General features: G+C 65.2%; 44 protein-coding genes (2 of these 44 cut by a window edge). 24 read left to right on the forward strand and 20 right to left on the reverse strand.

The window, feature by feature from the left end; translation table 11 throughout:
• Positions 1–348 carry the final stretch of a homogentisate 1,2-dioxygenase gene (gene hmgA / locus ACOCG7_RS33485; RefSeq protein ID WP_114161922.1) on the forward strand. Its footprint begins 999 nt before the window's first position, so the window shows 348 of its 1,347 coding nt (coding positions 1,000–1,347); its start codon lies beyond the left edge, outside the window; its stop codon occupies positions 346–348.
• Complete coding sequence (gene fahA, locus ACOCG7_RS33490; protein ID WP_114161923.1) at positions 345–1,649, forward strand: fumarylacetoacetase; 1,305 nt, start codon at positions 345–347, stop codon at positions 1,647–1,649. The genes hmgA and fahA overlap by 4 nt, the downstream gene beginning before the upstream one ends.
• Before the next feature lie 20 nt (positions 1,650–1,669).
• Here fahA and ACOCG7_RS33495 read toward each other — a convergent pair whose 3' ends face one another.
• The 4 genes from ACOCG7_RS33495 to ACOCG7_RS33510 form a co-directional block, all read right to left on the reverse strand.
• On the reverse strand, positions 1,670–3,370 hold the full coding sequence (locus ACOCG7_RS33495; protein ID WP_114163418.1) for a PQQ-binding-like beta-propeller repeat protein: 1,701 nt from the start codon (positions 3,368–3,370) through the stop codon (positions 1,670–1,672).
• 119 nt (positions 3,371–3,489) lie between these two features.
• Entirely contained in the window at positions 3,490–4,656 is a 1,167-nt protein-coding gene (locus ACOCG7_RS33500) for an MFS transporter (RefSeq protein ID WP_114163419.1), read from the reverse strand.
• Positions 4,657–4,782: 126 nt separating this feature from the next.
• Positions 4,783–5,594 (reverse strand): IS5 family transposase gene (locus ACOCG7_RS33505; protein ID WP_421378936.1). Its coding sequence is split into 2 segments (ribosomal slippage): positions 4,783–5,255 and positions 5,255–5,594, totalling 813 coding nucleotides; the frame shifts between segments, so codons are not numbered across the junction.
• Positions 5,595–5,780: 186 nt separating this feature from the next.
• A complete protein-coding gene (locus ACOCG7_RS33510) occupies positions 5,781–6,602 on the reverse strand; it encodes a crotonase/enoyl-CoA hydratase family protein (protein ID WP_114161925.1) in 822 nt (273 codons plus the stop codon).
• A 128-nt stretch (positions 6,603–6,730) separates the two neighbouring features.
• On the opposite strand from ACOCG7_RS33510, the gene ACOCG7_RS33515 reads away from it, so the two are divergent.
• Positions 6,731–7,348, forward strand: coding sequence for a plasmid fertility inhibition factor family protein (locus ACOCG7_RS33515; RefSeq protein ID WP_083084513.1), 618 nt, complete (start codon positions 6,731–6,733; stop codon positions 7,346–7,348).
• Positions 7,349–7,419: 71 nt separating this feature from the next.
• On the opposite strand, the gene ACOCG7_RS33520 is transcribed toward ACOCG7_RS33515, so the two are convergent.
• Complete coding sequence (locus ACOCG7_RS33520; RefSeq protein WP_114161926.1) at positions 7,420–8,418, reverse strand: 2-hydroxyacid dehydrogenase; 999 nt, start codon at positions 8,416–8,418, stop codon at positions 7,420–7,422.
• 438 nt (positions 8,419–8,856) lie between these two features.
• Between ACOCG7_RS33520 and ACOCG7_RS33525 the strand changes: the two genes are divergently transcribed.
• Both ACOCG7_RS33525 and ACOCG7_RS33530 read left to right on the forward strand, forming a co-directional pair.
• Positions 8,857–10,080, forward strand: a complete 1,224-nt coding sequence (locus ACOCG7_RS33525; protein WP_114161928.1) for a pyridoxal-phosphate-dependent aminotransferase family protein — start codon at positions 8,857–8,859, stop codon at positions 10,078–10,080.
• A gap of 436 nt (positions 10,081–10,516) precedes the next feature.
• Positions 10,517–11,614 (forward strand): IS5 family transposase, encoded by a 1,098-nt coding sequence (locus ACOCG7_RS33530; protein ID WP_073432981.1) that lies wholly within the window; start codon positions 10,517–10,519, stop codon positions 11,612–11,614.
• Positions 11,615–11,767: 153 nt separating this feature from the next.
• On the opposite strand, the gene ACOCG7_RS33535 is transcribed toward ACOCG7_RS33530, so the two are convergent.
• Positions 11,768–12,979, reverse strand: coding sequence for an MFS transporter (locus ACOCG7_RS33535; RefSeq protein WP_114161929.1), 1,212 nt, complete (start codon positions 12,977–12,979; stop codon positions 11,768–11,770).
• Between the two features lie 352 nt (positions 12,980–13,331).
• Here ACOCG7_RS33535 and xdhA point away from each other — a divergent pair, with 352 nt between their 5' ends.
• The 3 genes from xdhA to xdhC are packed head-to-tail and all read left to right on the forward strand — an operon-like array spanning position 13,332 to position 17,869.
• Positions 13,332–14,849 carry a xanthine dehydrogenase small subunit gene (xdhA, locus tag ACOCG7_RS33540; protein ID WP_114161930.1) on the forward strand — a complete coding sequence of 506 codons (1,518 nt, stop codon included), beginning with the start codon at positions 13,332–13,334 and terminating at the stop codon, positions 14,847–14,849.
• A 29-nt stretch (positions 14,850–14,878) separates the two neighbouring features.
• Positions 14,879–17,245: a xanthine dehydrogenase molybdopterin binding subunit gene (gene xdhB / locus ACOCG7_RS33545; protein WP_114161931.1), complete on the forward strand. Its 2,367-nt coding sequence runs from the start codon at positions 14,879–14,881 to the stop codon at positions 17,243–17,245.
• Positions 17,246–17,302: 57 nt separating this feature from the next.
• The gene (gene xdhC, locus ACOCG7_RS33550) at positions 17,303–17,869 is read left to right on the forward strand and encodes a xanthine dehydrogenase accessory protein XdhC (protein ID WP_114163420.1); all 567 of its coding nucleotides are present in this window, start codon (positions 17,303–17,305) and stop codon (positions 17,867–17,869) included.
• A 112-nt stretch (positions 17,870–17,981) separates the two neighbouring features.
• Here the strand turns inward: xdhC and ACOCG7_RS33555 are convergent, their stop codons facing one another.
• The 3 genes from ACOCG7_RS33555 to ACOCG7_RS33565 all read right to left on the reverse strand — a co-directional run bounded on the left by ACOCG7_RS33555 (position 17,982) and on the right by ACOCG7_RS33565 (position 21,479).
• Positions 17,982–18,956, reverse strand: a complete 975-nt coding sequence (locus ACOCG7_RS33555) for a LysR substrate-binding domain-containing protein (RefSeq protein ID WP_083084507.1) — start codon at positions 18,954–18,956, stop codon at positions 17,982–17,984.
• A gap of 316 nt (positions 18,957–19,272) precedes the next feature.
• Complete coding sequence (locus tag ACOCG7_RS33560) at positions 19,273–19,917, reverse strand: 2-hydroxychromene-2-carboxylate isomerase (protein WP_114161932.1); 645 nt, start codon at positions 19,915–19,917, stop codon at positions 19,273–19,275.
• Positions 19,918–20,012: 95 nt separating this feature from the next.
• On the reverse strand, positions 20,013–21,479 hold the full coding sequence (locus ACOCG7_RS33565) for a TAXI family TRAP transporter solute-binding subunit (protein ID WP_114161933.1): 1,467 nt from the start codon (positions 21,477–21,479) through the stop codon (positions 20,013–20,015).
• 650 nt (positions 21,480–22,129) lie between these two features.
• Between ACOCG7_RS33565 and ACOCG7_RS33570 the strand changes: the two genes are divergently transcribed.
• Positions 22,130–22,483: a BON domain-containing protein gene (locus ACOCG7_RS33570; RefSeq protein ID WP_073428155.1), complete on the forward strand. Its 354-nt coding sequence runs from the start codon at positions 22,130–22,132 to the stop codon at positions 22,481–22,483.
• Between the two features lie 357 nt (positions 22,484–22,840).
• Positions 22,841–23,089, forward strand: a complete 249-nt coding sequence (locus tag ACOCG7_RS33575; RefSeq protein ID WP_073428154.1) for a hypothetical protein — start codon at positions 22,841–22,843, stop codon at positions 23,087–23,089.
• Positions 23,090–23,190: 101 nt separating this feature from the next.
• On the opposite strand, the gene ACOCG7_RS33580 is transcribed toward ACOCG7_RS33575, so the two are convergent.
• The 3 genes from ACOCG7_RS33580 to ACOCG7_RS33590 all read right to left on the reverse strand — a co-directional run bounded on the left by ACOCG7_RS33580 (position 23,191) and on the right by ACOCG7_RS33590 (position 27,383).
• Positions 23,191–23,979, reverse strand: a complete 789-nt coding sequence (locus ACOCG7_RS33580) for a sulfite exporter TauE/SafE family protein (RefSeq protein ID WP_114161934.1) — start codon at positions 23,977–23,979, stop codon at positions 23,191–23,193.
• A 289-nt stretch (positions 23,980–24,268) separates the two neighbouring features.
• Positions 24,269–24,928, reverse strand: a complete 660-nt coding sequence (locus ACOCG7_RS33585; RefSeq protein ID WP_114161935.1) for a LysE family translocator — start codon at positions 24,926–24,928, stop codon at positions 24,269–24,271.
• A 529-nt stretch (positions 24,929–25,457) separates the two neighbouring features.
• Positions 25,458–27,383, reverse strand: coding sequence for a hypothetical protein (locus tag ACOCG7_RS33590; RefSeq protein ID WP_114161936.1), 1,926 nt, complete (start codon positions 27,381–27,383; stop codon positions 25,458–25,460).
• Between the two features lie 842 nt (positions 27,384–28,225).
• Between ACOCG7_RS33590 and ACOCG7_RS33595 the strand changes: the two genes are divergently transcribed.
• Complete coding sequence (locus tag ACOCG7_RS33595) at positions 28,226–29,311, forward strand: glycosyltransferase family 4 protein (protein WP_083084500.1); 1,086 nt, start codon at positions 28,226–28,228, stop codon at positions 29,309–29,311.
• 25 nt (positions 29,312–29,336) lie between these two features.
• On the opposite strand, the gene ACOCG7_RS33600 is transcribed toward ACOCG7_RS33595, so the two are convergent.
• The 4 genes from ACOCG7_RS33600 to ACOCG7_RS33615 all read right to left on the reverse strand — a co-directional run bounded on the left by ACOCG7_RS33600 (position 29,337) and on the right by ACOCG7_RS33615 (position 34,978).
• The gene (locus ACOCG7_RS33600; protein WP_073428149.1) at positions 29,337–31,727 is read right to left on the reverse strand and encodes a PIG-L family deacetylase; all 2,391 of its coding nucleotides are present in this window, start codon (positions 31,725–31,727) and stop codon (positions 29,337–29,339) included.
• Between the two features lie 109 nt (positions 31,728–31,836).
• Complete coding sequence (locus ACOCG7_RS33605; protein WP_073428148.1) at positions 31,837–32,289, reverse strand: GDP-mannose mannosyl hydrolase; 453 nt, start codon at positions 32,287–32,289, stop codon at positions 31,837–31,839.
• A gap of 63 nt (positions 32,290–32,352) precedes the next feature.
• On the reverse strand, positions 32,353–32,502 hold the full coding sequence (locus ACOCG7_RS33610; RefSeq protein WP_167363273.1) for a hypothetical protein: 150 nt from the start codon (positions 32,500–32,502) through the stop codon (positions 32,353–32,355).
• A gap of 112 nt (positions 32,503–32,614) precedes the next feature.
• Positions 32,615–34,978, reverse strand: a complete 2,364-nt coding sequence (locus ACOCG7_RS33615) for a hypothetical protein (protein ID WP_421378951.1) — start codon at positions 34,976–34,978, stop codon at positions 32,615–32,617.
• Positions 34,979–35,773: 795 nt separating this feature from the next.
• Here ACOCG7_RS33615 and ACOCG7_RS33620 point away from each other — a divergent pair.
• The 9 genes from ACOCG7_RS33620 to ACOCG7_RS33660 all read left to right on the forward strand — a co-directional run bounded on the left by ACOCG7_RS33620 (position 35,774) and on the right by ACOCG7_RS33660 (position 48,224).
• On the forward strand, positions 35,774–36,757 hold the full coding sequence (locus ACOCG7_RS33620; protein ID WP_073428147.1) for a GlxA family transcriptional regulator: 984 nt from the start codon (positions 35,774–35,776) through the stop codon (positions 36,755–36,757).
• Between the two features lie 89 nt (positions 36,758–36,846).
• Positions 36,847–38,421 carry a sugar phosphate nucleotidyltransferase gene (locus ACOCG7_RS33625; protein ID WP_073428146.1) on the forward strand — a complete coding sequence of 525 codons (1,575 nt, stop codon included), beginning with the start codon at positions 36,847–36,849 and terminating at the stop codon, positions 38,419–38,421.
• Between the two features lie 63 nt (positions 38,422–38,484).
• Positions 38,485–39,870 carry an undecaprenyl-phosphate glucose phosphotransferase gene (locus ACOCG7_RS33630; protein WP_073428145.1) on the forward strand — a complete coding sequence of 462 codons (1,386 nt, stop codon included), beginning with the start codon at positions 38,485–38,487 and terminating at the stop codon, positions 39,868–39,870.
• Between the two features lie 68 nt (positions 39,871–39,938).
• The gene (locus ACOCG7_RS33635; RefSeq protein WP_083084490.1) at positions 39,939–41,078 is read left to right on the forward strand and encodes a polysaccharide biosynthesis/export family protein; all 1,140 of its coding nucleotides are present in this window, start codon (positions 39,939–39,941) and stop codon (positions 41,076–41,078) included.
• Positions 41,079–41,126: 48 nt separating this feature from the next.
• Positions 41,127–43,361: a polysaccharide biosynthesis tyrosine autokinase gene (locus tag ACOCG7_RS33640; RefSeq protein ID WP_073428144.1), complete on the forward strand. Its 2,235-nt coding sequence runs from the start codon at positions 41,127–41,129 to the stop codon at positions 43,359–43,361.
• Positions 43,362–43,471: 110 nt separating this feature from the next.
• The gene (gene gmd, locus ACOCG7_RS33645) at positions 43,472–44,590 is read left to right on the forward strand and encodes a GDP-mannose 4,6-dehydratase (RefSeq protein ID WP_083084487.1); all 1,119 of its coding nucleotides are present in this window, start codon (positions 43,472–43,474) and stop codon (positions 44,588–44,590) included.
• Between the two features lie 5 nt (positions 44,591–44,595).
• On the forward strand, positions 44,596–45,552 hold the full coding sequence (locus ACOCG7_RS33650) for a GDP-L-fucose synthase family protein (RefSeq protein ID WP_073428293.1): 957 nt from the start codon (positions 44,596–44,598) through the stop codon (positions 45,550–45,552).
• Positions 45,553–45,666: 114 nt separating this feature from the next.
• The gene (locus ACOCG7_RS33655) at positions 45,667–46,809 is read left to right on the forward strand and encodes a glycosyltransferase family 4 protein (protein WP_073428142.1); all 1,143 of its coding nucleotides are present in this window, start codon (positions 45,667–45,669) and stop codon (positions 46,807–46,809) included.
• 80 nt (positions 46,810–46,889) lie between these two features.
• Positions 46,890–48,224, forward strand: a complete 1,335-nt coding sequence (locus ACOCG7_RS33660; RefSeq protein ID WP_073428141.1) for a glycosyltransferase WbuB — start codon at positions 46,890–46,892, stop codon at positions 48,222–48,224.
• A gap of 31 nt (positions 48,225–48,255) precedes the next feature.
• Here the strand turns inward: ACOCG7_RS33660 and ACOCG7_RS33665 are convergent, their stop codons facing one another.
• Complete coding sequence (locus ACOCG7_RS33665) at positions 48,256–48,714, reverse strand: hypothetical protein (RefSeq protein ID WP_235004834.1); 459 nt, start codon at positions 48,712–48,714, stop codon at positions 48,256–48,258.
• 193 nt (positions 48,715–48,907) lie between these two features.
• Between ACOCG7_RS33665 and ACOCG7_RS33670 the strand changes: the two genes are divergently transcribed.
• Both ACOCG7_RS33670 and ACOCG7_RS33675 read left to right on the forward strand, forming a co-directional pair.
• The gene (locus tag ACOCG7_RS33670) at positions 48,908–49,528 is read left to right on the forward strand and encodes a DapH/DapD/GlmU-related protein (RefSeq protein WP_073428139.1); all 621 of its coding nucleotides are present in this window, start codon (positions 48,908–48,910) and stop codon (positions 49,526–49,528) included.
• Positions 49,529–49,693: 165 nt separating this feature from the next.
• Positions 49,694–51,433, forward strand: a complete 1,740-nt coding sequence (locus tag ACOCG7_RS33675; RefSeq protein ID WP_073428138.1) for an FAD-dependent oxidoreductase — start codon at positions 49,694–49,696, stop codon at positions 51,431–51,433.
• Positions 51,434–51,603: 170 nt separating this feature from the next.
• On the opposite strand, the gene ACOCG7_RS33680 is transcribed toward ACOCG7_RS33675, so the two are convergent.
• Positions 51,604–52,818 carry a glycosyltransferase gene (locus ACOCG7_RS33680; RefSeq protein ID WP_084561378.1) on the reverse strand — a complete coding sequence of 405 codons (1,215 nt, stop codon included), beginning with the start codon at positions 52,816–52,818 and terminating at the stop codon, positions 51,604–51,606.
• Positions 52,815–54,302, reverse strand: coding sequence for a hypothetical protein (locus tag ACOCG7_RS33685; protein ID WP_073428137.1), 1,488 nt, complete (start codon positions 54,300–54,302; stop codon positions 52,815–52,817). Before ACOCG7_RS33685 ends, ACOCG7_RS33680 begins: the two co-directional genes overlap by 4 nt.
• A 283-nt stretch (positions 54,303–54,585) precedes the next feature.
• On the opposite strand from ACOCG7_RS33685, the gene ACOCG7_RS33690 reads away from it, so the two are divergent.
• Positions 54,586–55,734, forward strand: a complete 1,149-nt coding sequence (locus ACOCG7_RS33690) for an acyltransferase family protein (protein ID WP_073428135.1) — start codon at positions 54,586–54,588, stop codon at positions 55,732–55,734.
• A 119-nt stretch (positions 55,735–55,853) separates the two neighbouring features.
• Here the strand turns inward: ACOCG7_RS33690 and ACOCG7_RS33695 are convergent, their stop codons facing one another.
• Positions 55,854–57,041, reverse strand: coding sequence for a glycosyltransferase (locus ACOCG7_RS33695; protein ID WP_073428134.1), 1,188 nt, complete (start codon positions 57,039–57,041; stop codon positions 55,854–55,856).
• Positions 57,042–57,382: 341 nt separating this feature from the next.
• Here ACOCG7_RS33695 and ACOCG7_RS33700 point away from each other — a divergent pair, with 341 nt between their 5' ends.
• Positions 57,383–57,671, forward strand: the 5' end (the start) of a protein-coding gene (locus ACOCG7_RS33700; RefSeq protein ID WP_073428133.1) for an oligosaccharide flippase family protein. It continues 965 nt past the right edge of the window; 289 of the gene's 1,254 nt are visible here — the first part of the coding sequence; it begins with the start codon at positions 57,383–57,385; its stop codon lies beyond the right edge, outside the window.

Genomic DNA, 57,671 nt, shown 5'->3' on the forward strand with positions numbered 1-57,671 from the left:
GCCGCCGAGGATACCTTCCGTCCGCCCTGGTTCCATCGCAACGTGGCGAGCGAATTCATGGGCCTCGTGCACGGCGTGTACGACGCGAAGGCCGAGGGCTTCGTGCCGGGCGGCGCGAGTCTGCATAACTGCATGACAGGCCACGGGCCGGACGCCGACACGTTCGAGAAGGCATCGCACAGCGACACGTCGACGCCGAGCAAAGTCGGCGACACGATGGCCTTCATGTTCGAAACGCGCACGCTGATCAAGCCGACCCGCTTCGCGCTCGAAACCGCGCAATTGCAGGCGCATTACTACGAGTGCTGGCAAGGCCTCAAGAAACATTTCAACCCGGAGCAACGATGAGCGCATTGAGCGATCTTCAGGCGACGCTCGATCCGTCGCGTAAGAGCTGGGTCGAGTCGGCCAACGATTCGAACCATGATTTCCCCATCCAGAATCTGCCGTTCGGTATTTTCAGCGACAGCAACAACGACGCGCGGCGCGTGGGCGTCGCAATCGGCGACGAGATCGTCGATCTGGCGGCGTTGCAGGCGGCGGGATTGCTGAACGTGCCGGCGTCGAAGGCCGATGTTTTTGCGCGCGATACGTTGAACGATTTCATCGCGCTCGGCCGCGATGCATGGCGCGGCGTGCGGATTCAGTTGAGTCACCTGCTCGCGCGCGATACCGCGACCTTGCGCGACAACGCCGGCTTGCGCGCGAAGGCGCTGGTGCGTGCGGCCGATGCGCGGTTGCATCTGCCGGTGCGGATTCCGGGCTACACCGACTTCTATTCGTCGAAGGAGCACGCGACGAACGTCGGCTCGATGTTCCGCGATCCGAAGAATGCGCTGCTGCCGAACTGGTCAGAGATGCCGATCGGCTATAACGGACGCGCGTCGTCGGTGGTGGTGAGCGGCACGCCGGTGCGCCGTCCCAACGGCCAATTGAAGCTGCCGGACGAAGAGCGTCCGGTGTTTGGCGCATGCCGCAAGCTCGATATCGAACTGGAAACGGGCTTCGTGATCGGCGCCGGCAATGCGTTGGGCGAGCCGATCGCGTGTGCGGACGCCGAGGCGCATATCTTCGGCATGGTGCTGCTGAACGACTGGAGCGCGCGCGACATCCAGCAATGGGAATACGTGCCGCTCGGCCCGTTCAACGCGAAGACATTCGCCACGACGATCTCGCCGTGGATCGTGACGCTCGACGCGCTCGAACCGTTTCGCGTCGCGCAGCCGGTGCAGGAACCGCAGCCGCTTGCGTATCTGCGCCACGACGGCGCGCATGCGTTCGACATCACGCTCGAAGTGAGGCTGCGCCCGCAGCAGGCCAAGCAGGCCACCACGATCTCGCGGACCAACTTCAAGCACATGTACTGGACGATGGCGCAGCAACTCGCGCATCACACGGTGTCGGGCTGCAATACGCGCGTGGGCGATCTGATGGGCTCGGGCACGATCAGCGGTCCGACGGAAGATTCGTATGGCTCGCTGCTCGAATTGACGTGGAACGGCAAGAAGCAGCTGGCGCTGAAGGAGGGCGGCACGCGCGGTTTCATCGAGGACGGCGACGAACTGACGCTTGCCGGCTGGTGCCAGGGCGATGGTTATCGGGTGGGCTTCGGCACCTGCGTCGGTGAGATCGTGCCGGCGCGAAACTAAGGCACGGGACCACGGACCCCTCACCCCTTGAGCAACCCAAACACCGCCACGCCATTCATCGTTCCGACATAAACCTTCCCGTGAGCGATCATCGGCGTGATGAACTTGTTCCCCGCGCCGAAGTGATCGCGCGTTCCCATCTGATTGCTGCTGTACAACTCGGTGGCGAGATTGGCCGGATCGAATGCATGCAACGCCGCCACGCTGCCGTTCTCGGCCGCCCACACAATGCCGTTCGCCGAGCCGTTGGCCGAGACGCTGGGCGTGGTCCCAGGATAAGGAAAAGTCATCGCGCTCTGGCCGGTCGGCGTTGCCGACAAGCGCGCGTTAGTGATCGTGAAGGCCTTCAGATGGTCGCCCACCGAACCGAAATAAATCCGGCCGTTGAAATAAGCCGCCATGCCGAACTCGCCGCCGCTCAATTGCCCCGCGATCTCCTGGTAGATCTTGTTGCCGCCGGCGTTGAATTTCCCCATCGACTCGCGATCCAGAACGTAGATGATGTCGTCCTTGCCCGTCCCTAGCGTGAGGTGGCGAACCGCGCCGCTCGCATCGGTGAGATCGGGCAGCACGAGCGCGCCGCCCGAACCGAGATCCGCATCCACGGCGGACGCCTGCACGATATTCGACATCGCGAAGTAATCGACGACCGAGAGCCCGCCCGCCGTGCCCAGCTTCAGATACGTATTGCCGAAGTTGCCTTGAGCCGGAAAACCGTTTGCGTTCAGCGTGGTATCGAACGTGCCGTTGCCGTCGAGCAGATAGATCGACGAGCCGTCCGACGCGGGGCCCGCGCCGCTCATCCAGATGGCGCCCTCGGAACCGTTCGGCGTGACATTGAGCACGGAGGTCTGCTGCAACGTGTCGGCGCTGTAGGCGATGATCCAGCCGGTGTAAGCGCCCGCGTCGCAATGCGAGGTCCACGTCGTGTAGATCATGCCGTTGAGCAGGAGCAAACCCGCGCGCTCGGCATATGACGAAGGCGCGAACACGACGCGTCCGTTCGAACTGTTGGCGCCGTTGCCCGGATAGCTTGCGGCGACTTCCGTGGGTCCGTTCAGCAGTTCCGCGCCCGTCGCGAGATCGAGCGCGTGCACGCGCTGATGGTAGCCGCCGCCGGAATCCTTCGACATCGCGACGACATAGATCGTGCCGTGAGGTCCGCGCGAGCGGTCGATCACCGGCGTCGAGGTGATGCCGATCTCCGGCGTGATCTGCCCGCAGCCCAGGTCGTCGCTCGGCGTTTCGCCCGCCTTCAGCGTGCGGACCTGCCATAGTCGCGCGCCCGTGTCGGCGTCGAAGGCGAATACGCTGTCGTGTTCGGTCACGACGTACAGCACGTTATGCGTGCCGCCCGCGATCGCCAGCGAGCCGACGAAGAGCGGCTCTCCATCGACCTTGCCGTCGACGGCGAAAAAGCCGACCTTGCCGAAGCTTGCCGCGTTGACGTTGGCCGGCGTCAGGATGGTTTCGTCGAGGTACTGGCCGGTGCGCGCGATGTCGTTGTGATAGGTCACGACGTCGCCCTTGGCGGACATCGCGGTGCCGCCCGAGGACGTGCCCGAGCCGCCCGAGCCGCCCGAGCCGCCGGCGCCGCTGCCTGTCGCCGCGCCGGTCGCGGCTTCATCGCCGCCGCCTCCGCAACTTCCGAACGTCATCGCACAGAGAAAGATCAGCGCGCTCAGCAGGTAAAAACGGCGCGACAAGGGCAGAGTTTGCATGGCGTTCTCCGCATTGCCGGCGTGGGCGCCATGAACGCATGGCCCGCTCAGCGAAATGCCGTGCAATGTGCGATGAAACTAGCATCAAGCGTGCTAGCCCGCGGAGATCCGCAGCTGGCTTACCCTGCGACCGCCATGCGTTGCGCGCGTCGGTCGATCGACACGGACCACAGCGTCAGCGCGAGCGCGCCGATCGACGTCGCCACGCCGACCCACGGCAGGGTGGTGAGCGGCGCGCCCGCGCCGATCGCCATGCCGCCGAGCCAGGCGCCCGTCGCATTGCCGAGATTGAACGCCCCCTGGTTCAAGGTCGACGCCAGATTCGGCGCGTGACTCGCGCGATCGACGATCAGCATTTGCAGCGGCGGGACGATCGCGAAGGCCAGCACGCCCCACGCGAAAATCGTGATCATCGCGGGAATTTCGCTGTGCATCGTGCCGGCGAAGATCGTCAGGATCACGACGATCGCCAGCAGAAACGCCACCAGCGAAGGCATCAGCCGCCAGTCCGCGAGCTTGCCGCCGAGCGTGCTGCCGACCGTCAAGCCGAGGCCGAACAGCAACAGCACGAGAGTGACGGCATGCGGCGTGAAGCCGGTCACGTCCTCGAGAATCGGCGTGATGTACGTGAAGGTGGAAAAGAGGCTGGCCGACGCGAGCACGCTGACGCCGAGCACCATCAGCACTTGCGGGTTCTTCAGCACGCTGAATTCGCGCATGAGGCTCGCTTTCTGCATTTCGATCCTGGCGGGCAGGCACACGGCAAGCGCGGCCGCCGCGACGACGCCGATGACCGTCACCGCCCAGAAGGTCGCGCGCCAGCCGACCGCCTGGCCGAGCGCGGTGCCGAGCGGCACGCCGAGCACATTGGCGAGCGTGAGGCCGGTGAACATCAGCGCAATCGCTTGCGCGCGACGGTTCGGCGCGACGAGACCCGCGGCCACCACCGAGCCGATGCCGAAGAACGCGCCGTGGCAGAACGCCGTGACGATGCGCGCGGCCATCAGCACCGCGTAGCCCGGCGCGATCGCGCACAGCAGATTGCCGACGATGAACACGCCGATCAGGCTCATCAACGCTTTCTTGCGCGGCATGTTGGCGACCGCGATCGCAACGATCGGCGCGCCGATCGTGACGCCGAGCGCATAAGCCGACACCAGCATGCCCGCCGCCGGGATCGAGACGGACAGATCGCGGGCGACATCGGGCAGCAGCCCCATGATGACGAATTCGGTGGTGCCGATGCCAAAGGCGGCAACGGCGAGAGCGAGCAGGGGCAAAGGCATGGTGATCGAACGGGATTCAGCGCGACGTGAAGCGCCGCGCGACAGACGCGCGTTTTCGGGGCGAAAACGCATGCGCTGTGCAAGGGTAAAGCAGTAGGGGATTCTACCTAAGAAGCTGTTGCGAAATTAGTTAAACCAAGGCTTGAGGCGCGTCCAGCAAATCAAGGCGCAAGCTAACGAGAGGAAAGCCTTGTGGATATGGGCGTAGCGTTCATAGCGAATCTTCAGGCGTCGAAACGAGTGAAGCCAGGCAATCGAGCGCTCGACTTGCCAACGCGTTTTGCCGAGTCCGCTGCCATGGGGCGAGCCAATTTTTGCGAGCACGGGCGTGATGCCACGTTCGCGCAAGCGCTGCCGATGTGGCTCGGAACTGTAGCCCCGGTCGCCCTGAACGATTTGCGGCTTGTGCAGGGGACGTCCCCGTTTGCCCCGGATATGTGGAATGGCCTGGACCAGTGCATCGAGCTGCGTAATGTCGTGGCGGTTTGCGCCGGTCAGGATGACCGCGAGCGGGATGCCTTGCGCGTCGACGATGAGGTGGTGCTTGCTGCCGAGCTTGCGCCGGTCCGTGGGATTCGGGCCGGTTTTTTTCCCGCCAGCATGGCGCGAATTGATGAGCTGTCGACGATGGCACGCGTTAAGTCGATTTCGCCACGGCGGCGCAGTTCGGCCAGCAGCGTTTCGTGGATACGTTGCCAGACACCGGCCTTCTGCCATGCGACGAGCCGTCGCCAGCAGGCGGTGCCTGAGCCGCAACCCATTTCCTGCGGCAGCAGGTTCCACGCAATGCCCGAGCGCAGCACGAACACGATGCCAGTCAGCACTGCTCGGTCTGGCGTCGGTTTGCGGCCCGCGTACTGGCGATTGCGCGGTGCTCGCGCGGGCAGAAGCGGTTCGATGAGTGACCACAATTCGTCGTCTATGAGTTCTTTAGGCATTGCTTCCTGTCAGGCAAAACAAGACAAGAAGTTAACACCAAGTCAGAAAAGTTTAACAGACCCAAAACTTAATTTCGCAACAGCTTCTAAGTCAAAACAGTGCCGCTGGCCGTCGAGGCGGCTGTTGTTTTTTGCTGAAAAGCCGCTACGGAGTGCGCTTTTCCGGCGTGCGACGGCTGTGCGTCATCAGGTGCTTTCGTCTGGATCGAGCGCGTTGCCGTGACGGCCGGCGCCTTGCGCAAAACGCGCGGCGCCCGCGACGCCCTCGTCGAATACCGCCTGATAGCCGCCCGCGCCTTCGCGTCGCAGCGCCTCGGCGAAGTCGTCGAGCAGGCTGTTTTGCAGCGCCGAGCGGCGGTCCGCCAGCAGCGCCGCTTGCGGGAAGGCCGCCAGTTCGGCAGCGAGACGCTCGGCCGTCGCGCGCGCCTCGCCTTTCGCGACGACGCGGTTGGCGAGACCGAAGTCGAGCGCTTCCCGCGCGTTCACCGCGCGTCCGGTCAGGATGAGGTCGAGCGCCCGCGACAGTCCGATCAAACGCGGCAAGCGGATCGTGCCGCCGTCGATCAGCGGAATGCCCACGCGCCGGCAGAACACGCCGAGCACCGCGTCTTCCTCGACGACCCGCAGATCGCACATCGCAGCCAGTTCCAGACCGCCCGCCACCGCATGTCCGGCGATCGCCGCGATCACCGGCTTGCTGAAGCTCATGCGCGTCGGGCCCATCGGCCCTGGACCGCTGCCGTCGGCGTGCAGTTCGTTGCGGCGCGTGTCGTCGGCGAGCGCGCTGAGATCCGCGCCCGCGCAAAACGTGCCGCCCGCGCCGAACAGCACCGCCGCGCGCCAGGCCGGCTCCGCTTCGAAGCGGCGGAACGCGGCGGCGAGCGCATCGGCGGTGGGGCGGTCCACGGCATTGCGCCGCGCGGGCCGCTCGAGAACGAGGGTCGCGACGCCCGTATCCTCGTCGGCTTCGATACGCACATGTTCATTGAAATTTTGGGTGGTTATCATCGTCGTTTCCGTAGATGTCAGCGTGTTCCCTTCAGTGACGAGGCGCGTTCCCGAGCGCTCATGGAGTGCGTGCACGAAGCATGCTTATGCAGTCCGCTCATGCAGTGTGATTAATACGGTGGCCTGTCATGCCTCTTTCACAATCGGCTCGTAGCGTTAGCGCTCTTTTAACGCGCTGGCGAGTTTTCGCCAGCTTATCGAGCCTGCCTTTGTCCTTGTCCAAATCATCGTCGGCCGCCATGCCGGCTTCTGCCGGGACGGTCTGGATCGTGCCTTTGCATCACCATCCATGGTACGACCACGTATGCCTGCAACGCGTTTTCGACGCGGACGGCACGCGGCATCAAGTCGTGCTCGTCGACGTGCGCAAGCTGCTCGCCTGCGCGGACCGCGACAACACCGATTATGTTCTGAAGCCGGTGGCCGAATGGCACTCGGGCAAGGTGCGCGGCATACGCGAATTTCTCGATCCTGAGAACCCGCGCATTCCGCAAATGCCGTATGTGACGATCTCGACGCGTCGCGCGCCGGGTCTGCTGGGCTGGCTGGGTCTGGAGCGCGAAGGCGTGGTGGCGTTTCGCAACGGCCAGCATCGCGCGCGCTATCTGGCCGACGCGGGGGCGCGCTGGTTTCCGGTGGAAGTGCATGAGCGCGAGGCGGCGCTATTGCGCGAAATCTGCGGCGCCGCGGACGACGCCCGCACCGCGCTCCGCCCGACCACGCTGACGAGCGAAGGCGGCGATTGAGGTTGGCGCTTGGGGCTCGCGCTTGGGGTCCGCGAGCGCGGCTCGCTTGAGGCTGCTGCCCAAACTGGCGCTTAACGAGCGGGACTCACCACATTGCGCGGCGTGCCGGCCCGCCATGCCGCGACGTTGCCGAGCGTGGTCTGCGCGATCTCGCTCATCGCCTCGCGCGTGAAGAACGCCTGGTGCGCCGTGACGATCACGTTCGGGAACATCAACAGACGCGCGAGCACGTCGTCCTGCAACGGCAGGTTCGAGTGGTCCTCGAAAAAGAGGCCGCCTTCCTCCTCGTACACGTCGAGCCCGAGGTGGCCGAGCTGGCCGTCCTTCAACGCGCCGATCAGCGCATTGCTTTCGACGAGACCGCCACGGCCCGTGTTGATCAGCATCGCGCCGCGTTTCATCCTCGCGAGCGCGCGGCTGTCGATCATATGGTAGGTGGCCGGCACCAGCGGGCAATGCAGACTGACGACGTCCGACTCGGCGAGCAGCGTGTCGAGCGGCACGTAGCGCGCGCCGAGCGCGAGCAGATCGTCGGCCGGCGTGCCTGGGTCGTAGGCGAGCACCTGCATGCCGAAGCCCGCCATGATGCGTCCGAACACGCGGCCGATCATGCCGGTGCCGATCACCCCGACGGTCTTGCCGTGCAGATCGAAACCGAGCAGCCCATGCAGCGAGAAATCGCCTTCACGTGTGCGCGCGACGGCGCGCGGCAAGCGCCGATTGAGCGCGAGGATGAGACCGACCGCGTGTTCGGCGACCGCGTGCGGCGAATAGGCCGGCACGCGCGCGACCGTCATGCCGAGACCCTCGGCCGCGGCCAGGTCGACGTGATTGAAGCCGGCGGAGCGCAGCGCGATCAGGCGGGTGCCGCCGGCATGGAGACGTTCGAGCACGGCCGCGTCGACGGTGTCGTTGACGAACGGGCAGACCACGTCGTAGCCCTGCGCGAGCACGGCGGTTTCCAGGTCGAGATGCGACTCCTGAAAGCGCAGTTCATAAGCGTGCGCGGCATTGGCTTCGGTGAATGTGTCGCTGTCGTACTGGCGGCTGCTGAACAGGATCATGCGCATGAGCGGCTCCGTGAATTGCGTGCCGGCGCTGAACAGGCGAATCGAGGCGAACTGAGGGGCGCGGCATATAGGCGGTGGGCTAGCCAGTATACGGTAGCCAATGCATGGCGCGGAGGGCTGACCAACCCGTCGATTCGTGAGTCGGCACGATCGCTCGATTGCTGAGGTCATTCGTCTGGAGCGCGCGAGGCGCAGGCTTGGAGTCGGCTCATTGCATCGGCTATGGCATCGGCTCATTGCGCGTGGCGCCAATTGCGCCTGGCGGCGTTTGCGACACGTCGATCATTGCGGCGCCAGGCGGCAAGGCATGGTCAAAAAACTTGCGCAATCAACTTGCGCAATCGCGCGGTTCAGTGAATGATCGGACCGACGGCCTCGCCGGCGGTAGTGCCGGCGAGGCCGCTTGCTCCTTTGCGTCCTGACATTCACGTATCGATCATGCCGACTTCATCCTCCACCTCCGTTTCCTCCGCAGTGCCCTGTCCGGTTGTCGAATCGCTCGACGCGATTCTTCCCGAAGAACCGCTCCTGATGATGGGCGCCGGCCCCGTGCCGATTCCCGCGGCCGTCGCCAAGGCCAACACGGTCGTGATCAATCACCTGGGCGGCACGATGGTGAAGGTGATCGGCCAGGTCAAGACGATGGCGCGCTACGTGTTCCAGACGAAATCCAAATGGGTGCTGGGCGTGGCGGGACCGGGATCGGCCGCGATGGAAATGGCGATCTGCAATCTCGCGTGGGAAGGCACGCGTGTGCTGAGCATCAGGAACGGCTTCTTCAGCGAGCGGATGGCGGAAATGGGCCGCCGCGTCGGCGCGCGGGTGAGCACGCTGGACGTCGACGACCGTTCCGTCGCGAGTCTCGATCAGGTCGCCGAGGCGATTCGCCGCGAGCGCCCCGAGATCGTGACGGTGGTGCAGGGCGAGACATCGAATACGGTGTGGAACCACCATCTGAAGGACATTGCCGCACTGGCGAAAGCGGCCGGCGCGCTGGTCATCGTGGACGCGGTGTGCACGCTGAGCACGATGCCGTTGGAGATGGACGAGTGGGGCATCGACGCTGTGATTACGGGCGGGCAGAAGGGGCTGTCGTCGATTCCGGGCGTGTCGCTGATTGCGTTTTCCGACGCCGCGTGGGAGCGAGTGAAAGGGCGCACGGCGCCGAATGCGCATTGGTGTCTGGATGCGTCGCTGGCGGAGAACTTCTGGCATAACGCCGGGTATCACTACACCGCGCCGGTGTCGGGCGTGCTGGCATTGCACGAGGCGTTGCGTCTCGTGTGCGCCGAGACGTTGGAAAAGCGCTTTGCGCGGCATTTGAAATGCTCGCTGGCGTTGCAGCAAGGCGTGACGGCGTTGGGTTTGCAACTGTATACGCCGGCGGCGTGCCGGTTGAATTCGGTGGTGGGAATCGAGGTGCCGGCCGGGCTCAGTCCAGGCGATGTCTGCGCGCATATTTCGCGGATGCATCAGGTGGAGATTTCCGGCTCCTTCGGTTTGCCGATCGTGCGGATCGGGCAGATGGGGGAACAGTGCCGCGAGCACAATCTTTTCCGCACGGTGCACGCCCTTGGAAGAACGATGGTTGACCTCGGCGTCAAGGTCGACTTGCCGGCCGGCGTAGCGGCGCTCGAGCGGGGCTTGTCGGAAGGAAAGTAGTGGTCGCGCCTCTCGGCGCACCTTGACTACCAAACGCCCCACTGTTTGTCAGGCAGACCCTTCCGACGAGCGCGCAGCGCGAGTCGGGAAGCATGACTGCCTTGTCACTAACATTGAATGCGCGAGGGCACGGATTCCAGATGGGCCACTGCCCCCTCCAAGCCAAAGGACCCGCTTCAGAACTAGCGGTGTGAGCCGCTTTCTTTGCTTACTTTCTTTGCGGCGGCAAAGAAAGTAAGTGCCGCCCCGCACAGGGGCAACGCCAATAGACCACTAAGAAAGCAAGAAAAGGCCAACCCCGCAAGCAAACAACCGAAGCGCCGCGAAGGCAAAAAAAAGCAAAACCCTTAGCAGGCTGCTGAAGTATCGGCGGTAATGTCATCGCTGAAGGCCCCTGAAGCGTTGATGGAAGACCCCCACTTGCCCCTTGGAGATCATGCGCGGCGCCGACACATTCACCGAGAGTTTGTTTTCCATGCGCAAGCTGGACGACTTCGTTCCGAAGTCGCATCCGTTGCGTTCGATCCGGGTGATGGCGAACGAAGCACTGGTGAAGATGGATCGGTTGTTTGCCGGGATGTACGAGGCCGACCTCAAGGGTGGGCGGCCGAGCATCGCGCCGGAGAAGTTGCTGCGAGCCATGCTGATCCAGGTGCTCTACAGCATCCGCTCGGAGCGCCAATTGATGGATCAGGTGCAATACAACCTGCTGTTTCGCTGGTTCATCGGCCTGGCGATGGATGACGAGGTTTGGGTACCGACGGTCTTCACGAAGAACCGCGAACGCCTGATCAAGCATGATGCGGTGATCGAATTCTTCAACGAAGTGGTGGCGATCGCTGAGAAGAAGTGCCTGCTCTCGGGAGAGCACTTCAGCGTGGACGGCACGCTGATCCAGGCGTGGGCGGGGCACAAGAGCTTCGTGCCCAAGGACAGTGACGATCAGGACAGCGACGGCGGCAACGCAGGCGACTTTAAAGGCGAGAAGCGCAGCAACGAGACGCATGAGTCCCGGACCGATCCCGATGCACGGCTCTATCGCAAAGGCAATACGGCCAGCGAATTGCGTTACATGGGCCACACGCTGACCGACAATCGACATGGTCTGGTGGTCAACGCGTGCGTGACGCGCGCTGACGGGCACGCCGAGCGCGAAGCGGCCAAGGTCATGATCAACGACGCGCGGCAAGCGGCAGAAGATGCGAGCGCAGAAATCACGCTGGGCGCAGACAAGGGTTACGACGCACAGGAATTCATCGAGGCGTGCCAGCAGATGAAGGTCACACCGCACGTTGCGCAAAACACCTCGGGGCGGCGTTCATCCGTGCCCGATACCATTGCCTCGAGCGTGGGCTACGCCATTTCGCAGCAAAAGCGCAAGTTGATCGAACAAGGCTTCGGGTGGGCCAAGACCGTGGGGCGCATGCGCCAGGTGGTGGTGCGCGGGTTGAAGAAAGTGGACCAGATGTTCGTGTTGAACATGGCTGCCTACAACCTCGTGCGCATGCGCTCACTGACACAAGTCCGTCTGTAGCAGCGAAAACGCGGCAATGAAGCCAGAAATTGGCCTCAAACTGCCGAACAAGCGTGGAATTCACGTTGAAATTGCACAATGCGATAAACCTTGTGGCGAGAGCCGCGTAAGTGCAGAAAGGCTGCTTCTGTCGGACTTTATTTCAGCAGCCTGTTAGAGCGCCGCAGGCAAATCAGTCACCTTAACATTCCGCAAATAAAGCAAACAACAAAGCCCCGCAGCCGCAGCCGCCGCGACCGCGGCAAACAGAAACACCGACCCATACCCAAACTCCCCGGCGATATACCCGGCCAACGGCCCGGTAATCCCAAGCGAGAGATCGAGAAACACGGAATAAGCCGACAGAGCCGCCCCACGGCTAGCAGGCGGCACAAGCCCGACGGCCTCCACCCCAAGCGAGGGAAACACCAGCGCGAATCCGAAGCCGGTCAACGCCGCCCCGGCCAGCGCGATATGCGGCTCAGGCGCCAGCCACAGCATCAACAAGCCGACGCATTCAAACGAGAACGAAACAATCGCCACACGAAACCCGCCGTAGGTCTTGATCGTGTTGGCGAACAACAAACGCGCGCCGATGAACAGCGTGCCGAACACCGTCAGCGACAAAGCCGCGTTCGGCCAATTCTTCGCGGCATAGAACAGCGTGATGAAAGTGGCGATCGAGCCGAAGCCGACGGACCCGAGCGCCAACCCGATACCGTGCGGCAACACCCGCGTGAACACGCTGCGGTACGACATCCGCTCGCCATGCACGACGGGGACCGGCGCCATCGGCCGGGCCAGATAGAAGCCGAGCGCCGCCAGCGCGATCACCAGAATGCCCAGCGCGGCAAAGCCGACCGTATGCGCAATCGCGACCCCGAGCGGCGCGCCGACCGCGAGCGCGCCATACGTCGCGATGCCGTTCCACGAAATCACCCGGGCATTGTTGGTCGTGCCCACCCGGCCGATGCCCCATAGAATCGCGCCCGTGCCGCACAGGCTTTCGCCGAATCCGAGCACGAGGCGGCTGCACACCAGCAGCCCCAGGCTCAGCACAGGCCAGCCCTCGCACAACACCGCCAGCAACAACAGAATCCCGCTCGCGCCGCAACCCAGCAAACCGATCGACACCGTGCGCTTCGGCCCCAGCGTATCCGCCGAACGGCCGGCCAACGGCCGCGAGGCCAGCGTCGCCAGGTATTGCACGCTGATCGCCGCGCCCGCGAGCACGGCGCTGTAACCCAGGTCGTCGTGGACGTAGCCGGGCAGCACCGCCAGCGGAATGCCGATCGTCAGGTAGCAAAGAAACGTGAAAAAGACGACTGGAATGATCTGCAGGGTCGTCGCAAATTCGCTGCGAGGTGTCGCTGAGTCGGTGGACATGGGGAAAACGAGACTTGAAAACGGCGGGAAGGCGTGATTTTCCCATGGAACCGATTCTCTTGCAGGAGTTGCTTAATAATTCGTCGGACCAAAGGCAGGCGCAACATCCACATAGTGGTCGATTTTGGCTCCATGAAACGTCCTTTTCCCGCCCTCGGCATGGGCGGATGAGGGCCGATTAGCCGTGTAGACAGCAAAAGAGCGGCAAAACTACCGCTGCTACATAAGCCAATCGCCACTCGAACCCGTCTCTTTATCGTCTCGCGGATATGTCCCGCATGCGGCCCCCGCTATGGGTTGCCTTTATTGACGGTGATAGTTTTCGAACCGTCACCTTCGAGAGCAACGAGACATGACTGAGCCGATTCGCTTCTACCACCGCAACGCGATCCGCGAGATCGAGGACGCCCCCGTCACGCGCACGGTCCTGCAGTATCTGCGTGAGGACGCCCATTGCACCGGCACCAAGGAAGGCTGCGCCGAAGGCGACTGCGGCGCCTGCACGGTCGTGATCGGCGAGCGCAACGAGGCGGGCGGCGTCGACTTCAAGGCGGTCAACGCCTGCATCCAGTTCCTGCCGACGCTCGACGGCCGCGCGCTCTTCACCGTCGAAGACCTGCGCCAGCCGGACGGCTCGCTGCATCCGGTACAGCAGGCGCTGGTCGAGTGCCACGGCTCGCAGTGCGGTTTCTGCACGCCGGGCTTCGTCATGTCGATGTGGTCGCTGTACGAAAAGCACGGCCACGAACACGGCTGCGCGAACAAAACCGTGCCGTCGCGCGAAGCGATCGGCAACGCGCTCACCGGCAACCTGTGCCGCTGCACGGGCTACCGTCCGATCGTCGACGCGGCCGTACGGATGTTCGAAGCGCCCGCGCCGAAAGCGCCGCTCGACATCGGCGCGCTCGCCGGAACGCTCGCCACGCTCGAGCGCGTCGACACCTTCCACTATCAGCACGCCGGCCAGCAGTTCAATGCGCCGCGCACCGTCGAAGCGCTCGCGAAGATCAAGCAAGCCGAACCGGCCGCGCGCATTCTCGCGGGCAGCACGGACATCGGCCTGTGGGTCACCAAGCAGATGCGCGAACTCGGCAACGTCGTCTACGTGGGCCAGATCGCCGCATTGCAGAAGCTCGAAACGAATGACGACTGGATCGCGATCGGCGCGGGCGTGACCGTCGAAAAGGCGTATGCGGAACTCGCGAGGCACTACCCCGAACTTACCGAAATGTGGCTGCGCTTCGCGTCGCTGCCGATCCGCAATGCGGGCACGCTCGGCGGCAACATCGCGAATGGTTCGCCGATCGGCGATTCGATGCCCGGCCTGATCGCGCTCGGCGCGCGCGTGATCGTGCGCGGCGGCGAGATCGAACGCGAGATGCCGCTCGAAGACCTGTACCTCGCGTATCAGAAGAAGGCCATGGCGGAGCACGAATTCGTGGTCGGGCTGAAAGTGCCGACGCGCACCGGCGCGCGCAAGAACCTGCACTTTCGCACCTACAAACTCTCGAAGCGTTTCGATTCCGACATCTCGGCCGTCTGCGCCGCGTTCTCCTTCATCGCGGACGGCAACGTGATCCGCGAGCCGCGCATCGCATTCGGCGGCATGGCCGCCACGCCCAAACGCGCGACGCACGCCGAAGCCGTTTTGCGCGACGCCGACTGGCACGAGGCCACCGCGCAGGCCGCGATGCTCGCGCTCGGCAACGACTACGCGCCGCTCTCCGACATGCGCGCGACCAGCCACTACCGCCTCGAAGCGGCGAAGAACACGCTGTATCGCTTCTGGCTCGAAACGCGTCCGAACGATCCGCTGCCGAAAAGCGCGCTGGATGTGCGCGCGGTCGCCGCGGCGTGCGCGAACGCCTGATACGCCGCGAGCCTACGGAGAACACGACAATGAACCAGCATGCCGAGCCGTTCCTGAAAGATCTTCAGGATCAGGAAAACTTCACTCAGGTCCACGTCTCGCGTCCGCATGAATCCGCGCATTTGCATGTGAGCGGCCGCGCCACTTACACCGACGACATACCGACGCTCGCCGGCACGTTGCACGCCGCGCTCGGCCTGTCGTCGAAAGCGCACGCGAGGCTCGTGTCGATGTCGTTCGACGCAGTGCGCGCCACGCCCGGCGTGGTCGCGATCTTCACCGCCGGCGACATTCCCGGCGCCAACGACGTCGGCCCGATCATCCACGGCGACGATCCGATTCTCGCGGACGGTGTCGTGCAATACGTCGGCCAGCCGATCTTCATCGTGGTCGCGACGTCGCATGAAACCGCGCGTCTCGCGGCGCGCCGGGCTGAAGTCGTCTACGAGGAATTGCCCGCGATTCTCACCGCGCGGCAGGCGCGCGCCGCCAACCAGTCCGTGCTGCCGCCGATGAAACTCGCGCGCGGCGCGGCAGCCGCGAAGATCGCCCGCGCCGCGCATCGCGATGCCGGCGAGATGCTGCTCGGCGGTCAGGAGCAGTTCTATCTGGAAGGCCAGATTGCCTACGCGGTGCCGAAGGACGACGACGGCATGCACGTCTACTGTTCGACCCAGCATCCCACCGAGATGCAGCACCTGGTCGCGCACGCCCTGGGCGTGGCGTCGCATAACGTGCTGATCGAATGCCGGCGGATGGGCGGCGCGTTCGGCGGCAAGGAATCGCAATCGGGCCTGTTCGCGTGCTGCGCGGCGCTCGCCGCATGGAAGCTGCTGTGCCCCGTGAAGCTGCGCCCCGATCGCGACGACGACATGATGGTCACCGGCAAGCGGCACGACTTTCACTACGCGTATGAAGTGGGCTACGACGAGCACGGCGTGATCGACGGCGTGAGCGTCGACATGACCTCGCGCTGCGGTTTTTCCGCCGACCTGTCGGGTCCGGTGATGACGCGCGCGCTGTGCCACTTCGATAACGCGTACTGGCTGTCGGACGTGACCATCGACGGCTTCTGCGGCAAGACCAATACGCAGTCGAACACCGCGTTCCGCGGCTTCGGCGGTCCGCAAGGCGCGTTCGCGATCGAATACATCATGGACAACGTCGCGCGTTCGCTCGGCGCGGACGCGCTCGACGTGCGCCGCCGCAATCTGTACGGCAAGACCGAGCGCAATCAGACGCCGTATGGCCAGATCGTCGAGGACAACGTGATTCACGAACTGATCGACGAACTCGAAACGACCAGCGAATACCGCGCGCGCCGCGCGGCGATCGACGACTTCAATGCGAACAACGACGTGCTGAAAAAGGGGCTCGCGCTCACGCCGGTCAAGTTCGGCATCGCGTTCAACGTGACGCACTTCAACCAGGCCGGCGCGCTCGTGCACATCTACACCGATGGCTCGGTGCTGGTGAATCACGGCGGCACCGAAATGGGCCAGGGCTTGAACACGAAGGTCGCGCAGGTGGTCGCGCATGAACTGGGCGTCGGCTTCAAGCGCATTCGCGTCACGGCGACCGACACCAGCAAGGTCGCCAATACATCGGCGACGGCCGCATCGACCGGTTCCGATCTGAACGGCAAGGCGGCTCAGGATGCGGCGCGCCAGTTGCGCGAACGTTTGTCGGCATTCGCCGCCGAGCGTTTCGGCGCGGGGCGGGTGAGCGCCGCCGACGTGCGGTTCGCGCACGATCGCGTGATCGTCGGCGAGACGGTGGTGCCGTTCGAGGACGTGATCGCCAAGGCCTACCTCGCGCGCATCCAGTTGTGGTCGGACGGCTTCTACGCGACGCCGAAGCTCCATTGGGACCAGGCGAAGCTGCAAGGCCGGCCGTTCTACTACTACTCTTACGGCGCGGCCGTCTCCGAAGTGGTGATCGACACGCTGACCGGCGAAATGCGCGTGCTGCGCGCGGACGCGCTGCATGACGTGGGCGCGTCGCTGAACCCCGCGCTCGATGTCGGCCAGGTGGAAGGCGCGTTCATTCAGGGCATGGGCTGGCTCACCACCGAGGAACTGTGGTGGAACGCGGACGGCAAGCTGATGACGCACGCGCCGTCCACTTACAAGATTCCGACCGTGAACGATACGCCGCCGGTCTTCAATGTGCGGTTGTTCGCTAACCGCAATGCGGAGGACAGCATCCATCGTTCGAAGGCGACCGGCGAGCCGCCGCTGCTGCTGCCGTTCTCGGTATTCTTTGCGATTCGCGACGCTATTTCGGCGGTCGGCGATCACACGGTCAATCCGCCGCTGAACGCGCCCGCGACGAGCGAGGAAATCCTCAAGGCAGTCGGCGCGGTGCGGGCGGCGCGCGCGGCGGCGCGGCAGTAAACTTTGAACGCAAGCGCGGCCATGATGCACGACTCGAACCCAACTGGAATGATCGCCATGAACGAGTTGCCGTCCGTTCGGACCGGCCGGCGCGGCGCACTGCAAGCGCCGCGTCCGGCGCCGCTGCATATCGTGCTGTTCGGCGCGGGGCATGTCGGCCATGCGCTCGTCACGTTGCTCGGCAGCCTGCCGTGTGTCGTGCAGTGGGTCGACGAGCGCGACGAACTGTTTCCCGACGAAACGCCCGCCAACGTGCAGATCGAAGCGACGGACACGCCCGATGCAATCGTCGACACCGCGCCGCCCGGTGCCTACTTCCTCGTGATGACGCATCGCCACGCGCTCGATTTTTCGCTGGCCGAACGCATCATGCGGCGGCGCGACTTCAGCTACTTCGGCATGATCGGTTCGAAGACCAAGCGCGTGAAATTCGAGCGGCGTTTGCTCGAGCGCGGCGTGGCTCGGGAGCGGCTCGTGGAGATGACGTGTCCGATCGGCGTGGCCGGCATCGTCGATAAGGCGCCCCCGGCGATCGCGGTGGCAGTGTGCGCGGAGTTGTTGCAGGTGCGGGCGCGGCGGGCAGCGGCACAAGCGGTGACGCGGGTGCTTTGCGCGAGCGGGTGAGCGCGGCGGGGCCACGCCTCATGCAACGCAGTCGAAGCAACGCAGTCGAAGCAACGCAGTCGAAGCAACGCGCCCGACATCCAGCGCCTACCTCCGAACCAAAACGTCGGCCCTATCCGCCTGACGTTGCCTTCGTGCCCGCCCGCTTCACGCGCCGCACCTTCTGCGCGACCAGCCCATCGGACACCTGCGACATCAGCGCGCGCAACCAGCCGATGTCGCTCGGCCTGTCCGGCTGCGGATGCCACATCTGATAGCACTTGATGCGCGGAAACGGAATCGGCACCTCCACAACCGCGAGCGGCAGGATGCTTGCATAGTGCGTCGCGAAACGCCGCGTGGTCGTGAAGATCAGATCCGATTGCAGCAGGGTTTGCGGCACGAGGCCGAAGTAGGGCAGCGTGGCGACGATGCGCCGCTCGGCGCGCGCCCGCGCGAAACCAATGTCGATGGCGCCGCCGCGCGCGCCGCTGTAGGGCGTGGGCGCAAGATGCGGCGCCGCGAGATACGCTTCGCGCGTCAACGGCGCGCGGGTCAGCGGATGATCGGCGCGCATCAGGCACACCACCGTATCCGCGAACAGATCGCTGCGCTCGAAACGCGGATCGGGCTTCGGCCAGTTGCCGATCACCAGGTCGAGTTCGCCGGCCTCGAGCGCCGCGGAATGATCGAGCATCGGGCTCAGCGAATCGATTTCGAGCCGCGCATGCGGCGCGGACTCGCGAAACCGCGCGATCACCGTCGGCATGAAAAAGTCGTTCAGATAATCCGGCGCGGCCACGCGAAAGGTGCGGCGCGAACGGCCCGGATCGAAGTCGCCGTGCGGCGTCGCGACGAAATCCACTTCGCGCAGCACGCGTTGCGCGGAGGCCAGCAGCGATTCGCCGTATTCGGTCGGCACCATGCCCGATTTGCCGCGCACGAGGATCGGGTCGTTCAGCGTCTCGCGCAGTTTGCGCAGCGCGGTGCTGATGGCGGGCTGGGTCTGATTCAGACGCAGCGCGGTCTGCGTGACGCTGCGCTCGACCAGCAGCGTGCGCAGCACGCGCACGAGCCAGATATCGAGGGAGGCGGCGGTGTCGTCCATGGTTCAGGCGAGGCGGTGCGAGCGGATCGGGCGCGGACAAAGCGTGCTTACGGAACCGCTCGCGCACCACCACTCGCGTAGCGGGGCGCAAAGGTTATTACCTTAGGCCCGTTTGCGGTGTGGCGGCCATAGCAGGCGCGGTATGGCCGGCATCAGCCGCGCCTTTGCGACGCCACGGCTGCGCACATTAGCTCGCGCGGATCGAGGAAATTCCACGGCGGGGCATGCTGATCGCCGCAGTCTGTTGCGCACCGCGTGGCGCGCAAGTGCGTCTTCGGCGCGCCGCCTCGAACCAGGGCCGACCTCTGCCCCGCGCTCAGTTGTTCGGGAGGCCCGAGGGCAGCAAACTGATTCGCTTCACTTCCGCCGAGTCGAGCCAGTTCGGCGTGCGCGCGCAGTACAGCACCATCGGCAACGCGTCCTCACCCCAGAACAACTGCTCGTTCAGACGGAAGGTGGGCACGCCGTAGACGCCCAGGCTGATCGCGTCCGCCGTGTTGCGCTGCAATTGCGCCTTCACTTCCTCGCTCTTGATGAGTTCGGGCCCGTCGGGCATGCCGACGCGCTCGCACAACTCGGCGAATGCCTCGTCGCTCGACGGATCACGCCCTTCACGCCAGATGAAGCGGAAAATCTCGCGCACGAAGGCGATGTCGCCATTCGCCGCGGTGGCGAGCAGCAGCGGCTTGGTCGAATCGAACGGATGAGCCGGCGGCATCTTGTAGGGAATGCCGAGTTGCTCCGCGCGAAACAGCGCGTGGCGATACATGAAGATGCGCTTGGCGGGCACGCTGTAGGCCGGCAACTGGCCCCAGTGGCGATACAGGTCGTTCAGCACGATCGGCGTGAACACGAAGTCGAAGCCCGGCCATTTATCGTGTTGCTCGAGCAACAGATAGGTAAACGGCGAGACAAAATCGTAGAACCACAGCGGCTGCCTGGCGTCGATGCCAACGGTCATGAATGTCTCCCGGATTGCTTTTCAGAACGGTGCGTCTGCTGGATTGTCGGAATTGTAATGATCTTACGCGGTGCGCTCGCTGCTTGCACCGGTCACTAGGGTTTGCGACCGGTGTCTTCGGGCGTCTCGCCGATTTCGGCCGCTTCGTTCGCCGCGGACGGCGTGGGCGGTGTCGGCGGCGGAGAGCCGGCGTCTTTCTCGTCCGGCGCGTCGCGCTGAATATCGCGGCTTTGCGTGAGCCGCGCGCGCACGAAGCCGATATGCTCGCGCAGCACATAGAACTGATCGGCGTAAGCGAGCGGCATCTTCAGACCATTGACCGACTCCTCGATCGCGTCCAGCCGTTCGATCAGCGACGCGCGCTCGGCGGCCGAATATTCGCTGAGCGCGCTGCGCTCGATCGCGATCAGCGCGCCGTACCACCGATAGATCCGCGACTTGACCCGCCACGCATACAGCGACGGCACGAGCCGCAGCGCCGGAATCAGCAACACGATCAGCGGCACCACGACCACCAGCAGACGGTCGGCGAGACTCGCGAGCCAGAACGGCAAGATCCGGTAGAGGAAGCTCTTGCCCGACTTGTAGTAGCGCGCGGCGTCGTCGCTGATCGGGAAGTCGTGCGCGAGCGGCGCGGGAAATTCGCCGGCGCGCTGCATGATGTTGGCCTTGCCGTGCACCTCGCGCGCGGCTTCGATCAGCAGATCCGAGAGCGCGGGGTGCAGCGAGTCGCGCGCCACCAGTTCAGCGGTCGGCGCCACCAGATGAATCGGCGCGGACGGCAGGTTCTTGCCCAGGTCGAACGCGCCCATCGGCATCGTGAGTTCGGTCAGATAGGGAAAGCGGCGCGTGTAGGCAGTGGCCTGCGTGAAGTCGTAGAACTGCACGTTCGGCGTGCGGTAGAGCTTGCCCATCACCGCCGGTTGCGCCGAGTCGCCAGCCAGAAATGCCGCGTCGACCTTGCCGGAGACGAGCGCCTCGGCGGCGTCGTCGCCTGAGAGCGGCAGCAGTTTGGTCGAGCCGCCCGGCGCGATGCCGTTGGCCTTGAGCAGCGCGAGCGCGAGCTCACGCGTGCCGCTCCCCTCGGCGCCGACGGCGAGCCGCTGACCCTTGAATTCGGCGAGCCGCGCGATCGTCGGACCGTGATAGAAGATCGCCAGCGGCACATACGCCACGCTGCCGAGCGACATCAGGCCGCCGCTCGCCTGGGCCGGCGCGACGCCGTCCTGCACGAAGCCGACGTCGACATCCGAGTTCGGGTCCGAAAGCCGCTTGAGATTCTGCAGCGAGCCTTCCGAAGGCAGCACGTTCAGCGTGATGCGGTTGCGCGCCAGGATCTCTTTGTACTTTTGCGCCGCGGTCCAGAAGGTGCTGCCTTCGGGGCCGGCGCTGATCGTCAGCGTGCTGGGCGGGGCGGGCTGGATCAGCCGCACGGCGACCCAGATGGCCGCGACGGCGATCAGCAGAATCGGCCCGAACGAGACGGCCAGATCGCGCCAGGAGATCGCGACGAAACGGGCAACGAGACGGGGAGGGCCTTTGCGGCCGGTGGCGGGCTTCATCGGATGACGTGACGGCTACGCTCGAAAGGACACAGGTTGACGGCGCTTCGTGGCGCACGACTGAACGAAAACGCACGCGCCATGCCAGGGCCGGCTGCCGCGAACGCCGGGCAAACCGCGCGGCGGCGCGCGACGCGCCCGATGGTACCCGAGATTCATGCGGCGGCGAAAAGCGCGGCGTCGATGCCGCCGAGAAACCCGTAACAAAACGTGAATGGCGCATGTACGGCGCATGAATGCCGCGTGAACGATTGCTCGAATCGTGGGTAAGCGAGGCTGAATCGACGGACAATCGGCCCGCGAGCCGCACCCGCCGCGCGTCTCGCGCATGACTAAACCCTTTGCGCTTCTTGCCCGCCTGGATTAAATTGTCGTTCGCTGCCGCGAACACACGTTTGCGCGGCGCGACCCGGCACGACACACAAGAACCGGGCGCGTCGGCGGACTTCGCGGCTTGCCGGCGCCCGTGCCGCATCGCATGCAGCCGTCGCATGCGGTAATGGCAGCCGGCCTCTCTCGCCTCTCGCACACCGTGTCGCCGCCTCAGTCGGCCGTCGCCGCGCCTTGTCGCGCCGCGCGAACGGTCGCCGGTAGTCGTAACGAAGCCGCTTGTATAGGCGGTCCAATGTGAAGCTAAGGAGAAGAGAGCTATGAAATCGGTCGGTTTTCTGAAAACGCTGGGCTCGGTGGTGGCGATGGTGGTGGCGTGCAACGTGTACGCTCAGGCAAGCGATGCATCGGCAACCGGCACGACCGCGGCACCGGCTGCCAGCGCCAAGTCCACCAAGAAGGCGAATAGCCAGCTCGGCCGCAAGGTGCGCGCCGCGATTGGCAAGGTGCAAGGCGTCGACGTGTCGAGCATCTCCGTGCGTGCTCGCGGCGGCGCCGTGACGCTGACGGGCTCGGTGCCCGACCAAGGCCAGATCGACGCCGCCGGCGAAGCCGCCAAGAGCGTCCCCGGCGTGACGTCGGTATCGAACAAGCTGAACGTCATGCAGCAGTAAGCGGGCCGCGTCGGCGCGCGAGCATCACGCGGGAGCATCGAGCGGGCGCGATGACAGCCGCATTCGTGCGGGCTTGAACCGCGCTGGCGTCGTATGCGGCATGTGTGTATCGGCTGCCGCGCACGCGGTTTCATCCCGTCGTGCGCCAGCGTGATGCGCGGCAAGACCAGGGCTCCGGCGAAAAATGCCGGGGCCTTTTTTATTTTCCCGCGCGGATTTTTGAAGCGGTGATGATGGGTCACACGGCATGAATCGCGGCCGCCGCGAGCGGGCGTCGCCGCCGTCGTCCGTACGCTATGACACACAATTGACGCGGCTTGAAGCGTAGTGTGATGGATGGGAACCGGAGTCAACGCCATGGAATCCACGCTTTTGCGCTACACCGATTTGCCGATCGGCGATCGGGCGGCTTTCGAACTGGTGTGCGCCCGGCACGGTTTTGCGCCGGCGCACTTCGACATCAGCGTCTGCATGGACCCGGCCGATGCCGCGCACGAGCGACTCATCACGGTGCGGCGCGGCGGTTGGGCGCAGTCCTATCACGACCGTCATGGTCAATGGATCCGGCAGTTCGAGGCCGATCTGAACTGCAGGTTCTTCAAGTAGCCGTAGCCGCGCTGCCGGCAGGGGCAGTCGTATCGACTGTGCTTTGGTGCGCTCGCAACATCAGTAGATGAGGCGCGCTATCCCGCCGGCCGCATCGACCATCAAGCCAGCACGAGCCGCACGCCGACCAGCGTCAGCGTGGCGGCGAGCAGATTGCGCAGCAGCGCATCCGGCGCGCGCGCCGACAGGTAGCTGCCGATCGCGATGCCCGGCAGTGAGCCCACCAGCAGCGAGAGCAGCATCGACCAGTCGACCGAACCCAGCAGCCAATGGCCCGTGCCCGCCAGCAGCGTGAGCGGCACCGCATGCGCGATGTCGGAGCCGACGATGCGCGTGGTCGGCAGCAACGGATACAGCAGCAGCAACACCGTCACGCCGATGGCCCCCGCGCCCACCGAAGTCAGCGACACCAGCACGCCGAGCACCGCGCCCGTCACCATCGTGAGGACGAGGGTGCGCCCCTGGGTGGGTGTGCGCTGGCGGAGCGCGCCGAGCGCCGCGAGTTGCGGACGGAACACCAGCGCCACCGCCGTGATCAGCAGCGCCACGCCGAGCACGATCTGGATCAGCCGGCTCGCGCCCGGCGTATCCATGCCATAACGATGCAGCAGGATCAGCGTGAGCGTGGCGGCGGGTACGCTGCCGGCCGCGAGGCGCAGCGTGACCTGCCAGTCGATCGAGCCTTTCAGGCCGTGCACCAGCGTGCCGGTCGCCTTGGTGGCGGACGCGTACAGCAAGTCGGTGCCGACCGCGGTGGCCGGATGCACGTTGAACAGCAGAACGAGGATCGGCGTCATCAGCGAGCCGCCGCCGACGCCCGTCAGTCCGACCAGAAAGCCGACGAACAGGCCGGAGACGGAGTACAGCAGATCGATATGGGGAAGAGCCATTGAGCGGACCGCGGACGGTCGGGTGGGTTGGACAGTTAGGCGCCAAGGCCGGCGCGTGCATGCCTTGCACGCTCGGCGGATGCCGGCGGAAGGCCCGCCGCGGCGCGGCGAAAGGCGCTATTGTCGCAAAACCGCCGCGCTTGCGTGTGGAAACACCGTGACGGCTATGCCGGGTGTCTGTACGAAGCGCCGTCACGGCCCATGCCGGACTCGCACGAGGCGTGCAAGGAGCGCGATGGCGCGTCGTCTTGCGCCGCTAACGTCGGCGGCGCATCCGCACGCGCTCCGCTCAAAGCGCGCGGCGAATCTCGACGATGCCGAAGGCCGCGAGCGTGAGCCCGACCGCCTTGTCGATCGCGACGCGCAGCTTGCTGCCGATCGCATGGCGCGCGAACGACACCACGGTCACGAGGAAACACCACCACGCGATCGAGCCGCAAAACACGCCGCCCACCGTGGTGAGCGCGATGCTCGATGAAAACGCGCCGCGCGGCGCGAGCGTGGTGAACAGCGCGGCGAACATGATGACGGTTTGCGGATTGGTCAGCGTGAGCAGCAACGAACTCGCATAGGCGCGCAGCGCGCCGGCGCGGCCGATCTGCGCGAGCTGGCCGGTGCCGCCGTTGCTGCTCTCGCCGTTGCCGTTCGTCGCGTCGACGGGGGATTTTTGCAGCAACGTGCGTACGCCGAGATAAAGCAGAAAGAGACCCGCGAGCAGATGCAGAGGCCGGTCATAGGCGAGCATGAACTGCGAGATGCCGACGAGGCCGAGCGCCGCGATCAAGCCGTAGACCGCATCGCCGGTCGCGATGCCGAAGCCGATCGCAAGCCCCGCGCGCGGACCGCCGGTCAGCGTGCGGCGGATGCACAGCATGCCCATCGGGCCGACCGGCGCTGCAATCGCGAGGCCGACGCCCGCGGCGGTGAGAAAAAGACTGGTGGTGGACATGGGCAATCCTTCCTGCCTGGTTGTTCTGATTTGCCGTGCTTCGGCCGCGGTTCGCGCCGGAGTGCGGGCGCGTGCGCCATTGTGAGCGAAGCTGCGTCCCTGGTCGACGAACGCAAAATGGAACTGAAAGTGGAAGCAGATGCCGGCTGACGGCTGACGGCGAGAGCCCGCCCTGCGGGGCGGGCTTGCGCTTTTTAGTGTTTCTTCTGAGTGGCCGACGTGCTAGGCGCCACGCGGATCGGCGGCGCGCCCGAAGGCGACGTGGCGGGTTGGGGTTTCTTCGGTTGCTTCGGTTTCTTGACTTCCCGGTTACTACGCATTTGACCTTTTGCCATGATGGACTCCCAATTGGCTTATTTTCGCTCCACGTGGAAGCAATTAGGTAGTGTGCGCTGATTTTGTCGTGTGTGCCGGGGTTTTTGCCTTTTCGCCGATGCGTTCACCGCCCCGCGTGCGCGACCCCGGAAAAAACGTCAGCCGGCCCTGGAGCCGGCTGACGTTTTTGCGTCCGCTGAAGCGAAGCGCGGGGTTAAATCCCGACGTACCCCACCGGAACCGTTGCGTTGGCCTTCGCGACCGACGCATTGTTCGACACGACATACACCGGCGATTCGGTCAGGTTCAGCGTGAGCACGCCGTTGCTGTAGTTCGCGCTCGTCGCATTGCCCATCATGTCGACCACCTTCACGGTGCCGCTCGTGCCCGGCGCGTCCACGGTGAAGCTGTACGACACGCTATAGGTCGAGCTGAAACCCGCGCTCGCGTTCCAGACGCTGTTGTTGTGCGCCCATAAGGCGGTGATCACCGCGCCGTTGCCCACTTGCTGGAACGCATAGGCGTAGACGCCGGTCGGCGTGCCGTTCACGGGGCCGAGCGTGGTGGTGCCGTCGAGCGTATGCGTCATCGCGCTGATCGCCATCGCGACCGGCTTCGGGCTGATGTTCGACGCGCCGAATGCGCCCTGCGCATCGGCGAGATCGAAGAACGTGCCGTAGCCGACCTCGTTCGGATAATCCGCGCCATAGAACACGTAGGTCTGATCCGCGCCTTCGCCGAGCGTGATGATGTGCATGCGCGCGGCCACCGCGGCTTGCGCGTACAGCACGTTCGCGCTCGGATAGTTCGGGCCATACGCGCTGCCGAGGTCGTAGCTGATGCCGGCTTCCGTCGAGAACAGCTTCATGCCCGGGCGATAGTCGCTGGCCATTTCCGCGCGCAGATTGCGCATCTGGCCGCGCAGCGAACCGTCGGCGGTGGCGGGATCGGCGTCGTAGCGCTCGGGCGGATGCGACGGCGAGGTGCCCGCGTCGTAGTAGCCGTGCGTGGCCACCGCGTCGATGTACTGACCGAAGCCGAGCGACGCGAGGCGCTTCAGGCGCGTCGTGGTCAGGCTCGGGAACGCATCGGTCGGACCCATCACCACGGCGTGCGGATCGGTCGAGTGAATGCCCTCGTGGACCGCCTTGTACAACGCGACGAAGTTCGCGTCGGTGTCGGTCCACATCTGGTTCGGCTCCCACGTCACCTGATAGTAGTTCGCCGACTGGCTCGGGAAGTACGCCGCGCGAATCGCGTTCGACTCGGTGCCGACGCGGCCCATGTAGCTCTGGTAGTACGACAGGTCGGTCGGCAGTCGCGTGTCGTCCTGGAACGCGCCGGTGCTGCTCGCCCACGCGGGAATCCCATCGAGACGGATCAGGCGCATCACGTTGCCGGACTTGTAGAACGCGTCGAGGTTGCCGGCCGACGGGTTGAACGTGTTCGGACCGTTCGGCTCCATCGTCGAGAGCTGGCGATCGTCGATGGTCGACGAAATGCCCAGGGCGGCAAGCAGCGGACCGTTGCCGTTCGCGCCCTGCATGCCGAAACGGTGCTGCTCCTGGCGCGCATAGGTGACGATGGGAACGATGCCGGAAAGATTCGGCGTCACGCCGAAGGTCGCAATGCCGACCGGACGCGTGCCGGCTTGCGGCAACTGCCCGCCGTTTTGCGCGAGCGTGCCGGTCGCCGCGAAATAGCCGGCCAGCGTCGACGTGCAATTGAACGTGATGGTTTTCTGGCCGCTCGCCACGCCCGTGCTGCCGCTTGCCGCGACCTTGCCGAGCGTGTCCGTGACGGCCCAGTTCAGCGTGTCCGCGCTCGGCGCGTTGGTGGTGAAGGCAAGCTGGAAAGCGGCGCCTTGGGCGAAGATGCGCGTGCCGTCCGCGCTGGGCGTATCCGCGGCGATCGTCGCGCTGCCCGAGCCCGCCGACGTGACCGGCGACGCGCAACTCAGCTTCGCGGTGGATTTGCCCGCGGCGTTCAGCGCGGTCGAGCCGCTGCTCGTGCTGCCGCTGGTGCCGTTGGTGCCATTCGCCTGCGTGGCCGCGGCGCCGCTGGCACTGTCGCCGCTACCGCCGCCGCATGCGGCGAGCGCGAGGGAAAGCGTGGAGAGGAGGAGTAAGCGAGGTTTCATCGATCTGTCAGCCATGCGTTGGTGGACACCCGTCCGGCTCTTCGCGCGAGGCGCGTGGGGAGACGGAGCGAACGTCGCGGTCATTTGCGAGCCGGCGCGGCGCGCGAAGCGTCGGCCCTGGCAGTCCTGGTTGCGCAACGATTCAATTGCGCGAACGTGATGGTCTTCCCGGGTCGTCGGTCAAAAAGCGCGTCTTTCGGAGAACCTCACGTCATACGAAACGGCTTTTCAAACGAAATGAATCTGGCGGAATCCGACGATCAGGAGGTACGACGAAAAGACTCGTTGCTCAGAGGAATAGCGCGATGAGCGCTGGAGTACTTCGCCTCATTCACTTTCAGCGGATGAAGTTCTTTCCTTCTGTCTGTGATTAAACGCACGAATGGGAAGAATCGACCGCCACGATACGCATTAGTCTGCTTAAAAGAAGTAACGACTCGTAACGTATGAACATTCAATCAGCACTATTTGCATCGATCGGATGAAAGGCAATATCTGTTGAAAACCGTCTTTATCCGCCAATGAAAATTGGGCATGCGAATAGCCGAGCCGGATACCTAACTATCCACTCCGGCGACAATCACCCGCGAAATGGGCGCTGGCGCTCATTGCGCAGCCGATCGAATCTTGGAGTTGGCGTAAAAGCGCTGGGCCTTGGGTGTAACTTGTCCGGGCGACAGTGACTTCGCAGCGGAACTGTCGCTGTTCTCGGAGACGGTCGCCTTTCGAAGAAAGGCGCCAAATACACACAAGAATGGATGCCGAAGTCAGTGAGGGCCGGTGCAGGGCTTCGGCGTGTCCATCCGCTGCGCAAAAAAGGCGGTTATCCAGAGAGATAAATCGTGAGAATTCTTCAATTGGTTCACGCACCGCGGTTGTCCGGGGCAGAAGTACTCGTCAAAGGTCTCGCCATTCACCATCAGCGCGCCGGCCATGAAGTTTGTGTGGCTTCGCTGCTTCCGCAACAGGACGATTTCGCCGGCATTCGTGCGGAGCTTCAGGCCGCCGGCGTCACGTGTCTGTTTCCTCGGGCTCGCCACGGCAGAGTGGGCAAACTGCTGCATCTATATCGTGTGGTGCGCCAGTTTCGGCCCGACTTCATCGTGGCTCACGCCACGCTCGCCGCGTTGTATGTGCGGCTGCTGCCTGTGCATACGCCCATCGCATGGGTGATGCATTCCGGCGTCAACGATTTCGAAAACGGCGCGCTCAAGCGAGCGGAACGTCTGTTGTCGCGCCGGGCGAGGGCGATCATCGGCGTGTCGCAACAAAATATCGACGACTATCTGCGCGAAATCGGCACGCATCCGTCTTTGGTCGTGATTCCGAACGGCGTGGACGCCTCTCAGTTCGCCGAGCACGACGACGCACCCGCGCCGGGTCTCGCGGCGCCCGCGAAGCAGATCGTTCAGTTGGGCCGCTATATCGAGGGCAAGAGCCAGCTCGATACCGTTCGCGCGTTCGAACGCGTGGTGCAAAGCGAGCCCGACGCGCGGCTGCTGTTGTGCGGTGTCGTGGAAGACCCCGCCTATCACGAGGCGGTGTTGTCGCTCGTGACTCGGCTCGGGCTGGAGAGCAAGGTGACGGTATGCGGCCCGCGAACCGATGTCGCGGCGATTCTCGGCGCCTCGCGTGTGTTCGCGATGCCGTCGCGCTTCGAGGCGCAGAGCATCGGTTTTCTGGAGGCGCTCGCGTCGGGCATTCCGGTTGTCGCGAGCCGGATTCCGTCGTTCGGTTTTGCGAGCGGATTCGCCGGCGTCAGCCTCGTCGATACGACGGATTGCGAAGCCTACGGTCGCGCGTTGCTGAATGCGCTCGACATGCCGCGAGCGAAACGGCAACTCGCGGGCTATACGCTGCACGACACCGCGGATCGCTACATGACGATCGCGCGCAAGTTCGTTCATCCGCTGCACGTGTCGGCCTGAGTCGAATCCGAACGACCGGCTTTCGCTACCGCGCGAGCCGGTCGATTCGCACTGTCTCCGAAAAAAGCCCGGGCAGTTCGCCGAGTTCCTGCGCGGCGCCCAACGCGAAATCCTCCGTCACCGCGTAGCGCGACAGCGCCGCTGAGCCGCCCGTGAAATAAAAATCTCCAAGCGTCGCATCGACTCTCCGATACAGCACGAGCGCCGCATGGCCGTTCTCGCGCACGAATGCCGGGAAAACATCCGACCACGACATGCCGCTCAATGTCGCCGCCTGAATCGGCGTGCTCGTCGCGTCGTGCGGATTCATCGTGGCGATGTCGATCATGGCGTCGCCGTTGCTACCGTCGAGGTGCGGTGTCAGCAGAATCAGCGCATGGCTGTCTTTGCCCTGTGTCGCGCCTGCCGTTACTTTCACGAAGTCCGGGGAGAAACGAGGCGGCAATGGTTTGCGCTCGCCGAGCGTCAGACGCGCGCCGTCGTTGGCGATTGGGGTGAGTGCGAGCCGCCCGTCGACGTTCTCCACCGCGACGAGTGACGCGCGCGATCCTGCCATCTTGAGCGGCACAAAGTTGGCGTTTTGCCGCAGGTTTCTGGCTTGCGCCCAAAGCGCCGGTGCGGAGCCGGAAGATCCCGCGGACGACGCCACCCATAGATCGAGCCCGCTATCGGCGCGCTTCTGCGCGATCAGCACGCCGGCTCGCCCCGTTCCCGTGAAGTCCGCCGCCACATATTGCTGCGTGAGTTCGGGCTTGAACGCGCTGCTGGTTTGCAGCCAGAGACGGGGCGCCTCGAAGCGCGCCCCGGTGCTCCGCAGCAACCAGAAAGCGGTGCCCGCTTGACGCGCGGTGACGACCATCAAATCCGCCTTGCCGTCGCCGTCGAAATCGCCGAGCAGGAAGCGCGCGCTGTCGAAGCACAGCTTGTCGTTCGCGCAACTCGGCGAGAGCGCGCGGGGATCGAAAGGCACGGCGCTGGCATACCAGAGCGCGGGGCGCGACGCCTTCGCCAGCGCCACGGCATACACGTTGAATCCCGGTCCGTGGGGCTGCCGTTGAACATACACCGCCGCTTGCTCGCCGCTGCCCGCGAGGTCGCCGTACATGGCGGTGGCGAGCCGCGCGTCGTTCGCCTGCGTGCGTTGCGTGGCGGCCCATCGAAAGCGGGTGGTGAGCGCGGTGCAGCCGCGCATGACGAGTTCGCCGGCGTTCTCGCCGAGGCAATGCCGTTGCGGCGTGTAGACGAGGCCGAAGTCCCACGGCGTCCAGCGCTGCGCCATGTCCCATTGATCGCAGGTTTCGGAGACCAGATACCCGTCGCGCTCGGCGATGCATTGCGAAGTGAGCACGCTGACGAGCGCGGCGTTGCGCGTGTTGCCGGGATAAACCGTCAGCGGCTCCCATCGCCATTGCTGCGCGGCCGAGCCGTCGCACGCGGCCAGCGTCGGCGCATGGCCCGCGCCCGCGGAACTCAGGCAACGGCTCGCCGCCGCATTGAATAGCTGCACGGGACGGGACTGAAAATCCGCCGCGCGCCGATCGCTGCGATCGGCAAACGCATAGCGGCGCGCAATCCAGTTGCCGTCCCATTGAAACTCGCCGAACACATGCGAGGACTCGCCGCCGTCGATCGAAAAGTAGCTGGCGACGATGTCGCGCTTGCGTTGCACTTCGGCGGCGGGAAGATTGCCGGGCCAGCCGCCGGTAGGGTAGGTGACGTGATATTCGATCGGCACGCTCTTGCCGAGCGTCTGCGCGACATGGCGCGTGATGCGCGCGGCGTAGATGTGGTCGGGATGCTCGATGAACGGCACGGTATCGGGATTCAGCGTGAAGATCTCCGACGCCGGCGCGAGGATCGCTTGCAGCGTCGCCGAAAGCGAGTCGCGGTCGTACTTCACGCGCGCGGAGCCGTCCGCGTTCATCGGATAGGTCGACAGCGTGGCGTGCTGTTCCCACAGCAAGCCGAGCGGCTCGCGCCCGCCGCGCACGCCGCCGCCCGGCAAGCGGAATTCGAGCAGGCGGACTTGCGGCTTGTCCTTCAACACCATCTGATGCACGAGCTTGCCGGCAATCGCGATAGTGGATTCGAGCCATTCGTCGCGCACGCCGGCCATGCGTGCATACGCGAGCCGCGAGGCGCGCTCGCGGGTCTGCACATAGGCGAAGTCCGCGCCGTTGGCTCCGCCGATCAGATGAACGGTGGTGATGCACCAGCCGGCGTCGAGACGCTCGCTGATGGCGGGGTCCACGAAGAGCAGATCGTCATCGAGATGCGCGACCACCGTGATCAGCGTGCCGGGGCTGCAATCGGCCGCGCGCGCGGCAACCGGGAGGACGGCGAGCAATAGAAGCGCGAGAAGCGCGAGCAAGGCGGTGAATGAATCGCGAACGAACCGGGTTGCCGATAATCGCATGATGATTCGAGTCCTGACGGTGGGCTCGATCTTACTGTAGGGGCCTGGCCCGCCACGTTGCCGAACTCGCAGTGGACTCGCATTCGCTGCCGCCGCGCAGAATGCCGTGCTAGCGGAAATAGGCCTTGGTGTTCTCGTGAACATCCACGCGCGCGAGCAGGTCCGACGGCGCGAGCCAGAGATAGCCGCTGTGCTGATCGGGCCGGCCGATCGGCACGGCGCTGCTGAACGTCAGCGAGTAAGCGAGCACGATGTAGTGGGTCGACACGTCCGGCTCGTCGGCGAAGTTGTCGTGGTAGTGATGTTCGTAGACGCCCTCGAAGCGCGCGCTGGAACGCGCCAGGCTGCCGATGCCCAGTTCGGCTTCGGCGACGCGCGCGAACGCCGCGTCGAGGGTCTCGTCCTTGAGAATGCGCCCGCCGGGCACGAACCAGGTGCCGCGCGCGGGGCGGTTGCGGCGATGCCCGATCAGCACGCGCCCGTCGGCGTCCCTGACGATCAGGTCGATCGAGACCAGAGGCGTTAGGCGGACCACGTCCAGGAAGTCGATCCCCGTCAGCATGTCATCTCCAGTGAGGCGTGTGTCGTTTTCATTTCAGCGTGCGCCGTGGTGGTCGCGAATCCGCTACGGATCGCGACGGTCGTCGTCGTGCCGGGCGAGGCGGCCTGAAACGTTCGCCAGCAGCAGCACCAGCGCGACGGCGCCGATCGTCGCGAAGAGAAACGCGCCGATCATCGCCGCCAGCACCAGCATCGTCCATGCAAGGCCGCTCATGTTTCGGCTCCAGCGTGTTGATTTTCATGCTAACCGCCCGCGCACGGACTCTCTGTGCGCCAGCACCCGCGGGGACTGTCGCCTGACGCCGAAGTATCGCCAGCTCGCGCCGCTAGCGTGCGACATAGCCTTCCGGCGTCGTGACCGCGTCCTTGAACACGTCGGCGTTGCCGGAGACCACGTAGAGCGGCGCCGGCGACAGCTTCAGGTTCGCCACGCCGTCGCGGTACGGCACGCGCGTGGCGTTGCCCATCATGTCGAACGCGGTCACTTCGCCGGCACTGCCCGGCGCGTCGACCCGCAGCCGATAGTCCGCGCCGCGGCTCGCGTCGAAGCCTGTTCTCGCGTTCCACCTGGCGTTGTCGTGCGTCCATAGCGCGGTCACGATCTTGCCGCCGCCGAGCCGGAGGAACGCATAGGCATGGACGCCTTTCGGCAACCCTTTGAGCGGTCCGAGCGTGCTGGTTCCGTCGACGATGCGCGTCATCGCCGCCACCGCGAGTGCGGCCGGCTTCGGACTGATGTTGGACGGACCATAGGCGCCCTTCGGATGATCGAGCTCGAAGAAAATGCCGTAGCCGGGCGCGGCGTCCGGCATGTCCGCGAGATAGAACACATAGGTCATGTCCGCGCCTTCGCCGAGCAGGATCAGATGCGTGCGCGCGACGACCGCGGCTTGCGCGTACAGCACGTTCGCGCCCGGATAGTGCTTGCCATACGACTCGCCGATGTCGTAGCTGATGCCGGTTTCGGTCACGAAGAGCGGCGCGCCGGGTTTCAGGTACTGACGGAGTTCGTGGCGCAGCGCCCGCATCGAGGCGGGCAGCGCGCCCGGCACGGTGCCTTGATTGCCGGTGTCGACGACGCGCTCGGGCGGATGCGACGGCGTCGTGCCGATGTCGTAATAGCCGTGCACGGTCATGCCGTCCATGTAGCGGCCGATGCCGAGCGGGCCGAGTCGGCGCATCCACGTCACGTTGCCCTGCACCGACGAATAGGTCGGGCCCATCACCACCGCGCGCGGATCGGTCTGATGGATGCCTTCCCACACGGCCTTGTACATCGCGACGAAATTGGCGTCGGTGTCGCGCCACGGCAGCCCGCCGTCCGCGTCCGGCTCCCACGTCACCTGATAGTAGTTGTCGCGCTGTTTGGGGAACCAGGTCGTGCGAACGCGGTTCGACTCGGCGCCGACCTTCGCCATGTAGTCCTTCATCTGCGCGAGCGAGGTCGGCGCATAGCTGTGCGTTTGCTTGCCGTTCGGGCTCGCCCACTGCGGAATACCGTCGAGCTGGATCAGGCGCATGATGTCGCCGCCCTTGAAGAAGGGCGTGAGCGGCTTCGCGGCGGGATCGAAGGTGCCGGGTTGTTTCGGCTCTTCCATGTACCAGTTGCGGTTGTCGTTGGCCCACGCAAGCCCGAGCGCGGTGTACACCGGCCGATAGCCGTCGCCGTCGCAGCAGTGTTGCCCCGGCGCGAGATACGCGGTTCCCTGTCCGCCGAATCGATGCAGATCCTGGTACGGAAAGCGCACGGCGGGTAATGCGGCCGACGTGTCGGGCAGCACGCCGAAAGTGGCGATGCCCGCAGGCCGCGTGCCGCGCGATTCGAGCTGGCCCTGGGCGCGTTCCAGCGAGGCGGAGACGGCGAAGTACCCGGCCACGCTCGACGCGCAACTGAGCGTGGAGGAGGTCGAGCCCGCCGCGACGCTGAAGCGTCCGCTCGCGCGCACGGCGTTCCAGCTATCGCGTATCTGCCAGTCGAGCGTGTCGCCTTGCGTCGGGCGCGTGGTGAAGACGAGCGCGAACGGTTGGCCGGCCGTGAAAAGGCGCGTGCCGTCGCCTGGCGTGTCGGCTTCGAGCAGATCGCCGTTCGCGGCCGCGCGAGCTTGCGACGACGGCGCGGCGCAACGCAGCCCTTGGCCGGGCGGCGCCTTTAATTCATTGGACGCAGCCGCCGATTGCGCTGATTGCGCCGATTGCGTTTTGAGCGATGCGTCATTCGCCGTGGCGATCGCCGCCGACGCCACGCTCGCCGCGGCATTGGCATTGGCATTGGCATTGGCATTGGCCTTGGCCTTGGCATCGCCCTTCGCCGCCCCAGCCGCGCCGGCCGCAACCATGCAGCGCTTCTCCACACCCGGCGCCGGATCGCCGAACACGCCGTTGTTGCATTCGGCGCTGTTCGTGAACGCCTTGACGACATGCTGTTCGACCGTGCCATACAGCACGTCGCGCGTGCCGCTGAAACGACAGGTGCCGTATTCCGCCGCGCACGGTGTCCACTTTGCGCCGTCGACGGCGATCTCGGCACGGCTCGTGGCCTGCTGGTCCGCACCGGCCGCGCCGCCCCGAACGGCGGCGAGCCCGAGCACGAACAAGACCGCCGCCGCGATGGCGACGCGCCGCATGGGCCCGCGCTCGACCGACCCGCCGATGCGCGTGCGCGGCGCGCGATGTTCGCATGGATTCGACATATGTTTCCCGCGTCTTTTGCTGCAGTTGCTCGCGACGATGCGTCGCCCAACTGCTAGTTCACCAGGCCGGAGCCGCCTTGCCTCGCCCCGGTATCGCAAACTGTTGCGGAAATCGCATAGCGTATTTCCGCAATCCCCTGGCGGAATTCGACCGGCCTTCAGCCGACGGCATCCGCCATTGCCCCGTCTATTGCACAGCGGGCTCAGGTTGTCTTATTACCGTGTTTCACGTCTGAAACATTAATCGACTTGTTTATATTCTTCAGTTCCAATTACAACAAATTAATTAATCTTGCCGCGCCGGGAATTGCTTATATTAGAGACTCGCTTTGCTAATTGTCTGTCCCGGATTGTATCGTCGGAACAAAGCCGAAGCGGCGCCGCTTGCAGAAAATCCCGCACGGATAGGCAAATCATGCTTGCCACGACCGCCGGGCCGGGAACAATCACCCGCAACGAACGAAATAGCGGGCTGAACGATTAGCAACTTCCACGTTTCGAGTAGCTGCCGTGTGTGTGCTGGCGTACTAAATGGCTTTTCTGTTTGCATTAAGATTCGCAAACTGCAAATCGATTCATATGTTGAATCGGCAATTAATTCAATGAAAAACAGGTGGGCGGAAAGATTGATCCGAAATCGACTGACTGGCCGCCTGTTCGATACGCCAGCCTGTCTCTCCTTTCAGACATGGCGATTAAATGCTGGATTGGCGGTGGCCATGATGCGCCGCACAGGCGGCCGCTCCGTGGCCGTCCAGGGTGAAAGTAGATCCGTTTTCTGGTGAGAGGATGACTATGACCTGCGCGAGTCTCGAGTCTGCAATGCTGCGTTGGGTGCACGCTCCGAACAAGGGTATGCGGCGCATCGCGATATTGATGTTCAACGACTGCTCGTTGCAGGGCGCCGGCGTCGTTGCCGAGGTTTTCCAGGCAGCGAACGAACTGGCTTCGTCCGGCACCGGCGGTTGGACCTACGACGTTTCTTTCCTGTCCGCCGACGGCGGCATGGTGACTTCCTCGTCCGCGTTGCGGGTCTGGACAGACGGACTCGATGCGCGCCACTACGGCGGCTTCGACGCGCTCTACGTGGCGGGCGGCAAGGGCGCGGCGGCCGCGGCCGGCGACGAGCGGCTGATCGCGTGGCTGCGTCGCATTCGGCGCAACACCGGCATGATCCGCCCGATCGCGGAAGGCCGCGCGCTGCTCGAGGCGGCCTACGTGCCGGACGGCAAGGAGAGCGCCGAATTCCGCGCGCAGCCGATCCCGCCGCGCCAGTCCGAACCGAGTGCCGACGCGGGCGACCGGCTCGAATCGATGAGAAGCGCGCTCGCCATGATCAAGCGCGATCTCGGCAGCGCGACCGCCCGCACGGTGGCAGAACGGCTGCTCGCCGATTCCTGCTCGAACCTCGCGCCGTTGCTCGGCGAGGACGGCGGCCTGAGCCCAGGCGACAAGGTGCGCGCGGCGGCGCGCTGGCTGCAGGAAAACTGCCAGCAGGCGATTTCGATCGCCGACGCGGCGCAGTTCGCCGCGATGAGCGAACGCAACTTCCTGCGCCGCTTCAAGATGGAAATGGGCATCACGCCCTCGAGCTTTCTGTTGCACGAACGCCTTGCGGTGACGTGCAGCCTGTTGACCGAATCCGAATTGCCCGTCGACAAGATTGCCCGGCGCACGGGCATGGGCAACGGTGACCGGCTCGCGAAGGTGTTCCGCAAGCGGATGAGAATTTCTCCCACCGAATTCCGCATTCAAAGCCGGCGCATGGTCGGCGAATAACGCAGACGGGGCCAACTGGAAGGCCGCGCGCGAATGCGCGCCGCCAGTCAATGTTTTCGTGGACTTCTGGAAAGACAAGGAATGCGGATATGTCGATTGAGCGAGCTGTGAGCGGTGCTTGCACCCAACCCGGCGATGCGGATGCCGCAACGAGCCGCGCGCGTTGCGCGCGCATCGTTCCGGTGATCCTCGCCGGGGGCTCGGGCACGCGGCTATGGCCGGTATCGCGGGAAAACTATCCGAAGCAACTGATCGACGTGGTCGGCTGCGACTCACTGTTGCAGGCCACCGCGCGGCGCATGGACGGCTTTCCCGCCGGCTGGAACGTGGATGCGGCGCCGATCGTCGTGTGCGGCGAGGAACATCGCTTCGTGATCGCGGAGCAGCTTCATGAAAACGGCGTCGAGGCTCGTCTGATCGTCGAACCGGCGCGCCGCGATACGGCGCCGGCGTTGACGCTCGCGGCCTCGCTCGCCTGCGCGGACGGCAGCGACGCGATTCTGATCGTGATGCCCGCGGACCATTCGATCGCGGACCTGCACGCGTTGCAAGCCGCGTTCGACAGCGCCGCGCGCTACGCGGAACGCGGCGCGATCGTGACGCTCGGCGTGCCGCCCACGCGTCCCGACACGGGCTTCGGCTATATCCGCATCGGCGCGGAACTGTCCGACGGCGCGCATGCGATCGGCGGTTTCGTCGAAAAGCCCGCCGAGGAAATCGCGGCGCAGTACGTCGCGGCGGGCACGTATTGGTGGAACAGCGGCATCTTCATCGTGCGCGCGAGCGTGTGGCTCGACACGCTCAAGCGTCTGCAGCCGGAGATGCATGCGGCGTGCGAGCTTGCCTTCAGCGGCGGCCGTAGCGAGGGCGCGTACTTCCGTCCGCTGGTGGACGCGTTTCTCAGCGCGCCCGCGGATTCGATCGACTATGCGGTGATGGAGCGCCTCACCGAAACGGACGAGGCCGAAGCCGAGGCCGAAGCCACGCAACGCGCCGACGCAAGCGCGTTCGTCGTCAATCCGCCGGGTGTCGTCATCCGGCTGGAAGCGGGCTGGTCGGATCTGGGTTCGTGGGACGCCGTGTGGGCCGCGATGGACAAGGACGCGAGCGGCAACGCCGGGCGCGGCCGCGTGACCTTCGAAGGCGCCGTGTCGAGCTATGCCTATTCGGAAGGGCGGCTCGTCGCCTGTGTGGGCACGACCAATGTGGTGGTGGTCGAAACCGCCGACGCGGTGCTGGTGGTCGACCGCTCGCGCGTGCAGGACGTGAAGGGGCTCGTGTCGCGCATCAAGGCGCAGCACGCGCCCGAGGCCGACGCGCATCGCAAGGTGCGCCGCCCCTGGGGCTTCTACGATTCGATCGACCACGGCGAGCGCTTCCAGGTCAAGCGCATCGTCGTGACGCCGGGCGCGCAACTCTCGCTGCAACTGCATCACCACCGGGCCGAACACTGGGTGGTCGTGCGCGGCACCGCGCTCGTCACGCGCGGCGACGAGCAGTTCCTGCTGAGCGAAAACGAATCGACCTACATTCCGATCGGCACGCGGCACCGGCTCGAGAACCCCGGAAAAGTGCCGCTCGAAATCATTGAAATCCAGTCAGGCGTCTATCTCGGCGAAGACGACATCGTGAGGTTCAACGACAACTACGGCCGCTGCTCGTAGGCGGCTCGCCGGCACGGCTTCGCGGACAAGAACGGCAAGAACGGCAAGAACGAGGGAAGCAAAATGCGCAGGTTCCAGGATTTGCTGGCGCGAGTTTTCGATGTCGCGCTGGTGCTCGCGGGTGCGGCGGTGGCGTCGCAGATCCGCTTCGACTATCTCGCTCAATCCGGATTCTATTGGGCGCTGGTGATGTTTTCCGCCGCCTTCGCGCTGGCCATCTTTCCGGCGTTCGGCGTCTACGAATCATGGCGCGGCCGCTCCAAGCTCGCTCTCGCGGGCCAGGTCTCGCTCGCGTGGCTGATGGTGCAGGCGTGCGCGCTCGTGCTGATGTATTCGCTGCATCGCATCGACTTCGTGTCGCGCTTGTGGTTCTCGTACTGGACGGCGGTGACCGGCGGCCTGCTGATCTCATGGCGGCTCATCACGCATGCCGTCCTGGCGCGCGCGCGTCAACACGGCATGAACCTGCACCAGGTCGCGATCGTCGGCAGCGGCTCGCAATGCGACGCCATCATCCGCCGCATCGAATCCGCGCCGACCACCGGCTTTCGCGCCGCCGCCGTCTACAACACGCGCCCCGACACCGCGCCCGTGACCAGTTCGCGCGTGCCCGTTTTCGGCACCGTCGACGCGCTTGCCGACTACATCCGAAGCAACGACGTGCACGAGCTCTGGCTGATGCTCTCGCTCACCGAGGAGCCGCTGATCTGCTCGCTCGTCGGCGAGTTCCGCGACGACCTGGTGAACATCCGTTTCATGCCGGACGTGCGCAGTCTCGCGCTTTTCGAAGGCAGCGGCGTGATCGATCTGCTCGGCGTGCCGGCGATCAACCTGGTCGCGTCGCCGCTCTCGGCGAGTTCGATGCTGAAGAAGGAAATCTTCGACCGCTTGTTCGCCGCGGCCGTGTTGATCTGTCTTGCGCCGATCCTGCTCGCGATCGCGATCGCCGTGAAGCTCTCGTCGCGCGGCCCGGTTTTCTTCAGGCAGAAGCGCAAGGGCGCGGACGGCCGCGTCTTCACGATCTACAAGTTCCGCTCGATGCGTGTGCATACCGAGCAGAAAGGCACGCTCAAACAGGCCACGCGCGACGATCCGCGCGTCACGAAGGTGGGCGCTTTCCTGCGCCGCACGAGCCTCGACGAACTGCCGCAATTCTTCAACGTGTTGCGTGGCGATATGTCGGTCGTCGGACCGCGTCCCCATGCGCTCGAGCACGACGACCTCTATCAGAAGGTGGTCGCGGGCTATATCAATCGCTACCGGATCAAGCCGGGCATCACGGGCTGGGCGCAGATAAACGGCTTTCGTGGCGAAACCGACCGCATCGAAAAAATGGAGCGGCGCGTGGAGCATGACCTGTATTACCTGGGGCATTGGTCGTTCGCGCTCGATATGCGGATCATCGGCGCGACGATCATTGCCGGACTAGTGCATCGAAACGCTTACTAAGCAGTCAACAAGCACGCCTGACGCTGCCTCCATCGAGGACAGCCGCCGTGGCGCAAGGAGGAAACATCATGAGCTCGCTTGTCATACGCACGGGAAGTCTTCTGGTTTGCGCAGTGGCGACACTGCTTTCGGCCTGTTCGCTGGCGCCGGGCCAGCACCTGGTCACGCCTGCCGCCCTACAGGACACGGGCGGTGAATACAGCACCGAGGCCTCGCAGCAGGTGCAGATTCCGATCACCGACATCAACCTCGCGCTGCTGCGCAAGATGAACGCGGCGCGCCAGGCGGCCGGGGTGGCGCCGGAGACGGCCGGGCTGTTCGGCAAGCCGCCCTCGTACAAGGTCGGCCCCGGCGACGTGTTGCAGATCGTCGTATGGGATCACCCCGAACTCGCCGCCGCGCTCGGTCAGCCGCCGGCGAACGCGAAGACGTCGGATGCCGCGCCGGGTTTTCTGATCGATGAAAACGGCGACGTGCAGTTTCCGTACGCAGGCACGGTGCACGTGGCGGGCAAGGACGTCGGCACGATTCAGAAAGAGCTGCACAGGAAGCTGAGCGTCGTGTACCAGAAGCCCGAAGTGACGGTGCGGGTCGCGTCGTTCCGGGCCGCGCAGGTGTACGTCGACGGTGAAGTGCGTCTGCCGGGCGCGCAGTCGATCAACGACATTCCGATGTCGCTCACGAGCGCGATCAACCTGGGCGGCGGCTTCAGCGCCAATGCGGACCGCAGCCGCGTGGAACTGATCCGCAAGGGCGTGACGTATCCGCTGAACATCGACGATCTGATCAAGCGCGGCCGCAATCCGTCGGACATCTACCTGCAACCGGGCGACCTGGTGCGGGTGGCCTCGCGCGAGGACAGCGCCGTGTTCGTGATGGGCGAGGTCAACAAGCCGGCCACCATCACGCCGATGCGCAACGGCACGCTGTCCTTGTCGCAGGCGCTGTCGGACAGCGGCAGTTTCAATTCGAATACGGCCGAGACCAAGCAGCTCTTCGTGATCCGCAATTCGACGAGCGACCAGCCGCAGGTCTACCACCTCGACGCGAGGTCGCCGGTGTCGATGGTGCTCGCGAACCAGTTCGAGCTTCAGCCGAAAGACGTGGTCTACGTCGACAACGGCGGCCTCGTTCGCTTCAACCGCGTGCTGAACCTGTTGCTGCCGGCGATCAATGCCGCGGTGACCGGGGTCATCGTCGCCAAATAACGATACGAATCTGGACCTTGAACCGCCGGGCTTTGTTGGGTGAACACTATGGCAATCAACTTCGAAAACCGCTATACGGATGTGTCCGGGCAGGATGAGCTTCACCTGTCCGACTATCTGCGCACGATCGTGCGAGGCTGGCGCACGATCGTCACGGTGACGCTCATCGCGCTCGCGCTGGGGTGCGCGTACGCGTTCCTCGCGCCGCCGACGTATCGCGCCGACGTGCTGTTCCACGTCGAGGACAAGACCGGCAACAACAACGGCAACGGCAAGGATTCGCTGCCGCCGCTCACCGGCATGTTCGACACCAAGCCTTCCACGGCGGCCGAGATCGAGTTGCTGAAGTCGCGTCTCGTCACCGAGGAAACCGTCAAGAAGCTGCATCTCGACATTACGGCCACGCCGCGCTATCTGCCGCTGGTCGGCGGCAGGATCGCGGGGCTGGTGAACGGGCAATGGGGTTTCAGGCTGCCGTCGTTCATCAATCTGTCGGGCTATGCGTGGGGCGACGAGCGCATCGCGGTATCGCGCTTCGACACGTCGAAGGAGATGTACGACACCACCTTCACGCTGATCGCGGGCAACGAAGGCGCATACGTGCTGCGCGACCGGAACGGCATCGCGATTCTGTCCGGCCGGGTCGGCGAGACCGTGGAAACCGATACCGCCGACGGTCCGATCGCGCTGCGCGTCGATTCGCTGGTCGGCGCGCCCGGCGCGCGTTTCGAATTGCAGCGCGCCTCGACGCTGAGCACGGTGGACCGCCTGCAAAAAGCGCTGGTGGTGGCCGAAACCACGCTGCAGTCCGGCGTGATTCGCGCGAGTCTCGAAGGCGGCGACAGCGCGTTGACGGCGGCGATCGTCAACAGCATGGCGCGCGAATTCGTGCGCCAGGATGTCGCGAGCCGTTCGACCGAAGCGGAGCACATGCTCGCGTTTCTCGATCAGCAACTGCCGGGGCTGCGCAAGGAACTCGACGAGGCGGAGCAACGCTACAACAAGTTCCGCAACACGCACGGCACGGTCGACCTCGGCGAGGAAAGCCGGCTGCTGCTGCAGCAGATCGTCGACAACAAGACCAAGCTGCTCGATCTGCAGCAGCAACGCGCGGAGATGTCGCAGCGCTTCACGGCGAACCACCCGTCGGTGGCCGCGCTCGACGCGCAGATCGCGGCCTTGCAGGGCGCGCAGGCCGCCATGAACCGCAGCGTCGCCGTGATGCCGGATACCGAACAGACCGCGTTGCGCCTGTTGCGCGACGTGCACGTCGACACGGAGCTGTACACCAACCTGCTCAACAGCGCGCAGCAACTGCGCGTGGCGAAGGCCGGCCAGGTGGGCAGCGTGCGCGTGGTGGACTTCGCCGAAGCGCCCGACGAGCCCGTGCGTCCGAAGCGCGTGCTGGCGATCCTGATCGCGCTCGGCGGCGGCCTCGTGCTCGGCATCCTGCTGACCTTCTTCAGGCGCGCGATGTACGGCGGCGTGGAGCGTCCCGACGAACTGGAAGCCGTGCTCGGCGTGCCGGTGTTCGCGGTGGTGCCGCGCAGTCAGACGCAGTTGCGCTTGCAGGAAAACGTCATGCTGCGCCGTCGCGGGCTTCACGTGCTCGCGCAACAGGCGCCGGAGGACATCGCCGTGGAAGGCGTGCGCAATCTGCGCACCTCGCTGCAACTGTCGCTCGATCATGCCGAGAACAACGTCGTGATGATCACCGGCTCGCGGCCCGATACCGGCAAGTCGTTCCTCTCGGTGAATCTCGCGGCGCTGGTGGCGTCGGCGAACAAGCGCGTGCTGATCATCGACGGCGACATGCGGCGCGGCGACGTGCATTCGCATTTCGGCATCGGCCATCAGCCGGGTTTGTCCGACGTGCTGAGCGGCGGCGATCTGGCCGCGATGATCCAGCGCAACGTGCTGCCCGGCCTCGACGTGCTCGCCAAGGGCACGCTGCCCTCGCATCCGTCGGAACTGCTGATGAGCAAGCGCTTCCAGACCCTGCTCGACGAACTGAAGCCGCATTACGACCTTGTGATCGTCGATACGCCGCCGGTGCTGGCGGTGACCGACTCGACGCTGATCGGCAAGTACGCCGGCACGACGCTGCTGGTGGTGCGCCACGGCCGCCATCCGCTGAACGAGATCACCGAAACCGCCAAGCGGCTGCGCAACGGCGGCGTGGCGCTCAGGGGCGTGCTGCTCACCGACGTGCCGCAGGAAGGCGCGTTCCTCGGCTCGGGCTATCAAGGCGGTTACTACGGGTACGACAGCATCGCGGGGTGAGGCGGCCCACGGTCGGGGGTCGGGGTCGGGGTCGGCCGTGTCGCGGTATGGGCATGGGGCATGGGGCATGGGTATTGGCATTACAACAAGCTCAACGAGGAGAACACTCAATGAAACGCAAGGTCGCGCTGATCACCGGCGTCACGGGACAGGATGGCTCCTACCTGGCCGAGCTGCTGCTCGCCAAGGATTACGACGTGCATGGCATCAAACGCAGGTCATCGCTGTTCAATACCGACCGGATCGATCACCTGTATCGCGATTCCCACGACCCGGAGCAGAGACTTTTTCTGCACCACGCGGATCTGACCGACTCGACCAGCCTGCTGCGCGTGATCCAGCGCGTCGAGCCCGACGAGATCTACAACCTCGCGGCGCAGAGCCACGTCGCGGTGTCGTTCGAGGAGCCGGAATACACGGCCAACGCCGACGGTCTCGGCGCCTTGCGGATTCTCGAGGCGATCCGCATTCTCGGGCTTCAGCAGAAGACGCGTTTTTACCAGGCGTCCACCTCGGAGCTGTACGGCCTCGTGCAGCAGGTGCCGCAATCGGAGACCACGCCGTTTTATCCGCGCAGCCCCTATGCGGTCGCCAAGCTGTTCGCGTACTGGACCACGGTCAATTACCGCGAAGCCTATGGCCTCTATGCGTGCAACGGCATTCTGTTCAATCACGAATCGCCCGTGCGCGGCGAGACTTTCGTGACGCGCAAGATCACCCGCGCGGTGGCGCGCATCGCGGTGGGCATGCAGAAGACGCTATATCTCGGCAATCTGTCGGCGCTGCGCGACTGGGGTCATGCGCGCGACTACGTGGAGATGCAGTGGCGCATGCTGCAACAGGAGCAGCCCGAGGATTACGTGATCGCGACCGGCGTGCAGTACAGCGTGCGTCAGTTCGTGCAGCATGCGGCCGCCGAACTGGGCGTCACCGTGCGGTTCGAAGGCACCGGCGTGGATGAGGTGGGCATCGTCGAAAAGGTGGAAGGGCGCGAGGTCAAGATGTCGCCGGGCGACGTGATCGTGCGTGTCGATCCGCGCTATTTCCGGCCCGCCGAAGTGGAGACGCTGCTGGGCGACCCGTCGAAGGCGCACGCGAGGCTCGGCTGGCGGCCCATCACGCCGTTCGGCACGCTCGTCAAGGAAATGGTGCGCGCCGATTATCAGATTGCACGACGTGACGCGCTCGTCACGCTGGCCGGATTCACGGCGCTGGAACATCACGAGTGAGCGCGATGAACAAACAGGCACGCATCTTCGTCGCGGGGCACCGCGGCATGGTCGGCTCCGCGCTCGTCAGGCGGCTCGCCGCCGAGGGTTATCCCAACGTCGTCACGCGTTCGCGGGCGGAACTCGATCTGATGGATCAGGCCGCCGTGAACCGCTTCTTCGAGGCGGAGCGGATCGACGTGGTGCTGCTCGCGGCGGCGCGCGTGGGCGGCATTCTCGCCAATGCGTCGCGGCCCGGCGAATTCATCTACGAAAACCTCGTGATCGAAACCAACGTGATCCACGCCGCGTATCGCGCCCGCGTGGAGCGGCTGGTGTTCTTCGGCTCGTCGTGCATCTATCCGAAGCAATGCCCGCAGCCGATTCGCGAGGAGTATCTGCTGACCTCGCCGCTCGAGCCCACCAACGACGCCTATGCGATCGCGAAGATCGCCGGCCTCAAGCTGTGCGAGGCGTACAACCGCGAATACAACACGCAATACGTCGCGTTGATGCCGACCAACCTGTACGGCCCCAACGACAACTACGACCTGAACAGCAGCCACGTGCTGCCCGCGCTGCTGCGCAAGGCGCACGAAGCCAGGCTGAACGGCGCGGCCAGTTTGACGGTGTGGGGCTCGGGCACGCCGCGCCGCGAATTCCTCCACGTCGACGATCTCGCCGCGGCCACGCTGTTCGTGCTCGAACACAACGTGACCGAGGGGCTCTTCAACGTCGGCGTCGGCGAGGACCTGTCGATTCGCGAGCTGGCCGAAGGCATCTGCAAGGTGGTCGGCTTCGAGGGCGAACTCGCGTTCGACGCCTCGAAACCCGACGGCACGCCGCGCAAGCTGCTCGACGTCTCGCGGCTTGCGCAAATGGGTTGGCGCGCGCGAATCGGCCTCGCGGAAGGCCTCGCATCCACGTATCGGCAATTCGTCGCAGCGCATGCCGGCTCGCTGCCCGCGACGCTGCAAGCCTAGGTGCGCGCCGTGCGAAGCGAGCTCAATTTCCGGCTGAGGACGCGCCTCGCGACGTTGTGGGGGCGCGGCGCGCGCACCGCGCGGAGAGACGATCTTTCGAGGAGCGGCATAAAAATGACAGCGTCAGTCACGATCTTTCACAACGTCGTGTGGTCGCGCCACAAGGGTGTCGTGTTTTCCGCCCTGCATAACATTTCGGCATCCGGGGCGATCCGCTATTCGATGGTGCAGATCGCGGACACGGAGCACGACCGCGTGGGTTTTTCCGATGTCGACTATTCGTACCACCGCTATCCGATGCAAAAGCTGTTCGACGGCTGCTACGAAGACGTGCCGACGCTGAAGATGATCGCGCGGCTCACGTGGGAAGTATTGCGGGCCAAGTCCGATTTGATCGTGCTGCCCGGCTATCACCGCCCCGAGTACTGGGCGATGCTGGCGGCGTGCATCGTCACCGGCAAGCGGCGCGCGGTGTTTTGCGATTCGACCGCGCGCGACCGGCCCAAGAAGCTGCTCACGTCGATCCCCAAGCGCGTGTTCTTTTCGCTCTGCGACGGCTATTTCGGTTTCGGCGAGCGCAGCCGCGAGTATCTGCTGTCGCTCGGCGCGAAACGCGACAAGATTTTCGTGCCCTGCCAGGCCGCCGCGCTGCCGGGTTCGTTTTCGCCGGAGCGCGCGCTGGTCGAACGGGTCGCCGCGCGTGCCGGCAATCCGCCCGTGTTCCTGTACGTCGGCCGTCTTTCGGAAGAGAAGGGCATCGGCACGCTGATCGAGGCGTTCGCCGGTTTGCGGCGGCGCGTTCCGGCGGCGCAACTGCGCATTGTCGGCACCGGGCCGATGGCCGACGCGCTGCACGCGAAGGTGGGCGAACTCGGGCTCGGTGAAGCGGTGATCTTCGCCGGCAGTTTGCAGGACGAGCCGCTCACGCAGGAGTATTACCGCGCCACCTGCATGGTGCTGCCGAGCCACAGCGAGCCGTGGGGCCTCGTCGTCAACGAGGCGCTCGCGCACGGCTGCCCGGCGGTGGTCAGCGAGAGTTGCGGCTGCGTGCCGGAACTGGTGATCGACGGCGTGAGCGGCTACGCGTTCATGGCGGGCGACGTCGCCGGCTTGCAACGCACGCTGTTGAAATCGATGGAAGCGTTCGCCGACGCCGCGGGCACCGCCCATCGTTGCATGGATGTGATTCGCCGTTTCGATCCGCCTTCCGCCGCCGCCAATATCGCCCGCGGCTGCGCCTTGATGTTGCGCGATTGACGTTGCGCGACGGATGGCACGCATGACCGCAAGACGCGAGCATTGCGCCCGCGGAGCCCTAACACGTTCTGGCAGTCACAATGAAGATCCTCATCTACGGTCTCAACTACGCGCCTGAGCTGACGGGAACGGGCAAGTACACGGCGGAAATGGCCGCACTTCTGACGAGCCGCGGCCACGAGGTCCGCGTGGTGTGCGCGCCGCCTTACTACCCGGAGTGGCGCGTCGCGGAGGGCTATGCAGGGTGGCGCTATCGGCGCGAAACGCGCGACGGCGTGGAACTGTGGCGCGCGCCGCTGTGGGTGCCGTCGCGCCCGAGCGGCGTCAAGCGGATGCTGCACCTCGCCACCTTCGCGGCGAGTTCGCTGCCGCTGCTCGCCTGGCAGGCGCTGTGGCGCCCCGACGCGGTGATGCTGATCGCGCCGACCTTGATGTGCGCGCCGGGCGCGCTGGCGCTTGCGCGCATGACGGGTGCGAGCGCGTGGCTGCATATCCAGGACTACGAGGTCGACGCGGCCTTCGAACTGGGTCTGCTGAAAAGCTCGCGCGCCGCGCGCGTGGCGCGCTGGGTCGAACGCGCGTTGCTGCGGCGCTTCGATGCCGTGTCGTCGATCACGCGGCAGATGAGTTCGCGCGCGGCGGCCAAGGGCGTGGATCGCTCGCGGGTGGTGTGCCTGCCCAACTGGGTCGACGTGTCCGCCGTTTTTCCGCTTGCGCGAGCGAGCGAATACCGGAGCTTGCTGGGCATTCCGGCCGGGCAGAAGGTGGTGCTGTACTCCGGCAACATGGGCGCGAAGCAGGGCATCGAAACGCTCGCCGACGCCGCCGCGTCGCTGGCCCGGCGCACCGATATCACGTTTGTTTTCTGCGGCAGCGGGGCCGCGAAAGAAAGTCTGTTCGAGCGTTGCGCGGGCTTGACCAACTGCATCTTCATGCCGCTGCAACCGGCGGAGCGTCTGAACGAACTGCTCAACCTCGCCGACATTCACGTGCTGCCGCAACGCGCGGACGCCGCCGATCTGATGATGCCGTCCAAGCTCACCGGCATGCTGGCGAGCGGCCGCGCGACGGTGGCGATGGCGCGCCGCGGCACCGCGCTTTATGAAGCGGTCGCGCCGCGCGGCGTGGTCGTGCCGCCCGATAACGTGAAGGCGCTGGCCACCGCGATCATGGCGCTGGCGAGCGACCCCGCACGCCGCGCCGCGCTCGGCAAGGCGGCACGCAGTTATGCGGAGCGCGCGCTGTCGCCGGAGTCGACCCTACGCACCTTCGAGGAGCGGCTCGCGATGCTCTCGCGCAAGTCACGCGGCAGGCGTGTGAAACGCGCCGCGCCGTCGTTCGCAGCGGGTCCGTCGAGCGCGGCGGTGCTGCGTCACGGCAAGCCCGCCACAGCGGAGGACGCCGCGCCGGAATGATCCGGCACGCGGCCCTGTCATGAAAGGCATATCACCACGGCGAACGATAGACGGGACGCTTGCCCGTCGCATACGGATCGGCGTAAGCGTTTCTCGCCGCGCCTTCGGGCAGCAGCGCTTCGGCGGCGTTCGCACGTCCCGGCCTGGCGGCGACGGGCACCTGGCCGGCTCGAGGCTTGCCCTTGCCGGGCGCCGGCTTGCCGCCTCCCAGCACGGTCATGCGTCGTTCGTCGAGCAAGGTTTGTTGCGCATCGCCGGCCTTGCCGAGCGGCGCGTCGTCGAGGCTGTATTGGCGCGGCGCGCCGAGCAGCTTCTGCTCGCGGTCCTGGTGCTTCGCGCGCCGGTTCGCCGGGGCTTGCGCGGCGCCGCCGTAGCCGGCGGCGGCCGCCGCGGGAGCGGGTCCGGCGGCGGGCGCGGCGTTCTGCGCGAAGACCGGCATGGCCGACGTTGCAATGGCGAGAAGCATCGAGATAACAGTGCGTCGAAGCATAAGGTCCATCGTATTCCCCAGCAGCAGGCAGTCGCGATACAGCTATCGTGCGCCAGGCGGCAGGCGGGCAACCGCCAAAACGCTTGCCCGCACGGCCAGCGTGCCGAGCCGGGGAACGAGCCGCAACATAATGCAGGCAATCCGGCGGCAAGCATGCACATGCGCGCCACCGCTGCCGACGGGGAGACAACTCATGGGTAAGGTCGCCGACGATCCGCGCATCGGCCGCAGGCCGCAAGCAGAAGCCGCGCGCGAGCCGGGCCGCGTGATCGATCTGAGCCTCGCGGGCAAGGGCAACTATCGCGCGAAGCGCGGCGTTCTGATCGAGCTGGTCTGGTTTGTCGTCGAAGCCTGCGTGATCAACAACAAGCTGCTGCCTTTCTCGTTCGTGCGCGTTGCGTTGCTGCGCCTGTTCGGCGCGAGGATCGGAACGGGCTGCCGGTTCGTGCATCCGTTGCGCGTGAAGGCGCCGTGGAATCTGCAAGTGGGCGATCAATGCTGGTTCGGCGTCGACGTGTGGATCTACAACCAGGCGCCGATTCGCATCGGATCGAATGTCTGCATTTCGCAGGGCACGTTCCTCAGCGCCGGCTCTCACGACATGAGCACGACGATGGATCTGCGCGTCGCGCCGATCGTGATCGAGGACGGCGTCTGGATCACGTCGAAATGCGTGGTGCAAATGGGTGTGACGATCGGCCGTTCAGCCGTGGTCACGCCGTTGTCGGTCGTGCACCGTTCGCTGGAACCGGAAGGCGTCTATGGAGGCAATCCTTGCCGCTTCATCCGCAAGCGTTTCGATTCCGTGAGCTGAACCACAGACTTAAAACCGCAGCGTCGATACGCTGAGGAGACCCAGGACGTGATCGCGGACAAGCCGTGCCCGGTCACGACATACACGTGATTGACTTGCAGTCGCCGGCCGGCGAGAGCCAGTCACGCACTCCAGAAACGCATGCATAAAGATCGGGAGCCGTGGATGTTCATCGATACTCGCACAGTCGAACCAAACACAGTCATTGAAACGACGGTCTGCATCATCGGCGCGGGGGTGGCCGGCATCACGCTTGCGCGTGAAATGTCGAAGGCCGGTGTGGATACCTGCATGCTCGAGAGCGGCGGATTCGGACCCGACGACGAAACCCGCGACCTGTATCGCGGGGAGAGCGTCGGGCTTCCCTATGCGTTCGCCGACGGTTCGCGCAGCCGCTACTTCGGCGGCAGCAGCAACTGCTGGGGCGGATGGTGCCGTCCGCTCGACCCGTGGGACTTCGAAAAGCGCGACTGGATCGCGCATAGCGGCTGGCCGTTTCGCCTCGACGAACTGGCGCCGTATTACGCGCGCACGCATGAACTGCTGAAACTCGGTCCGCAAAATTTCGACCCGGCGTACTGGGAGCGCGAGATCGGGCGCGATGACGTGCGGCGCATGCCGCTCGCCACCGGCGACATGCGCGATACCGTCGCGCAATTCAGTCCGCCCGTGCGCTTCGGCAAGGCGTATCGCGAGGAATTGTCGCGCTCGAAGCGGGTGCGCGTGTTTCTCTACGCGAACGTGCTGAATATCGACGCCGACGCTCAGGGCACGACGATTTCGCGGGTGCGCGTGGGCACCGTCAGCGGCCGCAGGATGACGGTGTCGGCGAGAATTTTCGTGCTGGCGACGGGCGGCATCGAGAATGCGCGCCTGCTGCTCGCCTCGAACAACGTGCAGGCCGCGGGCCTCGGCAACGCCAACGATCTGGTGGGCCGCTATTTCATGGATCATCCGCGAATGATGTCGGGCAAGGTGCGCTTTCGTCCGGGCATCGCGCGCAACAAGCTCTACGACATCAAGTATCACTATCAGAACGCGGCGGTCTCGGCGCACGGCACGAAGATCTCCTCGCAGTTCGCGCCGAAGCAGGAACTGATGGAGCGCGAGAAGCTGCTGAATTCGCGCGTGTGGCTCTATTCGCGCTGGTACGGCGAAGGCAGCGCGGGCTCCGAGGCGCTGATCCGCTGCAAGGAAGCGCTGCTGCAGAAAGATCAGCCGGGCCGCAGCCTGAAGGCGGACATCGCGACCATGGCGATGCACCCGATGCAAACGGTCGGTTACGGCCTGACGCGTCTTTTGCAGTGGCCGGCGCTGATCACCGGCGTGACGCTGCAGGCGATCGTCGAGGCGGTGCCCGATCCCGATAGCCGGGTCACGTTGTCGGCCGATCAACGCGACCGCTTCGGCATGCCGCGCGTGAGAGTGGCGTGGCGTCTCGGCGAACAGGTGCAGCGCACCTTCGACAGAACCTTCGCGCTGCTCGCGCAGGAGTTGCAGATGGCCGGCATCGCGGACGTCGAGCTCGATGCGCCGCTCGAAGGCCGGCCGTGGCCCGCGAAGCTGGAGGGCACCTGGCATCACATGGGCACGACGCGCATGCACGATTCGCCGCGCGAGGGCGTGGTCGATCGCGATTGCAAGGTGCACGGCATCAGCAATCTGTATGTGGGCGGCAGTTCGGTGTTTCCGACCGTGGGCGCGAATTTCCCGACCATCACAATTGCCGCGCTGGCGCTGCGTCTCGCGGGGCATCTGGTGCGGCAGCTCGATGTGCCGGACGTCATCAGCACGACGCGGGCCGAAGCCGCGAACAGCAGCTTGACGTCGGTTCACGCAGCACCGGAAGTCGACACGCTGCCGATCGCGGCCGCCACGTTGACGCCGTTGATGAAGGAGCAGTGAGGCGCGAAGGAAGCCGTTGATGGCGCGTCATTGACGCGCCATCAACGTTTCCGGGGGACTGCTGCGAGATTCGATGAGGCGAGGCAAGCTCGCGTGAATTAGCGGATCAGCGGATCAGCGGATCAGCGGATCAGCGGATCAGCGGATCAGCGGATCAGCGGATCAGCGGATCAGCGGCTCGGCTGCGTGGCTTCGTGCAGCGCGGCGAGCGGGTTGTCGCGCACGTCCTCGGGGCCGCCGCGGGTTTCGAGCAGGGCGGTCAACGCGCTGACCATCGTTTCGATCCTGAAGCGCGCATTGAACGTGCGGACCGCCTGGGCGCGCATGGCCTCGCGCGCCGCGTCGTCGAGTTCGAGCCAGCGCAGCAGATTCTTTTCCGTTCCCGCTACCGTGTCGGCGGCGACCATGCCGGCGCCGTCCGCCTCGATTTCGCGCCATACGTTGACCTTGTCGGAGATCAGCGCCGGCAGTCCACAGCCGAGCGCCTCCGCCACCGCCACGCCGAAGTTCTCCTGATGCGACGGCAGCGCGAACACGTCGCTTGCGTGAAAAGCGCCCCACTTCAGGTCGCCTTGCAGCATGCCGGGAAGACTCACGCGCTGCGCGATGCCCGCCGCCTCGGCCTGGGCGCGCAGCGTCGCGACCCAGCCGGTTTCGTCCGGGCCGGCGATCACGAGGTGCAAGGCCTGATCGCGGCTGGCGATGCGCGCGAACGCGTCGATCAGCAGATCGCAGCCTTTCTTCGCATGCACGCGGCCGAGAAACAGGACGATGCGCTTGCCGCGCAGGCCGGGCACGGCGGTGAGGAACGCTTCGCGCAGCGGCTGCGGGTCTAGCGAGGGCACGGTGGTGCCGAACGGCACGATCCGTTCACGCGCGCGATACAGCCAGAACGATTGGCGCGCCCGCGTGCGCTCTTCTTCCGTCGTGAAGATGACGGCGCGCGCGTCGCGCAGCACGCGGTACTCGGCCCACGGCCAGTACAGCCACTTCTTCAGATGCTTGAGCGGATACGCTTCCTTGAACCACGGATCGAGCATGCCGTGCGCGTACACGTAATACGGCACCTCGCTTTTGCGCAACGCCTTCCAGGCGGCGAGGCCGTGGTACTGCCACAGGCCGTGCACGATGACCGCGTCGAAGCGGCCAGCGTTCGCGGCGAGCCACGGCGCGAGCCGCTTGCAATAGCTGTAGCGGCTGCGGGTCGGGCCGAACACGTGCACCGGAAACGGAAACGCCGCGAGGTAGGCGTCGCCGGGCGCATCGCAGGTGGCGACTTCGATCTCGTGTCCGGCGTCCCGCATCGCCATGCCGCTGCGGCGAACGCCTTCAACCGGACCGCCGGCGCGTGGATCGACGCTTGCAAGCAGGTGGAGAATTTTCATCGGGCGATAGTCGGTCGGTTGGAGCGTTGCGTGGGCGACGTGCGCGACACCAGCGCGCCGAATTCGCTCGCGCCGTGCGTTGCCGAACGCGATACGCCGAGCGTGGTCGCGAGATCGGCGCGGCCCATGCCGGGTTGGATTCGTCCGGGCAGGTCAGGCGGCGTGGCGAGGCGCATCAGCGGCGGCTTGCGCACGCGTTTCGCGCGCGCCGGCAGCGCGCGTTGCAGGCGCGCGTGCGTGGCGATCATCAAGCCCAGGCCGATGCCGAAGATCAGCCCGGAAAAACGCGGCCCGAGCGGATTGCCGCCGATCGACGTCGCGGGCAACGCGGCGAACAGCATGATGGCGCGTCCGAGCACCGGCAGCATCGGCGCGTCCGGCACGACCGAGCGCCAGTAGCGATATGACAGGAAGCAGATCACGAGCGCGGCAAGCGACGCCAGCGGCATGCCGATGCCGAACAGCAGCCCGCCCGCGAAGAATTGATAGACCCAGAAGTTATGGCCCGCGGCCCATTCGTTGATCGCGTAAAAGTCTTTCTCGCTCATCTGGCCCGCGAGGTCCGGCAGGTAGGCGGGCGAGTAGCGGTAGTAGTGGCCGTAGCCTTCGCCGAACAGCAGCGTTTCCGGCGACGCCGTCACCTGGTCGAACTGGTCGCGCATTTCGGCGAGACGGGTGATGGTGGTCGGGTCCTTGCCGGAGACGGTTTCCTTGGAGGCGAAAATGCGCTGAGCCCAATGTTCCGCCACGGTCGGCATGCTCAGTACCGCGATGCCGGCCACGCCGGCCAGCAGCACGCCCGCCACCATGCCGCGGCCGACCGCGCGCCAGATCTGCCGAATCGACGGCGCGCTCAGCGCCATTGCGATCACGAACAGCAGCGCGGTGCCGACCAGCAGACTGCGGGTCACGCTCAGCAATTCGATGACGATGCTCGTGGCGAACACCGCGACCGTGACGAAGCTGAAGCGCCGCGCGACGACGAATTCATGCAGCAGCACGCCTTGCAAGCCGAGCAGCGTGACGGAGATGATGCGATAGCGCACGTCCTCGAGGCCGCCGCCGGTCGCCATGCCATAGCCGAAGGTGAAGGCGAGGCTGACCACGTTCGCGACGAACACGGCTTTCTCGAACTGCGCGATTCTGAACTCGCTCCACGGCCGGCACGCGACGAGATAGCCGAGCATGAAGAGCCCGAACGGCAGCAGCACGCGCAGGTAATTGCCGGTGTCGTTGTCCTGAACCAGTTGAGCGACGACGCTGCCGAGCACGCAGAGCAGCACGCTCGCGGTGACGGCCGAGCGCAGCCGCGAGCGCTCGTGAAAGCGCGGCGCGATCAATGCGAGGGCGAGGCCCGCGGCGATCGCGGGCAGAACGAAGACGAACTGGGCGAAGTGGCCCGTGTTCGCATCGGTGGCCTTGTAGTCCAGCGCAAGCGGTAAGACGAAAAACCATATCCAGGGCGTTGCGTACTGATGGCGCATTGCTTGATTCCTCCCCGTCGCCGTCGATTCGCCGTCGGTCTGCTGCTAACGGTCTCACATCGGTTCATTGTGCGGGAATATCCCCGCCTGCCAATTGGCGTGGCCGGTTTCGTCGCCCATTGCCTGGGTTCTGGCGACAGTGGCAAGGGCGCGCTCTGCAAGACCCGCGCACGCTTTCCGATCTTGTCGGCCAATGCCTTGATGTTGGCGCGCACGCACGGCTAGCGCCACCGAAGATGCAGAAAGGGACATGCGCCCGCGACAGGCGAGAGGAGAGAACAAGATGAAATTATTCGGCGGGGCGGGGCCTTCCAAAGCAGGGCGATCGATCGAACTCGACTTCGTTCGCGGCATCGCGATCATCGCGGTGATGGGCTATCACTTTCATGCGGTGCAGACCGGCAATGTGCTGATTCAGATCATCGAATATCCGTTGAAGAACTTCGGGCGCGAAGGCGTGAACCTGTTCTTCACGCTCAGCGGTTTTCTGGTGGGCGGCCTGCTGCTTCGACAGTATGCGGAAACCGGTCATGTCGACGCGCGGCGCTTCATCATCCGGCGGATTTTCCGCATCTGGCCCGCGTATTACGTGCTGCTCGCGTTTCATCTGCTGGTCGCGCGGCATCCGTGGAACACGTTCCTGTTCCAGAACCTCGCGCACTTGCAGAACTACCTGGGGACGTCGATCACGCAGACCTGGAGTCTCGCGGTGGAGGAACACTTTTATCTCGTGCTGCCCGCGTTGCTGTTGCTGTTCGCGCGCTGGCGGCTCGGCGCATGGACGATCGTCGGCGTGCTCACCGGCATTTGCGCGGTGGTGCTCACCGCGCGCTGCTTCGCGGTCGCGGACGGCAATCTCGAAGGCGCCTTCGCGTACACGCAATATCGGATCGACAGTCTGCTGGTGGGCGTGATTCTCTCCGCGATCTACTGGATGAAGCCGGGCGTCTACCATCAACTCGCGAAACGCAAATGGCTGCTGATCGCAAGCATCGTGCTGCTGTGCGCATGGCTCGCGTTCGCGACGAAGAACCTGGCGCTCGACGAAAGCATCGGCTACACGATCCAGGCGATCGGGTTCGCCGCGTTGATCGTATTCGTGCTGGAGTATTCCGGGTCGCTGCGTTCGTCGTGGCTCTATCGCGGGGTCGCCTGGATCGGCCTCTATTCCTACGGCATTTACCTGTGGCATTCGCTGGCGCTGGCGCCCGGCGACATGCTGATTCGCAAGGTGAGCGCACTCGGCCTCGCACCGAGCCTGATCTGGATCGTGGCGCTCACGTTCCAGTTCGCGCTGGCGATCGCGATCGGCTATGTGACCACGCGCGCGATCGAGTATCCGTTCCTGATGATGCGCAACGCGCTGTTCCCGGAAAAACGCAACAGTTCGGTGCGCGAGGAAGTGCCCGTGGCCGGTGGGCAATTGTCTTGAGTCGACGGTGGTGGGTGGTGGCGCGGCCGGCTGCGCTAGCGCGCCGACCGCCGCGCGGCTTGGACGCTTCGCCTGACCGTGTGCGGGGCAACGCCTTTGCCGCCCCGCCCGCTGTGCGATCACGCCATCTGTTGCAGCAGGGTCTGCTTGAATTGCCCCAGCGTATGCCGTGACAGCAGATCCTCCCGCGCGGACGCAACGGCCTCGCGCGCATGCGGCCACGAGGTCAGCGTCTCGGTGATCGCGCGGCCGATCGACGCGGAGCTGAGATCGCTCAGGATCGGTCCCAGTTCGCAGCGCCGGCTGAACCAGCCGATCAAGCCGTCCTCCGTGGCGATGACCGGCTTGCCGAAGCGGTAGGCCTGCACCAGCACGCCGCTCATGCCGTAGTGCCCCTTGTAGCCGAGCCACACCGCGTCGCACGCCGAGAACAGATCGCGCTCGACGTCGTTCGAGATGAAGGCGTCGAGCACCAGCGGCGGCGGCGTGAGGCTGCGCACGTGATTGCGCATGAAGTGGCGCGTGCCCGCGTCCTGCTCGCCGGCGACGATCAGCGTGGGCGCATGTTCGAGACGCGTCAGCGCGTGCACCAGTTCGTAAATGCCCTTGCGTTCGGTGATCGCGCCGTATACCAGCAGATAGCGTTGCGCGGGGTCCAGTCCGAGCCGCTCGCGAGCGAGCACCGGGTTCTCTGCGCGCTCGTCGGGAAACGGGTCGGCGACGTAGGCGACCGTCGCGCCGGCCAGCGAATGACGCGCCGCCCATTCCGGCAAGGTGGGGTCGATGGTCAGCAGCGTGCGCAGTCCGGTGCAGCGTACCGCGCGCTTGAAGAGCCGCGCCTTGAGCGCATTGACGAGCGGGCGATCGGGCGCCTTAATGCCGACCTCGTGATGATGGAACGTCGCGCGCATCGTGATGCCGATCCAGGGCGTCTGGCCGAACGGCGAGCCGAGAAACGGCAACGCATGGAAAAAGTAGTCGACATACGGCACGACCACGAGCCGGATCTTCTGCATGCGGCTGATGATCGTATGCACGCGCTTGAAATAGCGGTGAAAGCGCCAGTACTGGTTACGTTCGAACGGACGCCCGCGGCGCGGGGCTTCGGGATCGACGAAGGCGATCTGCTGATCGGGACGGTTGGCGGCCCTGATCTGCCTCGCGAGCCGGTGATCCTCGTTGGCGCATACGGTCACGAGAAGGCACGGATAGCCGGCCTCCTCGCAAGCCTGCATGGTCCACTCGACATAGCGCCACCGATGGCCGGTGAGATTGGGCTCGACAATCAGGACGTAGTCTTGTTCCATCGTTCGGTAGGCCGTGTGCGTGGTGGAAAAAATGCCCGGACGCCGGCTGTCTCGCGGCGCTGGCGCAACAACGTTAGCATCGCCGGCACGCGCGGACCCAGTCAATTTGACCCGCTTTGTGCGTCAACGTACCGGAGCGCGACGGCTTCGGCTGAACCGCGCTAGCTGATGGCGGTTGTCGCCGATTGTCTCGCGGTAAGGTCGTGCATGCAGTGCAATGAAAAATTCGCCAGCTTACTGGCGCGACCTAACTAACCATGCGCCGGCGGCGTGCGCAGCGATGCGTGGAATCGCTGCGCGCGGACCGATCCAACGGCGTGTCGATTCGACGGAGAGACAGCTTGCGGGCGAACAGGCTTCCGGCGTTCTCGGTAGCGGGCAGCTTCGGCGCGAGTGCGGCGACGTGGGTGCTGCTGCAGCAGTTCGCCGTGCGCGGCCTGGTGGCCGTCAAATTCCTCGCGATCGGCCGGATGCTCGGACCGGAAGCGATCGGCAGCGTGAGCGTGGCCCTGCTCGCGGTGGCGATTGCCGAGGCGCTGTCGGATACCGGCCTCGCGCAAGCGGTCATTCAGGGCGAACACGCGCCGACGCGCTCGCAACTCAGCGCGGTATGGACGACGCTGACCGCGC

This window comes from Paraburkholderia sp. DD10 (genome assembly GCF_049177125.1).
GTDB lineage: Bacteria > Pseudomonadota > Gammaproteobacteria > Burkholderiales > Burkholderiaceae > Paraburkholderia > Paraburkholderia terricola.

Bases quoted from the DNA above. Each gene is read 5' to 3' on its own strand.
- ACOCG7_RS33515 (WP_083084513.1), top strand. From the start codon at position 6,731: ATGCCTCTTTCACAATCGGCTCGTAGCGTTAGCGCTCTTTTAACGCGC.
- ACOCG7_RS33575 (WP_073428154.1), top strand. From the start codon at position 22,841: ATGGAATCCACGCTTTTGCGCTACACCGATTTGCCGATCGGCGATCGG.
- ACOCG7_RS33640 (WP_073428144.1), top strand. From the start codon at position 41,127: ATGGCAATCAACTTCGAAAACCGCTATACGGATGTGTCCGGGCAGGAT.
- ACOCG7_RS33610 (WP_167363273.1), bottom strand. From the start codon at position 32,502: ATGAGCGGCCTTGCATGGACGATGCTGGTGCTGGCGGCGATGATCGGC.
- ACOCG7_RS33565 (WP_114161933.1), bottom strand. From the start codon at position 21,479: ATGAAGCCCGCCACCGGCCGCAAAGGCCCTCCCCGTCTCGTTGCCCGT.
- ACOCG7_RS33500 (WP_114163419.1), bottom strand. From the start codon at position 4,656: ATGCCTTTGCCCCTGCTCGCTCTCGCCGTTGCCGCCTTTGGCATCGGC.
- ACOCG7_RS33535 (WP_114161929.1), bottom strand. From the start codon at position 12,979: ATGTCCACCGACTCAGCGACACCTCGCAGCGAATTTGCGACGACCCTG.
- ACOCG7_RS33635 (WP_083084490.1), top strand. From the start codon at position 39,939: ATGAGCTCGCTTGTCATACGCACGGGAAGTCTTCTGGTTTGCGCAGTG.
- ACOCG7_RS33660 (WP_073428141.1), top strand. From the start codon at position 46,890: ATGAAGATCCTCATCTACGGTCTCAACTACGCGCCTGAGCTGACGGGA.
- ACOCG7_RS33665 (WP_235004834.1), bottom strand. From the start codon at position 48,714: ATGCTTCGACGCACTGTTATCTCGATGCTTCTCGCCATTGCAACGTCG.
- ACOCG7_RS33600 (WP_073428149.1), bottom strand. From the start codon at position 31,727: ATGCGATTATCGGCAACCCGGTTCGTTCGCGATTCATTCACCGCCTTG.
- ACOCG7_RS33580 (WP_114161934.1), bottom strand. From the start codon at position 23,979: ATGGCTCTTCCCCATATCGATCTGCTGTACTCCGTCTCCGGCCTGTTC.
- ACOCG7_RS33630 (WP_073428145.1), top strand. From the start codon at position 38,485: ATGCGCAGGTTCCAGGATTTGCTGGCGCGAGTTTTCGATGTCGCGCTG.
- ACOCG7_RS33625 (WP_073428146.1), top strand. From the start codon at position 36,847: ATGTCGATTGAGCGAGCTGTGAGCGGTGCTTGCACCCAACCCGGCGAT.
- fahA (WP_114161923.1), top strand. From the start codon at position 345: ATGAGCGCATTGAGCGATCTTCAGGCGACGCTCGATCCGTCGCGTAAG.
- ACOCG7_RS33695 (WP_073428134.1), bottom strand. From the start codon at position 57,041: ATGGAACAAGACTACGTCCTGATTGTCGAGCCCAATCTCACCGGCCAT.
- ACOCG7_RS33495 (WP_114163418.1), bottom strand. From the start codon at position 3,370: ATGCAAACTCTGCCCTTGTCGCGCCGTTTTTACCTGCTGAGCGCGCTG.
- xdhA (WP_114161930.1), top strand. From the start codon at position 13,332: ATGACTGAGCCGATTCGCTTCTACCACCGCAACGCGATCCGCGAGATC.
- ACOCG7_RS33530 (WP_073432981.1), top strand. From the start codon at position 10,517: ATGCGCGGCGCCGACACATTCACCGAGAGTTTGTTTTCCATGCGCAAG.
- ACOCG7_RS33680 (WP_084561378.1), bottom strand. From the start codon at position 52,818: ATGAAAATTCTCCACCTGCTTGCAAGCGTCGATCCACGCGCCGGCGGT.
- ACOCG7_RS33670 (WP_073428139.1), top strand. From the start codon at position 48,908: ATGGGTAAGGTCGCCGACGATCCGCGCATCGGCCGCAGGCCGCAAGCA.
- ACOCG7_RS33675 (WP_073428138.1), top strand. From the start codon at position 49,694: ATGTTCATCGATACTCGCACAGTCGAACCAAACACAGTCATTGAAACG.
- ACOCG7_RS33510 (WP_114161925.1), bottom strand. From the start codon at position 6,602: ATGATAACCACCCAAAATTTCAATGAACATGTGCGTATCGAAGCCGAC.
- ACOCG7_RS33520 (WP_114161926.1), bottom strand. From the start codon at position 8,418: ATGCGCATGATCCTGTTCAGCAGCCGCCAGTACGACAGCGACACATTC.
- ACOCG7_RS33650 (WP_073428293.1), top strand. From the start codon at position 44,596: ATGAACAAACAGGCACGCATCTTCGTCGCGGGGCACCGCGGCATGGTC.
- ACOCG7_RS33555 (WP_083084507.1), bottom strand. From the start codon at position 18,956: ATGGACGACACCGCCGCCTCCCTCGATATCTGGCTCGTGCGCGTGCTG.
- ACOCG7_RS33570 (WP_073428155.1), top strand. From the start codon at position 22,130: ATGAAATCGGTCGGTTTTCTGAAAACGCTGGGCTCGGTGGTGGCGATG.
- xdhB (WP_114161931.1), top strand. From the start codon at position 14,879: ATGAACCAGCATGCCGAGCCGTTCCTGAAAGATCTTCAGGATCAGGAA.
- ACOCG7_RS33560 (WP_114161932.1), bottom strand. From the start codon at position 19,917: ATGACCGTTGGCATCGACGCCAGGCAGCCGCTGTGGTTCTACGATTTT.
- ACOCG7_RS33685 (WP_073428137.1), bottom strand. From the start codon at position 54,302: ATGCGCCATCAGTACGCAACGCCCTGGATATGGTTTTTCGTCTTACCG.
- ACOCG7_RS33525 (WP_114161928.1), top strand. From the start codon at position 8,857: ATGCCGACTTCATCCTCCACCTCCGTTTCCTCCGCAGTGCCCTGTCCG.
- ACOCG7_RS33615 (WP_421378951.1), bottom strand. From the start codon at position 34,978: ATGTCGAATCCATGCGAACATCGCGCGCCGCGCACGCGCATCGGCGGG.
- ACOCG7_RS33590 (WP_114161936.1), bottom strand. From the start codon at position 27,383: ATGAAACCTCGCTTACTCCTCCTCTCCACGCTTTCCCTCGCGCTCGCC.
- ACOCG7_RS33690 (WP_073428135.1), top strand. From the start codon at position 54,586: ATGAAATTATTCGGCGGGGCGGGGCCTTCCAAAGCAGGGCGATCGATC.
- ACOCG7_RS33605 (WP_073428148.1), bottom strand. From the start codon at position 32,289: ATGCTGACGGGGATCGACTTCCTGGACGTGGTCCGCCTAACGCCTCTG.
- xdhC (WP_114163420.1), top strand. From the start codon at position 17,303: ATGAACGAGTTGCCGTCCGTTCGGACCGGCCGGCGCGGCGCACTGCAA.
- ACOCG7_RS33620 (WP_073428147.1), top strand. From the start codon at position 35,774: ATGACCTGCGCGAGTCTCGAGTCTGCAATGCTGCGTTGGGTGCACGCT.
- ACOCG7_RS33655 (WP_073428142.1), top strand. From the start codon at position 45,667: ATGACAGCGTCAGTCACGATCTTTCACAACGTCGTGTGGTCGCGCCAC.
- gmd (WP_083084487.1), top strand. From the start codon at position 43,472: ATGAAACGCAAGGTCGCGCTGATCACCGGCGTCACGGGACAGGATGGC.
- ACOCG7_RS33585 (WP_114161935.1), bottom strand. From the start codon at position 24,928: ATGTCCACCACCAGTCTTTTTCTCACCGCCGCGGGCGTCGGCCTCGCG.